Raw genomic sequence first — 54,894 nt, 5'->3', positions numbered from 1 at the left:
GCGGAAAACCCGCGCGTCTGCAGGTAGCGCCCGAGTGCGGCGATGGTGCTATCCGGCACCGGAACGCGGCGCAACTTGTTGCCCTTGCCGAGTACTGTCAGCCACCAGCCTTCCTCCCGCTCCCCGGTGCCCGGCTGGGCGAGGCTCACCCATTCCAGGTCGTCGGTGGTGACGCCGATCACCTCGGAGAGGCGCAGCCCGGTGGCATACAGGAGGGGCAGGGCGACCTGCAGGCGTTGATTGGCCGAAGTGGGAACCAGGCGGGCCAGACAATCGGTCACGAATACCCACTGGTCTTCGGTAAGGCTCCGCCCGACATCCAGCTGCGGCGTGGCGCTGCGCGGGACGTGAATTCCCTGCCACGGATTCCCGGCCAGGTAGTTCTTCGCGTTCAGGTACGAGTAGAGGTTGGTCAGCACGCCGACGGCGTAGCGTTGCGCGCTCGGATTGAGCGGACCCTCGAAGGGACGCCACAGCGGGCTCCAGCGCTCACGGGAGCGTGGCGCACACCAGTCAGCGGGCGGCGCGGCGAGGAAATCCCGATATGCCAGACAGTCGTCGGTGTCCATTGAGGACAGTGGTTTGCGGCGGGCAAGCAGCGCCCACAGCAGGAAGCGCTCGGCCTCCTTGCGATAGGCGCGCTGGGTATTGGAGAGCCAGTTCAGCCAGTCGAGCGGGCCGGGGACGGTGGCCACGTCCCGCCGGCGCTCGCGCAAGCGTGCCACCTGGTCTGGCGGCAATCCCGGTTTGGCGCGTAGCCACGACAGCACGGCTTCATAGTCGTTGTGTGCGCTGATGAGGCAGCGGGCCTGCGGAAGGCGGTAGGCACCGTTGCGACCGTCCAGTTCGGCCGGCATGACGAGTTTGTCTAGCGGCACCAAGGTCGCATCGTTGGTGCCTCGCGGCACCACGCGCGCGAGTTCGTGGGCGTAGCGCTGGCGGCGCGGTACCGCCACATGAGGGCCGATCGTCTTGCCGAGCGTTTCAGTGTGACTGGTCAGGAAGGCTTCGATCGCGCGAGCCTTGCCCGCGCCAATCCCAGCCACGCCCCGGGCCCAGCCATTGCCGAGCCCGTTGATGCGATCGATGAGGTCGGCGAGCGTGCTCACGCCGGCGGCCTCCAGCCGTATCGCCAGAGTATCGGCCAGCCAGGCGCGGCAAGCGTCTGCGGCCAACACGGGCTGCGCGTATTTTCCTTCCAGCCAGTCGATGGCTTCCAGTTGCCGGCGCATCAGCGCGGCACGTTTGGCCTCGCGCTCGAGCGCGCGACCGAAGCGGGCCCGGTACGCCTCCATTTGCTCCGATTGGGAAAACCCGTCCAGCCCGGCCTCAGCCGCAAAATCCTCCAACGACGGCAACCCCTCGCCCGGTCGGCCGATCTGGCGGAAGTCAACTCGCACCAGGCGAGCCATGCCGTACCGTTCGGCGCGGCCGGCGGCCGCGGCCAACTCCCCACGCAGCCATGCCGTGACCCGGCGCACCTTCGGGTGATCTGCGAACCGTGCAGCGGCCGCGTCGGTGGTAGTCGAGTCGCCCGCTGCAGCCGTTGCCGGCGCTTCGTCTTCAATCTCACCTTCCTCGGCCAGATAGCGTTCCCACATCGGGCGCGCGGGCATGCCCTGGATGAGCGCGCGCAGAAAGCCGAAGTGGCCGCGATGCAGCGGCCGGCGCGTCACCGAGCGGCGCCGGCGGGCAGGCTGAGCAGGCACCGCTGGCGCCAGCCTTGTCGCCATTACTGGATGTCCAGGTCGATAGCGCTCAGCGCGTGCCCGAATACGCGGTCGGTGTCTCGGGGTCCAAAAATACCGCTCATAGCCTGCTGTGCCTTCCGCCCAGCATCTTCAAGGACACTGTTACTGTGGCCCGTAAAACTTCCATGAAAGTAAAGCAGGCCATTGAAATACGGGCCGGGAAAATCCGTGTCGTGCAGGGCGACCGATTGTCTCGAGCGCCTGCTTTCCGCTCGGACCAACATCGACGTTTCTTCTTCCAACAGCGCGAAGCATGCCCGATGCGCTTCGTCGGTGCGAAGAGGATCGCGCAAGGCCTGATAGAGGTCGGGCCGTTTCAGTTTGAGCGCGATGAGATAGGCTCGAAGCATCTCCTGTCGACCGTCTGTCAACGCGAAGAGCGTGCAGCCGCGTTCGATCTCGCGCAGCGACAGGTTGAACAGCAGCGCGCACGCGGCGAAATGGTCCGCGAAAATTCCCGTCTGCAGGCCGAGGAGCGTCATCACGGTTGCGATGAAGCGACGCGCGGGGTGATCGGTGGTCACCGAGCGCGTGTGCGTTTTGGGCAACCGAAGTGACAGGTGCAAGAACTTCCCGAGATAGGTGGCGGCGTCGGTCTCCGCCCCATACACGCCGCGGATGGCTTTCTCTAACTGGTCCCGGTTCATGAGCAGCACGAACACCAGGTGCGGTACGTCGAAGAAATGCTTGATGCGCTCCAGCAGCGCCACGGCAAAGGCTGGTCGGCAGCGATCGAGTTCGTCGACCACGATGACGACCGGCTTTTTCGTTTGCTCGTAGGTCTCGCTGGCAAATTCAGCGAGAATTTGGCGGAACCCCGCCACGCTCTTCTGCTCGGCCTCCCACTGGCCGAGGCGGCGTTTCACCCACGCGCTGGTGACATCGCCCGCCTTGTCCCCGGCCTGCTTGGCGGCGGCGGCGAATTCGTCTGCGCCGAGGTCCAGGTCGGTGGCCTTGTTCACCGCCTCCACGACAGCGCCGGCGCCGACCGCCGTGGTCGCGACATGGATTAGCGCCTTGGTGGCCACCGGCAGCAGCGCGCGCATGACCTCGCCGGCGCCGTGCTTGACCTTGTCGGCGACCGTCGCGTCGCCGGTGCACAGCTTGAGGATCGCCGCGGACAGCACCATGAAGGCGTCCTCCGCATAGTCCTGGCCGAACGCGTCGAGGAAGCCGACCCGGTGGCCCTGCTGCTCGAGGTGCTTGGCCCAGTGTCGGCCGAACCAGGTCTTGCCCTCGCCCCACGGCGCGTCGATCGCGACCACGGCCCCGACCTGCAGGCGCTGCACGTAGGCCGTCAGCCGCTCGGCCACAGCTTGTCGTTGCAGCAGATCGCCTTCGAATGGGACCTTGATATCTGTGAGCGGAGGGCGTTGCACGAGCACGGAGGAGGTTGCGTCAGCCATGGAGATCCCTGTTCAGGACAGACGGGCGGCCCGCCAGCCCAGTGCCGGCGCGGGGACGCGCGCATAGGGTCACATTATAGGCAGGGTGCCGCCGGCCCTGCTAGGGAATGCGTACATTATTTTCAAAGTACATGATAATAAGAGTTATCATGTAGTGAAGAAAGATAATTTTTGGTTAAGAAAGTGCCGTTTAGTGCCGTAAGAGACGTTTTTAACAGCGTCGTCACGACAACGGAGCGCGCACTATGCACACGCAGATCATCCCCGCCCACGATTGGTTCTTTGTTCATTCGGACGTGCGAGAGGGGAACCCGCCGGCAGTCTGGCACCTGGCGGCGTGGGGACTGAGGGAAAATGGGCAAGTGGAGGGGCTGGTGGGGGCAGGCGGGCGCGACGCCGGAGCAGGCGTGACCGCGAAGCTGACGCCCATTCCGCCCGTGCCGGGCCAGTACCTGCATCGTGACCAACTCAATGAGGCCGAGCGCGCGCAACTGGGCAAGCGCTAGTCGAACCCGCTCGAGGCCGGGACCGGTATGGCGTGGTTCGCGCCCGGCCTGAGAATAGGGCCGCAATCGAGGAGCGTGCGGAGGCAAGAATTCTGGTGCCGCGGGGCGACCTGCCGGCGAACGTGCGAGGGCGGCGACGCCCGACGCGAACGCTGGCCGAACTGGTCACCGGCAGGCGGAGCCCCAAGGTTGCTCGCCGCCTGGTCGACCGGGATAATGAACGGAGATGCCGGCGCCCGAGGGGCGCTGCTCCCACCACGCATTGGTCACTGCATGCCCGACATCACTCCTCTTTCCGCCGACTATGCGGCCTGGTTGGCTGACCTCAAGACGCGGGTCGAGCGGGCGCGGCAGCGCGCCGCCGTATCCGTGAACCGCGAGTTGGTGACCCTCTATTGGCAGATCGGCCGCGACATCCTTGAGCGGCAGCAACAGCAAGGGTGGGGCGCGCGCGTGATTGACCGGCTCGCGCGCGACCTGCGTGCGGCCTTCCCGGACATGAAGGGCTTCTCGCCCCGCAACCTCAAATACATGCGTGCCCTCGCCGAGGCCTGGCCAGGAGGCGAGTTTGTGCAGCAGCCTGCTGCACAATTGCCTTGGTTCCACCTGTGTACCCTGTTGGACAAACTGAAGACCAACGAGCTACGCGAATGGTATGCCGCGCAGGCTAGCGAGTACGGCTGGTCGCGCAACATCTTGGTGATGCAGATCGAAACCCGGCTGCATGAGCGGAAGGGCGGGGCAGTCACCAACTTTGCGGACCGACTGCCGCCGGCCCAGTCGGACCTAGCTCGCGAGACGCTCAAAGATCCCTACATTTTCGATTTCCTGGGACTGACCGAAGCGGCGCAAGAACGCGAGATCGAGCGTGCGCTGACCCAGCACATTACGCGCTTCCTGCTGGAATTAGGAGCCGGCTTCGCCTTTGTCGCCCGTCAGTACCGGCTGGAGGTCGGTGGCGACGAATTCTTCATCGACCTGTTGTTCTATCATCTGAAACTGCGTTGCTACGTCGTCGTGGAACTGAAGACCACGCCGTTCAAGCCCGAGTATGCCGGGCAGTTGGCTTACCGGCATGATCGCGGCTGCGCTGGCCTACCAGGATATGCAGGCGCTCGGCTACCGCTGGGCGGGCCACTGCGAGGACTGCGCTGCGGCACCCAAGTTGGTCGCCGCGCATCCGGATTTCGTCTTCGCCAAGCCCACCGAGGTGCGCCCGGTCGATCACCGAGGTGCGCCCGGTCGATGCCAAGGGCACGTTCGGTGACGCGGACAAGGCGGCCAAGGATGGCTGGCGTGCGCAGATCCTGCCGATTACGGGCGCGCCGCCACGCGGCGGCGGCGGCGCAACCGCGGGACGCGTAGTTGCCGCCGGTCTCGCGTCCGGCGCGCCGGGCGCGACGGAACTGGTGGCAGCCTATGGTGCGTGGCGGCCGGGGACCCCGCCGACCGTGTTCTGCCACGGTGGCCCGGGTGTGCCCTGCGCCCCTGGTCCCGCAGCGTCAGCGGCCAGTACCACGAACTCCCCAGCGCCCGCGGCCGTCGCAACGGTGGGCCGGGACAATTACGCGGCGGCCTTCTCGATGCTGGGCCGGCAGGGATTCGCCCATCGTCTGGCGGGTTCGCAGGGGGATGCCATCGACACCGTCGACGAGGCCCTTGTCGGCAACGAACCGGCCTGGGTCAGCCGGCGCGAGATCCTGCTGCCCACCGGCCTCGACGATGCGCCTTGGACCATGCGGCGCTGCTGCCCAAAGCACATCGTCCGCGCTGTCGAGGCCCAGTTCGCTGGATGGCGTCCCGATGAGCCGATCGTTCTTCCCACTGTTGAGCCAGTTCGACTTAGCTTCGACAGCGTCCCCTATTTCGCCGTCCAGCACAGCGACGGGGTCGGCGCGATATTCCAGCCGGCCCGGCTCGTCAGCGACTGGGGGCCGTCAGGAGGAATCATTTGATCTATAATGGTTAGTCATTTGATGCCAGATGGAGCCGAGATGGCGATCACGCCCGAAGAGATCAGCGCGGTCATGGCGCTGGCGCCGGTGCCGCACTCGTTTGCCGAGCTCGATGCGGCGGTGCGCGAAGGCCTGCCGAAGGCGGCGCTGCGCGAGAGCGTGGCGCACGTTGCGCGTTCGGTTGAGCAGCGACGCGCCTTGATGGCGCGGATCGTGCCCGAGGCGACCTACAAGCGCCGCCGCGAGCGGTTGTCGCCGGACGAGTCCGAGAAGACCGAGCGCCTGGCGCGAATCTTCGCGAGCGCCAATTTTGTCTGGGACGACGAAGATGACGCCCGTGAATTTCTCAACACGCCGCACCCGCTGCTGGAGGGCCGCACCCCCTTGGACGTTGGCATGACGGAGTTGGGCGCGCGCCGGGTGGAAGAGCTGCTCTGGAAGCTGTTCTATGGGATTCCGGTCTGATGCGGATCTACCGCATCGCCGACAGTCGCCACCCGATCTGGACCGGCACCGGCGCCATGCTGGTCGGAGGGCGCTTCAACAGCCCAGGGCGGCCCGTCATTTACGGGGCGCTGACCTTCTCCGGCGCCATGCTCGAGGTGCTGGTCCATGCGCGCATCGGCAAGGTGCCGCGCCACCACGTTTGTGTGGCCGCCGACGTGCCCGAGGATGTGTCAATTGAGCGCGTCGAATGGACGGCCTTGCCGGCAGGCTGGGATGCACACGATGCGCCAGCCATCGCGCGCGCCTACGGAGATCGCTGGCTGGAGGACGGGAGAACTGCGATCTTGCTGGTGCCGTCTGTGGTCGCGCGCGCCGAGTGGAATGCGCTGGTCAATCCTGCCCACCCGGAGGCTGTACGGATTGTCGTCGGGCCGGCTGAGCCCGTGCGCTGGGATGAGCGGCTATTCCGCTAGGAGCGCGACCAAACCGCTGCCCGGCGCGGAAGTCGCTTTGCCCGCCGGCACGCGATTCCTCCGCGTTCCGGGCACCTATGGCGCGGTGCTAAGCAAGTCGGGCATCTACGATCAGATCCACGGCGACCATGCATGGTGCCAGTGGTTCGGTCTGCGTATGTTCGAGGTCCTCCCGGGTATGACGGAGGAGGGCGGCCCTGTCGGCTTCCGCTATCCCTCACGCAAGCACCGTAGCCACCTGGCACTGGCGGTGCAGTCCGGTTAGCTGGAGGTCTGGCGCCGGCGGGTCTCCGATCTCCTCGCCCCATACGCCCGCAGCCTTGATATCTGCGTGCAAGGCGTCGGTCGACTCGCGCGATACCCGCTTTGGGGGCAATGGGGTGAAAAAATTGAGCAGCACCCTGATCATTTGCTATTCCTACGCTGGCTTGCCGGAACGTCAGGCCATCATTGTGCAGCACGACCATTAGAACCAGCGTGTACTCGTCGTGCTCGGCGAGTATGACGTGCACGCCGTGGGCGGCCAGTACCTCGAGCGCGCTGGCGCAGGCGGGCACCGACAATGCATGGGTGTCGATGCCGAGGAACAGCGGGGCGTCGATCCCTTGCCCGGCGCGGTATTCGCAGATCGCCTGGCTGATGGCAAGCACGTGCGGCGCGTTGAAGCTTCGCTCCAGCGATGACCCGCGATGGCTGGAAGTGCCGAATATCACGCGTTGCCGCGCTTCGGCGGGATCGGGCGCATCGGTGTAGTAGGCCGTGACCAGCCGCGCGACGTCGACCAGGATCGAGCGTGGCGCCGGCTTGCCGGCCAGGGGGCTGACGATCATGACGGCGTATCCGGCGTATCCGGCGTTGCGGAGCCGGCGGCCCCGAGCGCCGTGGCGCGATGGGACGCACGCGCCCGCTCGAAGCGCACGACCCAGCGGGCATAGTTCCGGGCGATGCGCGAGACGGCTTCCCGCCTGTTGATTTCTCCGCTCTCGTAACCGGCGATGGCATCCCAGAACGTGGTGCGCCCGACCGCGAAGCCGATCATGCCGGGCACCGGCGCCGCGGCTTCCAGCCACGCCACGACCCGGGCTTCGCCGGCGCCGCGTCCCAGCACGATGCAGCAGACGTCATCGCGCGCGTCGCGCCGCACGGTCTCGACCAGTTGCTCGTAGTCCCCGCGCCCGTCGAGCCCTTCGATTTTCCAGACATGGGATCATGCCAAGATGCGGCCAATCGGCGATCATAAGCCCTGGGGTTATATAGATAAGCAAAAACATTTCGGTTAGTTATAACTCTGGTCTGGAACTTTGCCATCGTCCTCGGCTAGACTGGCTGGCCCTTCAGAGATTGCCGAGATCCTGTATGGCCACCGTCGAGCGTACCGCCTACCCGAGTTTCCCGAAGGTTTTCTCCACCAAGGAGTTACAGGCGTGTTACACGCCGGATGCCGAGGAACTGGAGTGGGCCACCCGCTCAACCCGTGGACAAGGTCCGCGACTTGGCTTGCTGGTGCTGCTGAAGGTCTTCCAGCAACTGCATTACTTCCCCAACCTGGACAGCATTCCCGTCGTCGTGATCGACCATGTGCGCGCCAGCGCTGGTCTGGCGCTAGATGCCGCATTTGGCTATGACCGCAAGCTGTCCCCCACGCTGTACCGGCATTACACGGCGGTACGCGAATTTCTCGGCGTCCAGCCCTATATTGGCACGGATGCCAACGAGGTCACGATCCGCGCCGCGCGCGAAGCCGCGGAAACGATGGACCAGCAAGTGGACATCATCAATGCCACCATCGATGCGCTGATCCTGCGCCAGGTCGAGCTGCCAGCGTTCTCCACCCTAGACAACATCGCCGAGCAGATTCACACCCGCACGCAGACCGCGCTGTTTCGACGCGTCGCAAGGCGCTTGTCGGATGAGGAACGGCAGCGGCTGGACCGGCTTCTCACCCGGGAATTCACCAACCGCCTGACCGCCTACAACAACATCAAGCGCCACGCGCGCCGTCCATCACGCAAGCATCTCAGCCTACTCATAGAACACCTGACCTTACTCGACGGTCTTGGCGATTTCTCTCGCGCAATCGCAGGCGTGCCCGCCTCGAAGCTGCGCTCGCTGGCCAGCCAGGCCATGAGCCTGGACGCGGCCAATCTACGGGAGATCCTGCCTGAGAAGCGCTACACGCTGATCGTCGCCTTGCTTAACCATATGCGCGTGCGCACCCGCGACGATCTCGCGGAGATGTTCATCCGTCGCATGGGCACCATCCACAAGCGGGCGCGCGATGAGATGGAGCGCATCCAGTCCCGTCAGCGCGCGCAGATGGAGAAGCTGGTCACCTTGCTCGACGGCGTGGTCGATATCGTCGCCGATGGCCAGGACGACGCGCTGATCGGCCGGCAGGTGCGCCGCTTCCTCGCGCCGTCCGGCGATCTGGAGCCGCTGCGCGAGAGCTGCGCCGAGGTGCGGGCCTTCAGCGGCAACAACTACCTGCCGCTGCTATGGCGGCATTTCCGCGCGCACCGCTCCGTGATGCTGCGCCTGGCGCAGGTGCTTGAATGGGAGTCGACCAGCCAGTCGCGCACGCTGCTGGCGGCACTTGCGGTGGTGCTGGACAACGAATCCCTGCATCGCGAATGGATTGCCGCCGACGTCGATGTGAGCTTCGCCTCGGAACGCTGGCGAAAGCTGGTGCGCCGCCCCCACGACCAGGGCGCCCCCACCAATCGGCGCTACCTGGAACTCTGCGTGCTCTCGCATATGGTCAACGAGCTACGCTCCGGCGACCTGTGCGTGGTGGGGTCGGATGCCTTTGCCGATTACCGTGCGCACCTACTGCCCTGGCGGGAATGCGAACGGCGCCTGCCCGAATACTGCGCCAAGCTGGACATGCCGGCCAACGCGCAGGACTTCGTGGCGCATCTACGCCAGTGGCTGACCGACACGGCGCGTACGCTGGATGCCAGTTTTCCCGACAAGCGCCAGCACGTCACCATCGGCCAGGACGGCGAACCCGTGCTCAAGCGGACGATCGCCAGGGAGATCCCGGCCAGCGCGGTGGCCCTGCAACAGGCGCTGATCCGGCGCATGCCCACGCGCAATCTGCTGGACGTGCTGGCCAACATCGAGCACTGGACCCACTTCACGCGGCACTTCGGCCCGCTCTCCGGCAGCGACCCCAAGATCCGCAATGCCGCCGAGCGCTACCTGCTGACTATCTTCGCCATGGGCTGCAACCTGGGGCCCACCCAGGCCGCCCGCCATATGGGGGATCGGGTCACGCCGCACATGATGTCGTTCGTCAACCGCCGGCATCTGAGCCTGGAGCGTCTCGAAACCGCGCAGCGGGAATTGATCGAACTGTATCTGCGGCTCGACCTGCCCAAGCACTGGGGGGATGGCAAGACCGTCGCGGCTGACGGCACTCAGTACGACTTCTACGACAACAACCTGCTGGCCGGCTACCACTTCCGCTACCGCAAGATGGGCGCGGTGGCCTACCGGCACGTGGCCGACAACTACATCGCGGTGTTCCGGCATTTCATTCCGCCCGGCGTGTGGGAAGCCATCTACGTGATCGAGGGTCTGCTCAAGGCCGGCTTGAGTGTCGAGGCCGATACCGTGCACGCCGACACCCAGGGCCAGTCGGCCGCGGTGTTCGCCTTCACGCATCTGCTGGGCATCAACCTGATGCCGCGCATCCGCAACTGGCAGGATCTGAAGCTTTACCGAGCCGATGCCAACACCAAATACAAGCACATCGACCGGCTGTTCTCGGACATCGTGGACTGGGAGCTGATCGCCTTCCACTGGCAGGACCTGATGCAGGTAGCGCTATCGATTCAGGCCGGAACAATCTCCTCGCCGCTCCTGCTGCGCCGGTTCGGCTCGGAAAGCCGCCGCAACCGCCTGTTTCTGGCGGCGCAGGAACTCGGCAAGGTCGTGCGCACAGCGTTCCTGCTCGAATGGATCGGCAGCCGCGAGTTGCGCCAGGAGATCACCGCGACCACCAACAAGATCGAGTCCTACAATGGCTTTGCCAAATGGTTCTCATTCGGCGGTGACGTGCTGGCCGAAAACGACCCCGACGAACAGCAGAAGCGCCTGCGCTACAACGACCTGATCGCCTCGGCCGTGATTCTTCAGAACACGGCGGACATGATGCAGGCCCTGCGCGCGATGGTGAAGGAAGGGATCAAGGTCGACGTGGCCGACATCGGCTTCCTGAGTCCCTACCTCACCAGCAACATCAAGCGCTTCGGCGACTATAAACTCAATTTGGAGCGGTTGCCGGAAGCCTGGATTCGCGACAGCCTCTTTGCCGGCCCCGCCCATTCCGTCCGCAAACCGCGTCATGCCTGACACCGATACCCCTTACGGCAGGGTCGACGCCGAGGCGTTGCAAGCGCTTCGGGACACGTTCGACACGACCACCATCCTGCGCGTGGTGGACCAACTCGATGCGATCCGCGCGCGTTGCTGTGAGCCAGCCGGGCTGCGCGACGATCTGCTGTGCTTGCACGGCATGGCACATACTCTGATCAACGGCGCCGCATTGTCGTATCCAACCACTGGTCCGACCCTCGTGGACCAAGCCGAGGCCATCATAGAAGAACTGGACGACTGGATCGTGCTGCTCAAGCGCGCCGTGCATGCGCTGCGCCCACTAGAGCCGCTGCGCCCCCGCGACGATGTCTGACTCGGCCAGGTCGCTTGCCCGTCGAGACGGCACATGTGAGGCCGGCTGCGACGAAGCGGCAGAAGCAGAAGCCGGAACGAGCTGGAGCAGCGTAGCCGCATCCACTACGCCCTTTGGCGAACTTTTCCCGCTAGCAGCGATGCGATCAGCGGGCAGGATACGTTGCCCTGGCGGGCATGGCAGGCGCACACCAGCTCAGACAGCACGGCCTCCATGCGTCTCAGGTCGGCAAGCTTTGCGCGCACGTCGTTGAGCTTGCGCTCGGCCAGGCTGCTGGCTTCCGCGCAATGAGTGCCGTCCTCCAGGCGAAGCAGTTCGCCGATTTCTTCCAGACTGAATCCCAGCCGCTGGGCCGATTTCATGAAGCGCACCCGGACCACAGCCGTTTCGCCATAGCGACGAATCCCGCCGGCGGGCTTGTCTGGCTCTGGCAGCAGCCCCTTGCGCTGGTAGAACCGGATGGTCTCCACGTTGACACCAGCCGCCTTGGCGAAGGCGCCGATGGTCAGGTTCTCCAATTCGCTCCACATATCGCTTTGCTCCGTACATTAGTACGGAAGTAAGGTTACGCTATCCCTTTCCTACTTCGAAAGGACAAACGCATGCCGCAACCGCAAGCCGGGCGCCGTGCGCTCTTCGCCGGCGGGCTCGCCGCCATCCTCGCCTCCACCTGCTGCCTGGGGCCGCTGGTCCTGATCGCGCTTGGTTTCAGCGGGGCCTGGATCGGTAACTTAACGGCGCTGGAGCCATACCGGCCGCTGTTCCTCGGCACCGCAGTGCTGGCGCTGTTCGTCGCCTGGCGGCGCATTTTCCGTCCGCCGCAAGTCTGCAACCCGGGGGAGGCCTGCGCCATCCCGCAGGTACACGCCACCTACAAGCTCATGTACTGGCTCGTCGCCCTGCTGGTTCTGGTCGCGCTCGGATTTCCCTACGTCACGCCATGGTTCTACTGATCAGGAGTTCGCCATGAGAAAGCTGTTTGCCGCCCTCGCTCTCGCCGCCGCCGTCGCTCCCGCATGGGCCGCGATGCAAACCGTCACATTGTCCGTGCCGGGCATGACCTGCGAGACCTGCCCGATCACGGTCAAGAAAGCGCTCTCCAAGGTCGACGGCGTAAGTAAGACCAGCGTGAGTTTCGAGAAGCGCGAGGCCGTCGTCACCTTCGATGATGCCAAGACCAGCGTGCAGAAACTGACCAAGGCGACCGAGAACGCGGGCTATCTGTCCAGCGTCAAGCAGTAAGCCACGGGAGCGAGGGAGCGACGCCATGGGACTGATCATGCGCATGGTCAACAAGGCCGGTGCCCTCGGCAGCGTCGTCTCGGCGATGGGTTGTGCGAGTTGTTTTCCCGCTATCGCCAGCTTGGGCGCGGCCATTAGCCTGGGCTTCTTGCGTCAGTACGAGGGACTGTTCATTCGTATCCTGCTGCCGGCGTTCGCTGGCATCGCGCTGCTCGCCAATGGGATCGGATGGCTTAACCATCGGCAGTGGCAACGGACCGCGCTCGGCGTGATCGGCCCGCTCCTTGTGCTGGCCGCGGTGTATTTGATGGTTGGCTGGTGCAGCGAAGCGCTGCTCTATGTCGGCCTGGCCTTCATGGTCGGGGTATCGATCTGGGACTTCGTCTCGCCGGCGAAGCGCTGCGGCGCACCGGACGCCTGTGAACTGCTGGCCAAACGCGGCTGACGCGCGTTGGCCATGATAGAAGGAACTGTGGCATGACCCACCTGAAGATCACTGGCATGACCTGCGACGCGTGCGCCGTCTACGTCAAGGATGCCTTGGAGAAGGTGCCGGGCGTGCGGTCGGCGGTCGTGTCCTACCCGAAGGGGACGGCGCGGATCGCTGCCGAGCCCGACACGTGGCCGGATGCGCTGACCGCGGCCGTGGCCGGACTCGGCTACCGGGCCATGCTCGCCGAGGCCCCGCCGGCGGAAAATCGCGGCAGCCCGCTCGACAAGGCCCTAGGCTGGCTGGGCGGCGGCGACAAGGGCGGGGACCAAGCCAGCGCCCTGCGCATTGCCGTCATTGGTAGCGGCAGCGCCGCGATGGCGGCGGCGCTCAAGGCCGTCGAGCGAGGCGCGCGGGTGACGCTGATCGAGCGCGGCACCATCGGCGGCACCTGCGTCAATGTCGGCTGCGTGCCGTCCAAGATCATGATCCGCGCGGCCCACATCGCTCATCTGCGTCGCGAAAGCCCGTTCGACGGGGGCATCCAGGCCACGCCACCGGCGATCCTGCGCGAGCGCCTGCTCGGCCAGCAGCGGGGGCGTGTCGATGAGCTGCGCCACGCCAAGTATGAGGGCATCCTGGCAGGCACGCCTGCCATCACGGTGCTGCGCGGCGAGGCCCGCTTCCAGAACGGGCACACCCTGAGCGTGCGCGTGGTCGAAGGCGGGGAGCGCGAGGTGGCGTTTGACCGCTGCCTGATCGCCACTGGCGCCAGTCCGGCGGTGCCGCCGATCCCCGGTCTGAAGGACACCCCGTACTGGACCTCGAACGAGGCGCTGGCCAGCGACACCCTGCCGAAGCGGCTGGCCGTGATCGGCTCGTCGGTGGTGGCTGTGGAGTTGGCGCAGGCCTTCGCTCGGCTCGGCAGCCAGGTCACGATCCTGGCGCGCAGCACGCTGTTCTTCCGCGAGGACCCGGCGATCGGTGAGGCCGTCACGGCCGCCTTCCGCGCCGAGGGCATCACAGTGCGGGAACACACGCAGGCCAGCCAGGTGGCCTACGCCGACAGCGAATTCGTGCTCACTACCGGACACGGCGAGATCCGCGCCGACCAGTTGCTGGTCGCCACGGGCCGCGCGCCCAACACGCGTGAGCTGGCACTGGAGGCGGCGGGTGTGAGGGTCACCGCGCAGGGCGCCATCGTCATCGACAATGGCATGCGCACCACGGCGCCGCATATCTACGCCGCCGGCGACTGCACCAACCAGCCGCAGTTCGTCTACGTGGCGGCGTCGGCCGGCACCCGCGCGGCGATCAATATGACCGGAGGCGATGCCGCGTTCGATTTGAGCGCATTGCCGGCGGTCGTGTTCACCGACCCGCAGGTCGCCACCGTGGGCTACAGCGAGGCGGAAGCCCACCACGACGGCATGGAGACCGATAGCCGGCTGCTGACGCTCGACAACGTGCCGCGCGCGCTCGCCAATTTCGACACGCGCGGCTTCATCAAGCTGGTCGCCGAGGCAGGATCGGACCGCTTGATCGGCGTGCAGGCGGTGGCGCCGGAAGCAGGCGAACTGATCCAGACGGCAGCATTGGCGATCCGGGCGCGGATGACCGTGCAGGAGCTGGCAGACCAGTTGTTTCCGTACCTGACAATGGTCGAGGGCCTGAAGCTCGCGGCGCAGACGTTCAGTAAAGACGTGAGCCAGCTATCCTGTTGTGCCGGATGACGAGAAAGGGAAACACTTTGCCGGCATCAGCTGGCATTATGAGAGACAAAGCGTGAACAAATCGTCAATTTGGAAAGTCATCTTGATTGTGTGCGCTGCCATCGGCGTGCTTGCCATCCTTGGTGTGGTAGGCATGCTTTTGATGCATCAGCGCATGATGGGTGGCCTGAGCTGTTGCTAGCCCGGATGCAAGCAAAGTAGCGGCGGCCTGGGCACCGACGTCGCCCATACCATGATGATTCAATGGAAGCCAAGCCCCCACCCGTGCGCGCCGTAGCGGCAAGCAGGTAACCCGTGGACGCCCCCTTTCCGACCGCTATTTACGCCGTCTCGTCGACCTCCTGGTGCGCTTGCGCGAGACCGTGCCATGCTGGTTGGGGGTTCGCCGGCGAGAGCCGTGCTGTCGTCGCAGATACCAAGCAAACAGTCCGAGCATACCAAGGATGATTGCCAGTGAGCTCAGGACGACGACGAGGACATCGTGGGGCAGATCAAAAGGGTTGTGGCGCACGGTCTGATTTCGATTCGGATTTGGCTAGCCAGGATCGTTGCGCAAAGGCGCCAATGCCTACCGGCTTGACGTTGCTAGGCCCTGCCGGCGGGTCAGAACGCGCACGGCCGTTGGCAGCAAGCCGTACGCGCATGGCGCGGATTATTTGCGCTGCATGTCAACGACCGTCGGCGCGCCATCCACCTTGTCGAAGGTCACCGACACGGCATCGCCTTCCTTGAACTTGCTAAGCGAGGCGCGATCCTTGACCGGAAACGCCATGGTCATGCCGGGCATACCCAAGTTCTCAATCGGGCCGTGCTTGAGCGTAACCTTGCCGGTCTGCGCATCGATCTTCTTGATTTCTGCGGACACCGGCCGAGCCGCTTGTTGTGAGGCAGCGGGTGCAGCGGGTGCCTTCATGTCCATGCCGTCCATCGAACCCACGGCGAACACAGCCGGTGCGGCAATGATGGCCAGGGCGGCGGCGAGGGTCTTGAGGTGTTTCATTGCGATTCCTCCTGAGGTGTGAGGTTGGGGGAAAGGGAAGTTTGCTTGATCTGACGGCGGCGTAGCAGCAGATACACCGCCGGGACCACAAACATGGACAGCAGCGGCGCCGTCACCATGCCGCCGACCATTGGCGCAGCGATGCGCTGCATCACTTCTGAGCCGGTGCCGTGCGACCACATGATCGGCAGCAGGCCGGCCAGAATCACAGCGACGGTCATCGCCTTTGGGCGCACACGCAGCACGGCGCCTTCCTCGATGGCATCGAGCAGGGCCGCGAGATTGCTTTGCCCATCCTCGAGCCGTGCTTGCCAAGCGTGTTTCAGGTAGAGCAGCATGATGACGCCGAATTCCGCAGCGACCCCGGCGAGTGCGATGAAGCCGACAATCCCCGCGACCGATAGGTTGTACCCCAGCAGATAGAGTAACCAGAAGCCGCCGATCAAGGCCAGCGGCAGGGTGCCCATGATGAGCAGTGCCTCATCCAGACGGCCGAATACCAGATAGAGCAGGACGAAGATGATCAGCAGCGTGAACGGGACCACCACCTTCAGCTTCGCGGTGGCGCGCTCGAGATACTCGAACTGCCCCGACCAACTCAGGGAGTATCCGGCTGGCATCGGGACGGCTTTGGCGACCGCCGCCTGCATGTCCTGCACGGCAGAGCGCAGGTCCCTGCCGCGAATGTCGACGTAGATCCACCCGGAGAGTCGCGCGTTTTCACTGCGCAGCATGGGCGGCCCTTGCACGACCTGGATGCGCGCAACGTCGGCCAGCGTGATTTGCAGCCCCTTGTCGGTCACGATGGGCAGGCTGCGCAGTTGCTCGATGGAGTCCCGATAGTCACGCGGATACCGGACATTGATGGGAAAGCGCGCGAGCCCGTCGACCACTTCGCCGACGTTTTCGCCACCGATGGCCGATGAGACGATCGCCTGAACGTCTTCAATGTTCAGGCCGTACCGACCCGCAGCGCCCCGATCGATATCGACGTCAATGTACCGGCCGCCCGTGAGCCGTTCGGCCAGCGCGGAAGTGACCCCCGGAACCGTCTTGACGGCCTCCTCGATGCGCGTGGCCAGGCGATCGATTTCCTTCAGGTCGGTACCGGCGACCTTGATCCCCACCGGGCTTTTGATGCCGGTGGCGAGCATGTCGATGCGGTTGCGGATCGGCGGCACCCAGATGTTGGACAGCCCTGGCACCCTGACGACCCGATCCAGTTCCTCGACCAGCTTGTCGGTGGTCATGCCGGCACGCCATTGGTCCTTGGGCTTGAACTGGATGGTGGTCTCGAACATCTCGATCGGCGCCGGATCGGTGGCGGTATCGGCGCGGCCCGCCTTGCCGTACACGGTCGCCACCTCCGGCACGGTCTTGATGAGCCGATCGGTCTGCTGCAGGAGCTGGGAGGCCTTGCCTGCGGAGAGGCCTGGCAACGCCGAGGGCATGTAGAGCAGATCGCCCTCATCCAGGGGCGGCATGAATTCGCCGCCAATGCGCATAATGGGCCACGCGGTGGCGATGAGCAGCACGGCGGCGATCGCCAGGGTGGTCTTCGGATATGCAAGGACCTTGCCGAGCAGCGGCTGGTAGCCGCGAATCAGCCAGCGATTGAGCGGATTGGCCTGCTCCGACGGGATCTTGCCGCGGATCATGTAACCCATCAGCACCGGTACCAGGGTGACGGACAATCCCGCTGCGGCCGCCATGGAATAGGTCTTGGTAAAGGCGAGCGGCGAGAAGAGCCGGCCCTCCTGCGCCTCCAGTGTGAACACCGGAATAAACGACAGCGTGATGATCAGCAGCGAGAAGAATAGGGCAGGCCCAACCTCGGCGGCAGATTTGCCGATGACGCGCCAGTGTTCATGGGCGCGGAGTTCGCGCTGCGGATTGTCGGCATGCCAGTGCTCGAGATGCTTGTGCGCGTTCTCGATCATGACCACCGCGGCATCGACCATCGCGCCGATGGCGATGGCAATGCCACCCAGCGACATGATGTTGGCATTCACCCCCTGGTAGCGCATCACCAGGAAGGCGGCCAGCACGCCCAGCGGCAGCGAGACGATGGCCACCAGCGCCGAGCGCAGGTGAAACAGAAACACCAGGCAGACCAGCGCCACGACCGCAAATTCCTCGATCAGCTTGGTGGTGAGATTGGCCACCGCCCGCTTGATCAGTGCCGAGCGGTCGTACGTCGTAACGATCTCGACGCCCTTGGGCAGGCTCTTCTGTAAGGTGGCGAGCTTGGCCTTGACCGCTTCAATGGTCTCCAGGGCATTCTTGCCTGAGCGCAGCACGATGACGCCGCCGGCCACTTCGCCCTGGCCATTCAGTTCGGCAATGCCACGCCGCATCTCGGGGCCGAGTTGCACGGTGGCAACGTCGCCCAGCCATACCGGGATGCCAGCGTCGCTCGTCACCAGCGGAATCTGGCGAAAGTCGTCCAGCGTTTTCAGATAGCCGGTCGCCCGGACCATGTACTCGGCTTCACCCAACTCCAGCACCGAGCCGCCGGTTTCCTGGTTGGCGCCCTTGAGCGCTGCCAGCACCTTGGCTTGCGACAGGTTATAGGCGCGCAGCCGATCCGGCATCAGCACGATCTGGTATTGCTTGACCATGCCGCCGAGCGAGGCCACTTCGGCGACGTTGGGCAGCGATTTGAGCTCGAAGCGCAGGAACCAGTCCTGTAGCGCCCGTAACTGGCTGAGGTCATGCTGGCCGGTCTTGTCGACCAAGGCATACTCATAGATCCAGCCGACGCCGGTCGCATCGGGTCCGAGCGCGGGCTTGGCTGCCGCGGGCAGCCGCGATTGCACCTGGTTCAGGTACTCGAGCACGCGTGAGCGCGCCCAGTACAGGTCGGTGCCGTCTTCGAACAGCACATAGACATAGGAGTCACCGAAGAACGAGTAGCCGCGCACGGTCTTGGCCCCGGGCACCGACAGCATGGTCGTGGTGAGCGGATAGGTGACCTGGTTTTCCACGATCTGCGGCGCCTGCCCAGGGAAGGGCGTGCGGATGATCACTTGCACGTCGGACAGGTCTGGCAAGGCGTCGAGCGGCGTACTCTGTACCGCCCAAAGTCCCCACGCGGTCACCATGACGGTGGCGAGCAGCACCAGGAAGCGATTGCGGATGGAGGCGAGGATGAGTCGGGCAATCATGGCTTCGCTCCCGCAACGGCGGCAGCCGACTCGACCGCGGACAGGGTCGCCACGCCGTCCTTGTCCAGTCGGAAGCGGAACCGGACCTGATCCCCCGGCTTGAATCCCTTGGGCATGCCGGCTGGCGGCGCGCCAAACTCCATCGTCATGGCGCCCCACTGCGCTGACGGAATGGGCCCGTGGGAGATCGTCATGCTCTGCTCGGTGACGGCCTCGATCCGGCCGACGCCTTGATGTTCTGGCCCGGGCGCTGCTGCGGCACCAGGGGCCGACGCGCCGGCTGCCGACGCGGCCGTGGGCGCGGTCATGCGCTGTGCAGTGCCGCGCAGACTCGCCTCCGAGTCGATCAGGAACTGTCCGGAAACGACCACCTTCTGGCCCGCTTTGAGACCCTCAATGATTTCGGTTTGGCCGCCCGCAGCCGCGCCGGTCTTGACCTCCACGGGGCTGAATCCGCCTTGGCCGGATGCCACCATGGCGACCGTGCGCGTGCCGGTACGGATCAGCGCCTCGGTTGGTACCAGCAGGCGATCCGGTCCGGGGGCGGCGTCAAAGCGCACCGAGACAAACATGCCGGGCAACAGCTGGCGTGCCTTGTTCGGCAATTCGATGCGCACCTTGACCGTGCGGGTACCGGCGCTGATATCCGGCAGGATGGCATCGACCTTGCCCGACAGCGTCTCGTCGGGCAAGGCTGCGGCGGTGGCCGACACCGTCTGTCCGGGCCGCAACGGGGCGGCCTGGCTCTCAGGCACCTCGGCGATGACCCATATGGTCGCAAGGCTCGCGATGCGAAAGAGGGTCGTTCCCGGTGAGACCGTCATGCCGTCGCGCGCACCGATTTCGGTGACGATGCCGTCCACCGAACTGGTGATCGTCAGCCGCGGCTGCAGTTTGCCGGTGGACTGTACCAGCCGGATATGGCTCTCGGTCATGCCAGCCTGACGCATGCGCGCAATGGCGGCCTCGCGCAGCTCGCGCTGTAGGCTGCCATCCATCCGGTTGACCGCCAGGTATTCTTCCTGCGCCGCGACCCATTCCGGCGCATAGATTTGCGCCAGCGCTTGACCTTTTCGGACCGGATCGAGGGTGGTCCGGGCATACGCGTGTTCTACGAATCCGCTGGTGCGGGCCTGCAGCACTTCGATGCCGCGTTCATTGATCGCGACATTGCCCGGTACTTGCAAGGCGGCCTCCAGCCGGCCGGTCTTCACCTCGGCCGTGCGGATGCCAAGGTTCTGTGTCATGCGGCTGTCGATGGTGACGGCCGCGCCGCCGCTGGCTTCTTCGTACACCGGCGACAACGGCATGTCCATGTACGGCGACTTGCCCGGCTTGTCAAAGCGCTGTCCTGGCACCATCGGGTCGTGCCAGTAGAGGAGGCGCTTGCCAGTTTTCGGGTCAATGTCGCCCGCCTTGAGGGCGGCACCGCTGGCGCCGCCGCCCGCGGTTGCCGACGCGGGCGACTGCTGGCGCCCTTGTTGTTGACCGAGGTAATAGGCAGCCCCAACGCTTGCCACCACCATCAGGCCTGCCACCGTCCGTGCAATCGTGGTCTTGTTCATGGTTGAGCTCCTTGCAGTGACGTGGGCTGGACTGCGGTGGGTAACGGCATCAGGAAGGTCAGGTCCGCCCAGAGTCGGGCGGTGGCAGCCTCAAGCTTCAGGCGCTCAAGCGAAATATTGAGCGCCTTGCGGCTGGCATCGGCCACAGCGGTCAGGGTGCCGGCGCCCGCTCGATAGGCGGTCAGGGCTGCCTCGGTCTGTGCCTTGGCCAGCGGCACGGTGGTGCTCCGATAGCGCTCGAGCCGCGCCTGGCTGAGCGCCAGCTCCGCCTGCTTGCCGCGCAACTGCCCGAGCAAGCCGCGGCGTACGACCTCGGCTTGCGCGCGCGCAGCGTCGGCCTGCGCAAGCCTTGCGGCCAGTTCCCGATCCTGGCGATGCTTCTGGTCCCAGGGCAGCGGCAGTGAGACGTTGAGCGAAACCATGTTGGAGTAGGCGGGGCCGCGCTGGCTGTACATCAGTTCCACGCTCACATCCGGGATCTTGTTCTCCCGAGCGACCCGGCTTTCCGCCTCGGCGACGCCCACCTGTGCCTCGGCCGCCGCCACGTCCGGCAGTTGCGCCACGCCGTCGGCGTCCAGGGTGTTGAGCCAGGCCGGCGCCTCGAGGCCAGGGCGTTCGGCCAGGGGACGCTCTGCGGCCTCGCCCACCCAGCGGCGCAGCATCGCTCGGGCTGACCCCAGTGCGGCGCGGGCCTCGTCTTCGCGATCCTGCAGTTGCCGGAGTTCCAGTTCGGCGGCCAGGATGTCCGCACGGGAGCCGCGGTTGCCGCGATAGGCAGCCTGCGCCGCCTCCACCATCAGCTTGATGGACTGCGCCTGCTCGGTGAGCACGCTGTAGGCACGTTCGGCGTACCAGCGGTCCAGCCAGGCCGTGGCGGCGCCACGCTGCACCGTCGCCAGCGCCGCCGTACGCTGGGCCTCTGCCGACGAGGCCTCAGCCTCGAAACGCTGAGCGCGGGCCTCGCGCTTGGCCGATCGGGTGAATTCCTGCATCAGGCTGATCGAGCGCATCGTCATCGAGTCTGTGCCGAGGGAAAACCCGTCGCGGCCATCAGCCGGCACGTTATTGACGCCGACCTTCAGGACCGGGTCTGGCAACTGTCGGCCAGCCACCGCCATCTCGATGGCGGACTGGACCGCTGAGCGCGATGTTTCGGCATCCGTCGAGCGGGAAGACGCGAGCGCCACGGCTTCCTGCACGGAGAGTGCGGCCGCGGGCTGCGCCCATCCGGGATGGGCAGCGGCGAACAGCGTAAGGGCGAGCGTCAGCCGGCACCCATACGCAAAGGGAAAACGCAAATGCATAAAGCCTCCGCAAAGCAACGACCACCCTGAAGACTATGGTTCAGGGCACGATAGTAGGCGTTGCTGCGGAGGCTAGTTTCGGAAACAGCAGTGGAGGATGGGCAGGGGGCGAGGGGGCCCGCGTGGCACCGCGTCGGCGTAGGCCGCTCGCTGGCTGACGACTACCGGTACCAACGCCGGCTCAACCAGATTGACGAGCACGGGCTGGAACGCAGGAATCTGCGCGCTGGGGTGGTCGGCCGACTTGGAGCCAAGCTGGCAGTGCTCCAGGCACAAGCCATTATGGGCAGCCGGCGCTTCGGCCTTCTGCGTCATGTCCGGACAGGACTCCGTCATGCCGGCCATGTCCGCCATCCCTTCCATCGAATACCGGCTGCCCGCGCAGGCGTAGGCGGCCGCTGCCAGCTGAACTGTCAGGAATGTACTCAACAGGAAGGCGGCAAGCCAAAGCCGGCGAAAACGGGTACGCACGTGGAAGACTCGGTTTGAGGCGAATGGTAGCAGCGTTTGGGCTCTTCCGGCACATCGTGCGGTTTGCCCCAGATCTAATGCAGACGGGGTAGCCCATCCGGGGGAGCGCTCCGGCGAGCCACGCGAACGCAGGCACCGGAGCGCGGGCTCGGTTACTTGGGTTGACCCATCATTTCGCGACACTTTTGCATCATGGCGGCATGGTCGCGCATCATCGCCGCGTGGTCCTCCGTCTGCTGTTTCTGTTGTTGCGCCTCAGCTCGCTTGGCGGCACGAGCCTTTTCGATCACATACCAATCAGGTCCGGCGACGGCCGATAGCGAGAGCGCCAGGGCGACGGCGCCCACAAGAGCGTGAAGCAGGGATTTCATGATTATTCCTCGTTCCGTATAGGCAGGGACCGCCTAAACCCCAAGAGCGGGCGGCAGGCAACACTGCAAATGGCTAAGTCAGACAGGAGCACGCGTGGCGCGGAGGCGCCAGCTGCGGCAACGCTGTGTGGCGGGATTGCGCTACAGACGGACGCGTTTCGGCGGGCGCTCGAGGCGAGCCGGAACGACGGAGAGATACGCGAATTCCGGATGGGCGACCAAAACGCTGGTCCATGCATCCGTGGTGGACCCGGTTGCTAACGGCGTGCCAGCGAAGACCGCACAAGCGGAGGACGTGCAGGGAATACGAGACGGGCCGCTGGCATGCCGGTCGCCGGCACAGCTGTGACTGACGCAGTCATGCGGGCTGGCGGTCTCGACACTGGCCTGCGCCCCTTGCACAGGCATATGAGCAGGCATGTCAGCCAGGCCGGCGACACAGCAACTGTCCAACGGCCCGGCTTGCGCCCGCAGGGGCAAAGCCAGCGCCAGGGTCAGCAGCATGACGACACGCCAAAACTGTTTCATATGCTTACGCATTGGGCGCTCCGAGCCGACGCGCGGTAGCGCCGTCGCGGATCTGTCTTCAGTATAGGTCTTCATCATGCTCGAGCCACCGGCGGTTCCGGCGTCGCCCGGCCCGCAGAACCGGGCGACGCGAACGACAGGTAGACCTCGTCGAGCAAGCGATTGTCCCCGCCGGCCAATCGCTCCAGGGCGGCTAGCAGGTGCTCGGCCACACCGTACTGCTGCTGGTCGCATGCCCGCCGGAATACCGCGAACACGTCACGTGCGGCGTTGCTCCTGGTTCGAGGACAAGATCATCGCCATGTACGACCGCACTCGTGACCGTGCGCGAGATCTAGCGTCGTTGCGGCAAGGCGCCCGCACCCCCAATCCAATCAGTCACTTGCTGACTGGTCCTTTTCCCATTGATTTGGGAGCATTGACCAGACCGGGCGCGGCGGCTAGGCGCGACCCGCGGGCGGAAGCCCTTGTATCGGCAAATAGGATTTATCCGTCTTGCCTTGCTTTCCATCAATAAATGGCTTTCCTAACGTTAGCATCGTGCGTAAGATAGGCTAAGAATCACGCTCGGAAGCCGCCATGCCCCGCCTCGCCACCACCCCCGATGAGATCCGCGCCACCGTGCTGGCCATGCTCACCGAGGCCGGCGACGCGGCCCCGCCGACCGTCGCGCGTTTCCGCCGCGCAGTGTCGGTGCGCAAGCTGCGCGCGCGCCTGGGCGGCGGCGACCCGGCCACGCTGTCGCGCACGCTCAACGCGATCGAGGCCGAGGTGGTGCGCGCGGGCCTGGCAGAGGTCGCCATTCCGGACCTCCCGCCCGAGATCGCCGACCAGATGCGCGCGCTGTGGCAGGCCGCGGTCGCGGTGCAGCTCGATGACGTGGTGCACCTCAGGCGCGAGGCGCAGGCGGCCGTCGAGGCCGCGCAGGCCGCGCGCGCCGAGGCCGAACTGCGGGTCGAGCTGCTGCGCCAGGAACTCATCGAGTGCCGCCAGGCGCTCGCCACGCGCGACACCGCGCTGGCCGAGGCGCGCGCCACACTGGATGCGACGACGGCCCGCGCCGACCAGCTGACCAGCCGGGCGGGCCGCTTGGAAACCGAGCTGGCGACCGCGCAGGAACGCGCCATGACGGGCGAGCGCACCCACGCCGAGGCGGTCGCCACCATCCAGGCGCGCTATGAGTCGCTGTCGAGGCAGCTGATGCAGGAGACCGCGCACCAGCGCGACGCGGTGCAGGCCGAGCGCGCCCAACTGGCCTCGCAGCTCAAGTTCGCCGAGCGGCGCCTCGCCGCGCTGGAGCAGGACCGCGCGCGCCTCGACGCGGAGCTGGCCAGCGAGCGGGCCGCGCGCCAGAGCGCCGCCGGCGAGGCGAGCGCGCTCAAGGCCGTCACCGCCAGCCAGCGCGCCCAGCTCGACGAACTGCTGCGCGCGACCCTGGCCGCCGTGCCACCACCGACCAAGGCGCGCGCGCCCAAGGCGAAGGGCAAGCCGACGGCCACGCGGGCCGCCCAGTCATGACCCCGGCCGACTGGATCGACACCGCGGCGGTGTCGCCGCGCGCGCTGCCCGCCAGCCTCGACGCGGCACTGGCCTACGTGGCCGAGGCGCTGGGGCATCCGGTCTATGTGCACTGGACGCTCGCACGCGTCAAGCGCCGCTACGGCTCGCTCGCCGAGGCCAAGGCCGCGCAGCCGGCCGTGCTCAAGCTGCTGCTAGCCCACGATGGAGCGGTCGAGTACTGGGAGCGCGGGCGCCTGCGCACGGTGCCGGCGACCCCGTTTCATCGGACACGGTAGCATTAGGCTCATCACAACAAAAAGAGGAGGAGTCTTGACTCCATTTCAGAATATCGACTTCGTGCTCGCCATGGGCAAGTTGATTTCGCGTTCAATTGGTCCAGCGAGCCTCTGACGACTTTACAGCGATGATCGCGCGCGCGAGCCCGAAGATCCTGGCAAGGAGGTCCTCGTCCCGTGATTGCCCCTGGGCGTGCAGATTGGGGGAGCGAGGCTTACCGCGCTGCAGGTGTTCGAACAGGTCTACACCGCTGCCAGACGGGACGGCCATGCGCCACCAGACCATCATTGTCGAAGTTCGGGCGGATCGATGCATTCTAAGGTACGGTTCGCTGAGGGCAACATGACATCGCCCATTGTTCGAGTTGTGCCGGCCGTCCGCACGCGAGGTGTAGCCGGCTTCATTCAGCGTTGGGATGTGGTCGCCGAAAGAGCGACGACGCACTATCCGACTCAACGAGAAGCCGTCGCCGCTGGTTTGAAAAGGGCTAAGCAGGACGGTGCCATCGTCTTCATCTACGATGCAAGTGGCAAGCTCTGTATCTACGAGAACTTCGGCGATCCCGCGGTGACCGAGACGCTGTTCCATCTCGAAATCCGCGGCGACTTATGAGGCAAACAGCGTCCAGCAAGGCCCTGCCGAGTGCCAGGCGAGAATCTGCTACACACGTCCACTTCGGGTGGCCAATGGAACCTATCCACAACGGAGTTCTACGTGAGGCTCAGCCCGATGTGCCGGACAAATCGCATGACCTCTTTCCAGCGCATGCCATTGCTTTCAGCGGCGCAGCGAAAAAAAGGGGATCGTCAGGAAAATGTGTGGGTGCCCGGAGGCTCCGGAAGGTTCCCAAGTGCATGATATAGCGCGATTTCCGTGGCTCTGAAGGTCCGGAAGCCGTACGCTTTTCTCATGGTGACTTTGGCCTTATTGTTCAGACCCTCGACGACGCCGCTGGAGAACTGCTTGCGCGCACGGAAGTAGTTGAGGATCAGTTCACGGTGGACACGCACGGTGCGGGCGAACTTCTTCATCGGCTCGATGCGCGAGCGCATCACTTGGGTACACCACTGGTCGAGGAATTTGCCGGCCCACTCGGGCGAGATGTAATCCCAGAGTTGCTGGAACTCTTCCTTGAGCAGCCAGGCCCGCACGGTCCGCAAGTTGTATTGCAGCAGATCGCGCAGACGCACCCGCTGTTTGTCGGTCAGATTTTCCTGCCGCTTGAGCAGGCACCAGCGGGACTTCTTGAGCACTGGCTCGTATCCGTCGCGGCTCATGCGGCGACTTTCCTCGGCGCGAACCTCATCGATCGCCTTGTTCATCTTGGCAACGATGTGGAAGCGATCCAGGATGTTCAGTGCGTTGGGGCAATGCAGCGCGATCATCTCGAGATAGGGCTTCCACATGTCAGAGCAGACGAACTCGACCTTCTCACATACCTGTTTTCCGATCATGGCGAAGAACTTCGAGAAGCTTTCTTTCGTGCGCTCCTGCCCGACCCAGAGCAGGCGCGTGCAGCCGGCCTCGATCTGGTAGACCAGTGTGAGGTACTTGTGTCCACGACCATACTGAATCTCATCGACGCCAAAGGCGCGGATCGTACCGACTTCGCGATGGGCCAGCCCCCAGTCGACCACCCACTCCACTGCGTTGAAGACTTTCTCCCAACTGGTGCGGAAGCTTTGTGCCGTCTCCCTCCACGACAGCTTGCGTGCCCACTGCGCCAGGAACAGCATGTACGCTCGGGTGAGCGTGTGCTTGCCACTGGCCCACGGCAGGGCTTCGACCTTCACGCCACAGTCACGACAATCGACGCGCCGCATGGTGTAAAGCAGGAACACTGCAAAACCCCAGACTGGAATAAACTCGAACCTGCGCTGCGCAAGCGTGTCGTAACCCCGCGCAGGCTGGCTACAGCATGAGCAGATCGCCTTGGAACCCTTGCGCGGTCGTACCTCGATCTCGATGGACTGGGTTGCTTCGCACAGCCGCGCACCTTCATAGACAAAACCGGGAAAATGGTGGCAGGCGTTGAGCAAGCGAGTCAGCAACATGGTTAGCGCGGCCCCAAGCGGCAAGGGCAAAAAAGTCGCTATTGTCGCCCCGGACCAGGATGCGTTGGCGCGTTACGTGCCGGACCTGCAGAACTGGCCCGCGTCCTGGCGTTTCGATGACCAGGACCTCCCGCCCGGGCAGGCACTCGTCGAAGTGTTCACGCCTTTCCTGCAACACCTGCTCACACTGGGATATGCGCGCAAAACGTTGAATTATCACCGCGATCACCTCTGGATGCTCGGCGGAGCATCTCATTGAGGTCCGCCACGAAGACCCGGACGCGGCCGCCATGGATGCCCGCACGCTCGTTCTCCACCAAATTCACAAGTACGGAGGTCCGTTGATCTCCCGGCACCTCGACGAGCAGGCCCAGAGCGCCTTCGATGCGACCTGCAAGAAGCTCTATCGCTTCCTCTGCTCCTCGTAAATCGCCTCCATCTACCCACAGATTCCCCCGACGAGCCAAAAAAGGAGGCCGCCTTAAGGCGGCCTCACATCAGAGCGCTGAGCGCTCTTGGCTTACTGGTTCGGCGCGCCGCACTGCTTGCGCCAGACCACCAGTCTGGCTGAAATCTAGCCAATTCCCGCAAGGATTTCAAGTTCGCGAACCCCACTCCGCTTCAGTACGTCAACCTCACCTTCATTCCCACCAGCTTGCGGACGCTCCATCTTGCGTGCTGCGGCCGCACTCGGAGCCCGCGTCGCGTGCGACCCGATTCGCCTAAGTTTCTGCGCTCAGATCCATAGGTAATGGTCACCGTGGTCGTATCGGCGTCGGTCCCGGAAACAGGTGTGGTCTGCAGCGGGTCCACGGCCAGAGCCCATAGATGTTCACCGTAGCACTGCCCGCGCCAAGCAACATCGGGATGTCGACCCGGACAATGCTGGTCGATGTCGCTTGCCCCCTGTGCTGCGGGGCAAGGACGGCGGGCGTTATGATCGATTCGGTGGTAGAACCCAGCGGCGATAAGCAAGTGGCGGGGACCATGTGGATGAAAATCGGCTACGTCATCGAGACGCACGCATCATACCTGGCTGCGGTTGCGTGAAGTCACCGCAACGGTGGTCGGTGACTCAGCCAGCGGCACGAAGCGTCGTGTCGCGCCGTCAAGCGCGTCGATGCTGCCCGTCTCGATGTCGTACACCCAGCCGTGCAGATTCAGCCGTCCCTGTTCGAGCGCGAGTGCCACCGACGGATGTGTGCGCAGGTTCGCCAGTTGCGCGATCACGTTCTCACGCACGAGCCCGTCGAGCTTGGCGCGCGGCGTATCGAACTGATGCGCCGCGTTGATCGCTTTCGCGGCGTCCGAATGGCGCAGCCAGTTCGCGACTGCCGGCAGATGATCAAGGCACGTGCAACGCGAAATCGCGCCCATCGCGCCGCAGTCCGAATGGCCGCAGATTACGATGTCCTGCACGCCCAGCACCGCGACCGCATATTCGACGGTGGCCGACACACCACCGGGTTCTGGACCGTATGATGGCACGATGTTGCCCGCGTTGCGGATCACGAACAGTTCGCCCGGCTCACGCTGCGTGAGGAGTTCGGGCACGACGCGGCTGTCCGAGCAGGTCACGAACAGCGCCTTTGGGTTTTGTGTCGTCGCGAGCTGCTTGAAAAGCTCGACGCGTTGCGGGTAGACTTCGCGCTGAAAGCGCAGGAAGCCGTCGATGATGTCACGCATGGCTTTCTCCAGGTTCAAATGGCAGATGCTGGCACGACCACGACCGTTCGATATGCCGTCGTGCCGGTGCGGCCGCCATTATTGCCGATATCGAGCATTGGCTGAACATTGGGTAGCACGCAGCTTACGGGGCTGTGCCGAGACGGAACAGTACGTACCGACGCTCGGAACTCTCAAAAGCCATCATCATCATCCGGGGAGCAGCGACCCTATCAATTGAAGCAACGTGTCGCGATCGACGGGCTTGCGTAATACCCCTTCGCAAAGGCCCGCCGGTGCGGACCAATCGGAAGCCGTGCAGACAATTAGCGGGACCTCTCTCAGCGATTCGTCAGCCTTGATGGCGCTACACAAGCCAGCACCGTCAAGCCCCGGCATATTCAGGTCCGTCACCACAATTGCCGGTCGCGTGCTGCGTGCCAAATTCAGGGCCTCAGAACCGTCGCTGGCCACAATCACGTGAAAACCTGAGCCTTCCAAAAGACGCGCGCATGCATGCAACTGCAATTGCTCGTCGTCAACCAGTAGGATGGTGGCCTTGGAGCGAGGCGCGAGATTTTGACTGGCCATGGTGGCCCCCCCTGCGTCCCTGTGCAAGACAAGTGTAACGCGATCGCTTCCAGCTGGGCGCGGGCCGCTATCGGCTCCGTTCGGACAACCTGGCATACAAGGCGATTCGGATGCCGCCGTGTGGCGCGAGGTCGCCACCGCGCCAGTCCGGCATGGTGACATCGACTTTGCATATGCCCGCCTCGAACAACCTGTCGGCCAACTCGCACGGATCCGCACACTCAAACTGGCGGCCATCCTCCAACGTTGCCATTAGCCCATCGTCCCGCATTTCCACATAGGCCTTCATGAGTATCTCCTGGTACCGGAATCTCATTCGCATTCGGTTAGCGTGACCTCCGGCTCGTCATGCAACCTTCAGAGCCTTAAACCCCACTTGGCGCAACATCGGCGCAAACCAGGTGGAAGCGCTGCGAGGGAGCCGCAATCGGTGAGACTGCCCTTTCCGAAAAACATAGAAGTTGGTTCTACCCCGCGCTCTCCTGTATTGGAAGCGGAAGCAGCGAGACTGTCCGGACTTGAGCGCGAATTCGTTGGACTGTTCTACTGCTGTTGCACACTATCCCTTGTCGATCCTGATGGGCCCGTCGGTTCCACCCATTGGCCTTAAGTCCTAGACCATAAGACGGATTGCCGCGGACCTTTGTCGCCGGCGAGGATCGGAAAGGTCGCCGTTGCCAAGTAGGTGCATGATGCAAAGCAAGAACGTTCACATAGTGCCCGTCGGGAACGCCTGGGCCGTCGAACTAGATGGGGGCACTGACCGAACAGTCTACCCGAGTCAGATGGCAGCCATAGCAGCTGGATGGGAGCGCGCCAAGCGCGGCCAGGTGGACCTGCTCTTCCATGATCGGGACGGCGAAATCTGGGCTCGTGACACCTTTGACAATGACTTGCCCGACGTCAAGCGACCGGCAATCGCGCGTCGAAAACCGCAACAGCTTACACCTGAGCGTGACGCCTCGGTTCCGCTATGCGGTGCGATGGCAAACAGGCAATAGGGAATTGTTCTCCAGTAGGGAAACAACCCCTAGCGTAATAGAACCTGCTGTCGCGGATGATTATCCTGAACTGAGCCGATTCTGCGACCGCTCGATGCATTGTCTGGCCCCGATCCAGCCCGGCCCGGGGGGCATCCGATCCGGTCCCCGGCCGTCGCTGCAGCCTGAATTGCCGTCACCAGCTCTGGTCGGAACGGGCGCCGAACGTGGTTCAGCGCCCGTATCGCTGGCTTGATGCTATTTGCGCAGATCGAACCGGTCGAGGTTCATCACCTTCGTCCATGCTGCGATGAAGTCGTTGACGAACTTCTCCTTGGCGTCCGCGCTTGCATAGACTTCGCACAGCGCCCGGAGCTGGGAGTTTGACCCGAACACCAGGTCGCACTCCCGCTTGCCGCTCTTGCGATCGACCCCTTCAAACACATCGCGCAAAGCCCGGGGGAGCCGAAGGAGTATCGCGTCGCGGAGAACCTTGCAGTCTGGCGACGCCAGCCTAAACTGGCACCAGTTCCACCCCTAGCCCGAGGTTTGAATCGGTGGCCAATCTAACCCATTGAAACGCCTGGAGATTTTCAAGCGACAGGGGCTGGCTACTGGGAACAGGCGGGGTCGATGCCGAGCAACGCAAAGGCTTTGCGCTGCAACGGCGTGGGACGGGTCGTGATGACGATCTTGGCCTGAGGATTGATCGAGGTGGAGGTGATGTTATAGGTCAGCGTGGCGAGGTCCTGCAGCAGCGTCTGCAGGCTGTGCACGGGCAGGTCGTCGTCGGTGCGGTGGCGCGCGGCTTTGGCGTTGGCCCCCTCCGAGCGCGGCGTCGGCATGACCACATTGGCACGCTGATCACGCAGCGTGGCCAGTTCCTCATCGTCATGGAGCAGTGGCTTGAGCGCTGCGCGCAGATGCCATTCGACGTAGTAGGCGAGCATGCATAGAAACACGTGCGCGCGCACGCGTGACTCGCTGAAGTGATAGATCGGACGTACCTGCAGATCGACCGTCTTCATCGAGCGGAAGGCCCGCTCGACTTGCGCCAGACTCTTGTAGGCCAGGACCGTCTGGGTGTCGGAGAGCCGTTCACTCGGCACGTTGGTCCGCAGGACGTAGAGCCCATCGAGCGCGGCCTCGGCATCGATCTGCTCTTGCTTGCGGGTGAAGGTAAAGCTCGTCTCGGTGATGTTCAGCTCGAAGTGCTTGGCCATCCGATAGCGCTCGATCACGCGCCCCACGCGCAAGCCAATTTTGTCCTGGCCGCGCAGGCGATTACGAGTGCGCTCGGTGGCCTGCGCGATCGCGGCCAGTTCCATTTCGGTGGCCGCCAGCAGCTCGGCGCGCTTTCTGGCGCGCTCCTCGGCCAACGCCGGGTTGCGGCAGACCAGCAGCCGCTCGTCCGGATAGCGCTCGCTGTTCACTGCGATGAGACCGCGCTCGTCGAACAGCGAGGGCTGCCAGGGACCGCGCTCCTCGATCAGCTCGGCAATCTGCGGCGAACGCAGCGCGGTGATCCAGCCCATGCCGGCCGGGCGCAGCACCTGCTCGATGCGCGCGGCGGTAATCATGCCGCGATCGCCCACCCACACCACCTGTGACAGGCCAAAGCGCTCCTTGAGCTTGCTGATCTGCGCCGCCAGCGTGGCCGGATCGGCGGTGTTGCCGGCAAACACCTCGACCGCCACCGGACAGCCATCGGCGGCGCACAGCAAGCCATACACGATCTGCGGCTCATCGCGTTTGCCGTCGCGCGAGTAACCGTAGCGGGCCAGCGCGCAGTGCCGGCCGGTGACCCAGGTTGAGGTGAGGTCATAGAGCACCAGCACGCCGTCGCTCAGATGCTGGCGGGCAAGGTGTACTCCGTCGGGCCGCTGTCCCGTCGGCGCCCTTTACGACGAATACCGGGGGCCGACGGTTGCCCTGCAGGGGCTGAAGGACCGGCGTGCGCTCGTTGGCGTAAGCTACGGGATCGGGCCCGCGAAGCTTTATGCGGGCTACCGCTGGTTCAACGGCAATATGCTCGGCATCCGCGACCGGCACACGCTCCAACTTGTACTGGGCGGGCCTACGCTATCAATTGACCTCGGCCTTGTCTCTCACCGGGGCGGCGTACTATACGGATGTGCGAGGTTCCGGAGCCGACCCGCTGATGTTCGTTGCGTCGACTGACTACGCCTTCTCCAAGCGAACCGACGTGTACTTCAATGTCGGCTATGTCCGCAACAAGGGCGGCTCGCAGCTTGGCTTGAACGGCTTCAATGCCAGCAGTGACGCCCCGGTCAATGTCGTCCCGGGCGACAATCAGGCGGGCGTTGTGCTGGGCGTTCGGCACAAGTTCTAAGCGGAAGCAGTTGAAAGGTCCTTTTACCGAAGGGCCAGTAGCCACGGCGTACCGCCGTGGCTATTTTTACATCTCGGTGGTCGCTCCATACTGGCCCCACGGCTGAAGAGACCGGCTAGAGGCGGCCCTCACCTCGATTGCGCGGAAACGTCAGGATGAAGCGCGTTTTGCCGCCCGACGACTCCGCCGAAATCTGACCGCCATGCGCGACCATGATGGCCTGGGTGATGGATAGTCCCAAGCCTACGCTATCGGAATCCGCCCGGGTCCGCGACTTGTCTGCGCGGAAGAAGCGATCGAAAATCGAGGGCAGCAGATCGGGACTGATCTCCTTGCCTTCATTCTCCACCACGATGGTGGCATGACCGGGCTGCTCCCGCGCCTCGACCACGATCTGCTTTCCTTCTGGTGTGTAGCGCAGCGCATTGGAGAGCAGGTTGCTGAGTGCCCGGCGCAGCATCAGGCGGTCGCCGGCGATCCGTGCCTGTCCCTGTAGCCGCAGATTCACGCCTTTGTCCTCAGCCAGCGCATCATAGAAGTCGAACAGCGCCTGCACTTCGTCGGCCACGTTGATGGCTTCCTCGTTGGGCAGCGTGATGCCATGCTCCATCTTTGCCAGGTACAGCATATCGGAGACCATCCGCCCAAGCCGCTGCAGCTCCTCCGCATTGGAGGCGAGAACGTCCCGATACTTTGCCGCGTCGCGCGGCTGCGACAGTACGACATGCGTCTGGGTCATCAGGTTGGTAATCGGGGTGCGCAACTCATGAGCCAGGTCGGAAGAGAATTCCGATAGCCGTCGAAAGTCATCCTGCAACCGCTCCAGCATCGCGTTCAGCGTTGCCGCCAGATCGGCCATCTCGACCGGCACGGCTTCCACCGGCATGCGCGCGTCCAGCTTGTTCGCGGTCACGCCCTTGGCGCGCGAGGCCATCATCCGTAACGGTGCGAGCCCGCGCCGCGCGGCCCACCAGCCGAACAGGCCGCTGGCTGCGACAGCCAGGGTCGTATAGAACGCCAGCGATTGGCGGAAAGCATGCATGAAGTGGGCATGAATTTCGGTATCCATGCCGACGACGATGTTCAAGGGCCCGGTTCTCGCGTCTGCCACTGTCGCCTGCGCACGCATGCCGCGGTATTCCTGCCCGTTTTGCTGCCAGACAAAGGTGTCATCCTGCGCGGACTGCCGCCAGATGGCCTCGAAGGCTGTCCCGAAATCGAAGCCCTTGGTAGCATAGACGCTGTGGCCTTGCGCGGTCTGCACCTGCACGACGAACCCAGAATGATGCTCGACCATTTCCTGGAGCCGGATCGGCAACCGGTCGATCGGGCTCTCCTCAGCGATCCTTTGGATCAGGCGAATGTTGTCACCCAACACGACATAATCTTCGTTGGCGAAGTGGCGATCCATCGCCAGCCAAATCAGCACGCCCAGACCGAGCATTACGACCGCAGACGAGAGCGAGAACAGGATGGTCAAGCGCATCGTCAATGACAGGCGATGCGTCATTCCTGTTCCTCCGGCGCTTCCAGGACGTAGCCCATGCCGCGAACGGTCTGGATCAGCTTTGTCTCGAAATCGTCATCGATCTTCGCCCGTAAGCGGCGAATGGCCACATCGATCACATTGCTGTCGCTGTCAAAGTTCATATCCCAGACCTGGGAGGCGATCAGCGAGCGCGGCAAGACCTCTCCGCGCCTACGGGCGAGCAGCTCGAGCAGCGCAAACTCCTTGCTTGTGAGCGCGATGCGGCGACCGGCGCGCGAAGCCCGACGCCGGCCCAGGTCCAACACCAGGTCACCCACCTGGATGCGGTCCATCGCCAGTTGTACGGTGCCGCGACGCAACAGCGTCCGGACCCTCGCCAAGAGCTCCGAGAAGGCAAACGGCTTCACCAGATAGTCGTCGGCGCCAAGCTCCAGTCCCCTGACCCGGTCGGCCACACTGTCACGGGCAGTTAGAAACAAGACCGGGACCGCGTTCTCCGCGGCCCGGATGGTCTGCAGAATGCGCCAGCCATCGAGATCCGGCAGCATGACGTCGAGGATAATCAGGTCGTATGCCTCGTTGAGCGCCAGGTGTTGTCCGTCAAGTCCGTTGGCGACCAGGTCGACAACGAATCCGGCCTCGGTCAGCCCCTGACGCAAATACTCACCTGTCTTGGATTCGTCCTCCACTACCAGCAGCTTCACGTTCGCGCCTCCCCTTTTTTTGAGATCGTGTGGCCAGCCCTTTTGGACTGGCCCTGTACGAGGTAGTCTACCCAGACGCTTCGCGAGTGACTTCTACCTTACCGGAATGTAATGTTCAGGTAAGTTGACCGTAGCCTCATTTTCGTTACTCTTTCCATGCCGCCTTCCGACGCGGCCATTCAAGCAAAAAAGGACTATTTCATGCGACGTGATCGACCGTCTGGCATTGTGCTGCCCAACCTTCCGCGCCGCCGGTTTGTGCAGGGTCTGGCTGCCGGGGGTGTGATGGCGGGGCTGTCCGGTCTTGGCGGCAGCGCGTGGGCTCAGGTGTCAGACCAACCCAATAATGCCTCATACGGCACAGCACCGGTGTTGCGCGGGACCGAATTCGACCTCGTGATCGGTGAGTCGGTCGTCAACTTCACCGGGGCGCCGAGGGTGGCGACCACTATCAATGGCATGTTGCCGGGGCCCACGCTGCGCTGGCGGCAGGGCGAGACGGTGACAATTCGGGTGACAAACCGGTTGCGTGAGCATACGTCGATTCACTGGCATGGGATCATTCTGCCGTTCCAGATGGACGGCGTGCCTGGCATCAGCTTCGCCGGCATCGCACCAGGCGAGACGTTCACCTACCGCTTCAAGGTCGACCAGACCGGCAGCTATTGGTATCACTCGCACTCGGGCTTCCAGGAAATGACCGGCGTGTATGGCGGCATTGTCATCGATCCGGCCTCCGGCGCAGATGGCGTCCAGGCCGATCGCGACTACACCGTGCTGCTCTCGGATTGGACCGATGAAGATCCGATGCGAGTGCTCTCGAAGTTGAAGGTCCAGAGCGACTACTACAACTATAACCAGCCCACGGTTATCGATTTCTTCCGCGACGTCTCGAACGAGGGGATGAAGAGCGCGCTCGCCAAGCGCAAGATGTGGAATGAGATGCGCATGAATCCGACAGATCTCGCGGACCTGTCCGGCGCCACCCTGACCTATCTGACCAATGGCGTCACCCCAGCCGGCAACTGGACCGGCGTGTTCAAGCCCGGTGAGAAGGTCCGTCTGCGGTTCATCAACGGTGCGGGCAACACGTTCTACGATGTGCGCATTCCCGGTCTGAAACTCAAGGTCATCCAGGTCGACGGGCAGAACATTGAACCGGTGTCGGTTGATGAGTTCCGATTCGGGCCGGGCGAGACCTGTGACGTAGTGATCGAGCCGCGCGACGACGCCTATACCATCTTCTCCCAGTCGATGGACCGCACGGGCTATGCCCGCGGCACGCTGGCGACGCGCGCGGGGCTGACTGCGCCGGTGCCGGCTGTCGACAAGCCGCAATGGCTCACCATGGCAGACATGATGGGCAGCATGGGCGGCATGGATCACGGTGAGATGGCCATGCAAGGCATGAACCACGCCGGAATGCAGGGGATGGACCATAGCTCCATGGGCATGCAAGGCATGGGTCACGGGGCAATGGCGATGGACCACAGCCAGCATGCCATGGGTGGCATGGGTGGCATGAGTGGCATGGAGGCTGACGCATCGCTGAAGGTGCCCAGCACCAAGGCGCGGCACGCGAAGACGGAATACAGCGCCAGCACCGATATGCGGGTGGACATGGCGCGAACCAACCTGGATGACCCCGGCATCGGCCTGCGCAACAACGGGCGTCGCGTGTTGACGCTGGCCGACCAGCATACCATTGGCGGTCCGTTGGACAAGCGCGGTCCGGGGCGCGAGGTGGAATTGCACCTGACCGGAAATATGGAGCGGTATTCGTGGTCATTTGACGGCGTGGAATTCGGGAAATCTACCCCGGTCTATTTCAAGTACGGCGAGCGACTGCGCGTCATCCTGCACAACGACACGATGATGACGCACCCAATGCATATGCACGGCATGTGGAGTGAACTCGAGTCGCCGGATGGCTCCTTCCAGGCTCGCCGACACACGATTGCCGTTCAGCCGGCGCAGCGCATCAGCTTCCTCGTCACTGCCGACGCATTGGGACGGTGGGCCTGGCATTGCCACCTGATGTTGCACATGGACGCGGGGATGTTCCGCGAAGTGGTGGTGGCCTGACCTCTTAACCGAATACGCACATGCATAAACAAACAAGAACAGTACTGGCCGCCTTGCTTGCGTCCGCGGGCATGAGCGCCGCCTGGGCGCAACACACCCACACACAAGATAGTCAGGCAGAATCCTCTTCGACCGGCGTCTCGGAAAAGGCCAAGCCTGCGCCGAAAGCAAAGTCGCAAGGCAAGACAGACGGCGCGCAAGGCATGGAGCGCAGCCAGATGCCGGGCATGGACCATAGCCAAATGCAAGGTATGGACACTATGCAAGGCATGGACCACAGCCAGATGCAGGGTATGGGCCAGGACTCGATGCAGGGCATGGACCACGGCCAGATGCAGGGTATGGGCCAAGGCTCGATGCAAGGCATGGACCATGGCGACATGCAGATGCAAGGCGGAAGCGCTCCTGCGGACGCGCGCGATCCGCACGGTTACTCGGGCGGATATCAACTCGGTGTAGGCAAGTATGCTGTCGGAACGGCCCGGTCGCTGCACATGGCAGACGAGCACCTGTTCGCCTCGGTGCTGGTTGACCGCCTGGAATGGGTCAAAGGTAACGAAAGCAATGCTGCCGCCTACGAGGCTCAAGCGTGGATCGGCAGCACCTATAACAAGCTTGTGATCAAGGCAGAGGGGGAAGCCGAGAAACGCAAGATCCACGAGGCCCGCACCGAGTTGCTGTGGGGCCATGCGATCGCTACTTATTGGGACACGCAACTGGGTATCCGCAATGATGCCGGTTATGGACGGCCGACACGCAACTGGCTGGCATTCGGTGTCCAGGGCCTGGCGCCGTACTGGTTCGAGGTCGACGCAACCGGCTATATCGGAACGGAAGGACGCACTGCGCTGCGCCTGTCTGCCGAGTATGAATTGCTGATTACCCAGCGCCTGATTCTGCAGCCAAGAATCGAGGCCAATCTTTACGGCAAGAACGACCCGGAGGTCGGCGTAGGCAACGGGCTTGCCAATGGTGCGGTCGGCCTGCGTCTGCGCTATGAGTTCAGCCGCCAGTTCGCCCCGTATATCGGCGTCGAACGGTATCAGACCTTTGGCAACACCGCCGACATGGTTCGCGCCTCAGGCGGCCGTAGTGGCGAAACTCGTTTCGTGGCGGGTGTTCGCATGTGGTTCTAACCACGCATTTCAACCCACGTTATATATTTGGAGTTCACCATGCAAGCGCCCCGCTTCACCATTCGTGCCACGTTGGCTGTGGCTGCCATGCTAGCTAGTTCCGTTGCCTTCGCCCATCCGAAGCTGGTGTCGTCCACGCCCGCCGATCAAGCCGAAGTCTCGGCGCCGCAAAAGATCGAACTGAAGTTCTCGGAGAACCTGGCGACCCAGTTCTCTGGCGCAAGCCTCGTCATGACCGGCATGCCCGGCATGGCCAACCATTCGCCGATGAAGGTCGCCGCCAAGGTCTCCGGTAGCGACGATCCCAAGACCATGGTCATTACCCCGGCCCAGACGCTGGCTCCGGGTAGCTACCGCGTGGATTGGCGTGCCGTGTCGTCTGACACGCATCCGATCAACGGCAATATCGCGTTCACCGTCAAGTAAGCGGCCAATGGACTTGGCAACTATTGCGGTGCGCTTTGCACTCTATTTCGACCTGACAACACTGTTCGGACTGCCGCTGTTTGGTCTGTACGCACTACGCCGTGATGAGATGTCGTCGCGGATCGGCGCGCGCTTTGTGGCGATTTGCGCGGCGGTCGCGGCCCTGGGGATCGCCCTGTCGCTGGCGAATATTGCCGTCATGGCCAAAGGCATGACCGGTGCGTCCACATACGCGGAGCTGCAAGGCCACGTCTTCGAAATGATTGTGACGGGCACCGACTTTGGCGCGGCGTGGGCCGTGCGGCTGGTTGCCCTGCTCCTCTGCGTGGCTATCGCATTGTTTGCCCGCCGGCAGCCGACGATGCAGTTCGGCGTGCTTGCGGTCGCGGGCGGCGTTGCGCTATCTACGCTCGCCTGGGGCGGCCACGGCGCAATGGATGACGGCGGCCGGCGCTATGTCCACCTTGCCTCCGATATTGCCCATTTGATGGCAGCGGGTGCCTGGGTGGGCGCCCTCCTGGCGTTCGTCTTGTTGTCCCGCCCATCCGCCACGCCCGGGAAAGTCGCCTTGTTAAGCCGTACGTCCAACGGCTTCGCCCAAGTCGGCACCATCGTCGTCGCGACTTTGACCATCACCGGTGCGGTGAACTACTGGTTGATCGTCGGGCCCGCCCTGCCGGATCTGTCGCTCACGTCTTACGGTGGCCTCCTGGTGTCCAAGCTGGCACTATTCGCCACGATGCTCGCCCTTGCAGCGGCCAATCGCTTTCACCTCAGTCCGCAGCTCGAGCGAGCCGTCCGAACCGGAGATCATGCCGTAGCCGTTCGTACGCTGCGACGCAGCCTGATGTTCGAGACCAGCGCCGCAACGCTCATCCTGGCGCTCGTCGCCTCACTCGGCATCCTGTCGCCGTCGGGCATGTAGCGTCGTCCTCACGAGCCGCGCGGCACTGCTGAGCACTCTTTCCTTCATCAACCGCCAAGGAGACGCCATGAAGACGATCAAGCAACTACTGCTGGCACTGGGCATGACACCGATGCTGGTCTTTGCAGCGGGCAGCATGGACAGTCACGCGAGCCACGGCACCTCCACAAAGTCGGCCGCGGGCCAGCCGGGCAATCCCGCCAAGGCATCGCGTACGGTCAATGTGGCGATGGCTGACACGATGCGCTACACGCCGGATTCGATTGCGGTCAAGCGCGGCGAAACGGTGCGCTTCGTCGTGCGCAATGTCGGCAAGGTCGAGCACGAAATGGTCATCGGCACTGCCGGTGAGTTGAAGGAGCACGCGCAGATGATGCGCAGCATGCCCGCCGAAAAGCATGCCGCCGGCCCGAATCAGGTCACGCTTGCGCCCGGCCAGCAAGGCGTGCTCGTCTGGAAGTTCGACGGGCCTGGGACGGTCGACTTCGCCTGCCTGGTACCGGGACATTTCGAAGCCGGCATGGTCGGAAAGGTCGTCGTCAAGTAAAGCCGAGCGTTTCGCCGCAGTGGGGCGTTCCGTCGTCCGCGATACCGCGCAAGGCGGCGGCTTCCACTGGGCGCGTGCTGTCGCGCGTTGCCGCCCCCTGCAAAAAGCAGAGGTGAATGCCTGCCCGAGACTACCGCCGGCTGGCATACTGATCGGTCGCTTCGCGCTGGGCCGCGGCCATTTTGGCCGGCCCGGTGCTCTTAATGTAGGCCAGCACAGCGATGATGTCGTCATCGGACATTGACTTGCCGAATGCCGGCATGTCGCTCACATAACCCTTGGGCGCGGTAATGCCGGGCACCAGCCCATGCTTGGTGATCGCAAACAGCACTGCGTCGGCATGGTGCCAGGTGTGCCCGGATGCATCGTGCGGTGGCGCTGGCATGCGGCCATTTGGAAGCCGCTCGCGCCAGCTCGGTTGCCCTTCGAGCTTTGTCCCATGGCATGACGCGCATGCCTGCGGGTACAGCTGCTTGCCGCGGGACACGTGCACCGGATCCGAAGCATCGATGCGCAGCTGCCGCGCTTCAGCGGGCCCTTTCTCGGCAACGGGCGCCTCCAGATAGCGCTTTGTCTGCAGTGCAATCGCCGTGGCCACCGCTGCGCCCAGCGCTAGCAAGCCGGCAACGCTCCAGCGCGTCTTATTCGACTCTTCCATTTCGCTTGCCAGGCAGCGCCCAGTGCGCTGCCAGCCCACGCACTAGTCTTTCGAGAACGGCTTGCCGCCAAAATCGACGGTAATCAGGTTTCCGTCCATCCGCCCCATGCCGGGCGAATTGGCGGGCATACCGGGCACAGCGGCACCTTTCAAGGACGGGTTCGCAGCGAGCTTTCGGATCGCAACAGCCGGCACGTGTCCCTCCACAACCTGTCCGCTGCCACCCATCACCGCGGTATGGCAGGAACTGAACTGCGCGGGCACACCAAGCCGCGTCTTCGCCGCCGCGACATCGGACGAATTGATCACCTTGGTCCGGATGCCGGCCTGGTTCACGTGCTTGACCCACTCTTCACAGCAACCACAGTTGGGGCCCTTGTAGACGGTGAGCGTGGGCGACGCCGCATACGCGCTCGCGCCAATCGCAAGGAACGCGACAGTGGTCAGGATATGCTTCATTGATACTCCTCAAAAAACATTGGCTTCGGATGGCACGGCGGGGCCCCCGCTGTACGGGGCCTTGTCTCACATGTCCGCCTGCCGGAGTCGCAGCGCGTTCGTAACCACAGACGCCGAACTGAGGCTCATCGCAAGCGCGGCAATCATAGGCGATAACAGCAACCCGGTGAATGGGTACAGTACCCCTGCCGCCAACGGTACGCCCAGAGCGTTATAGATAAACGCGAAGCCAAGATTCTGCTTCATGTTGCGGATGGTCGCCTCAGATAGCCCCCGCGCACGGGCAATGCCTCGCAGGTCTCCTTTGACCAGCGTCACCTGAGCACTATTCATCGCGACATCGGTGCCGGTACCCATGGCAATGCCCACGTCAGATTTGGCCAGCGCCGGGGCGTCATTGATGCCATCCCCTGCCATCGCGACCACGGCGCCGCCTTTCTGCAGCTGGCTGACGAGGTTGAGCTTGTCCGCCGGCTTCACCTCACCGTGAAACTCTGCAATGTCCAGCTTTGCTGCAACCGCTTTCGCCGTGGCAACACCATCGCCGGTTGCCATGACCACACGGATGCCTTCTGCCTTGAGGCTGGCCAGTGCCTCCGGCGTGGAGCCCTTGATCGGATCCGAGACGGCGAGCAGGCCCGCCAGGCGACCCTCGACCGCAAGATACATCACGCTCGCGCCTTGCGCGCGCAGTGCATCGGCCTGCGAGCGCAGTGCCTCGGTCGGAATGCTTTCCGTCTCCATCAGCGCCGTGTTGCCGATGGCGAGCTTCTTGCCACCCACGGCACCGCGCACGCCAATCCCGGTGCTGGATTCGAAGTCTTCTGGCTTCTCCAGCGTGAGGCCGCGCGCGCGAGCAGCTTCCACCAGCGCCGCCGCGAGCGGGTGCTCGCTGCCCTGGTCCAGGCTCGCCGCCAGCCGAAGGACCTCTTCGTCGGCATAGCCGTTTGTGCCGAGGGCTCGCTCGAAGGCCGGCCGGCCCTCGGTCAGCGTACCCGTCTTGTCGACAATGAGCGTGGTCACCTTTCGGAGGTTCTCGATGGCTGCCGCGTCGCGGAAAAGCACACCATTGGAGGCACCCTTGCCGCTTGCAACCATGATCGACATCGGCGTAGCCAGGCCCAGCGCGCAGGGACAGGCAATGATCAGCACCGCGACGGCATTGATCAGACCGAACACCCAGCTTGGCTGCGGCCCGAACAGACCCCAGGCAAAAAACGTCACGACGGCAATACCGATGACGCCCAGCACAAACACACCAGCGACCTTGTCGGCCATGCGTTGCATCGGGGCCTTCGATCGCTGCGCCTGCGCCACCATCTGCACAATCTGGGACAGCACCGTCTGCGAGCCGACCTTTTCCGAACGAATGACCAGACTGCCGGACGTATTCATCGTTGCGCCGATGACGTGGTCTCCCGCGCGCTTGGTGACCGGCATGGGTTCGCCGGTGATCATCGATTCGTCAACCGAGCTGCTCCCCTCAGTCACGATCCCGTCGACCGGCACCTTCTCGCCCGGCCTGACCCGCAACAGGTCGCCGACATGCACATGCGTGAGCGGCACATCCTCCTCCGCGCCGTCCGGTCCAATACGGCGAGCCGTCTTGGGTGCCAAGCCGAGCAACGATCTGATGGCGGCTGAGGTTTGCGAGCGCGCCTTGAGCTCAAGCAGTTGGCCGAGCAGCGTAAGCGAAATAATGACCGCTGCGGCCTCAAAGTACACGCCGATCCGGCCATTGGCCGAAAATGCCTGCGGGAAGGCGCCTGGCACCGCGGTAGCCACCACGCTGTACAAATACGCTGCGCCGGTCCCGAGTCCGATCAAGGTCCACATGTTGGGACTGCGATGGATAAATGACCGCACACAACGCTGGAAGATCGGCCAACCCGCCCACAGCACCACAGGCGTCGCCAGAGCAAGTTCAACCCAGCTCTGGGTGGATGCCTGCATCCAGCCCCATCGGTGCGCGAACATGGCGAGGATGAACACGACAACGGTCAACGGCAGGGTCCACCAGAAGCGGTGGCGAAAGTCCACCAACTCCGGATTTTCCGCTTCATCGAGGTCTGGCAGTAGCGGCTCCAGCGTCATCCCGCACTTGGGGCAGTTGCCCGGATGATCCTGGCGGATCTCCGGGTGCATCGGACAGGTGTAGATTGTCCCTGGCGCCGCCGGAGCCTCCTCAGGCATCCCCGGCGCGCCCGTGTACCTGGCCGGGTCGGCCTCGAACTTCTTCTGGCACGACGCGCTGCAAAAGTAGTACAGGATGCCAGCGTGTTCGGTATGGAAGCTCGAGTGGGCCGACACCGCCATCCCACAGACCGGATCTTTCAACGCACCGGCGCTTAGGGCGCTCTGGCCCTGCCCCTCATGGCCATGGTGAGGATGGTGGCCGTGGTGCTCGCCATGCGCCCGATGGCCAGTATTCGAGGGCACACCGTGGGCATGGCTGGCACCGTCACCCGGGCGCCCGGCGTCGTGTGGCTGGCGTTGGCTGCTGGTTTCATTCATCGAATGACTCCCTGTTAGTCGTTGTGCGCTATCCATCCACGGCCTCATTGGAACTTCCCGGTGAGGCACTGCGCCCGTGGCCACCATGGAACAGATGCATCAACGGGCACAGCAACACTAGCGCAAACGGCAGCCATGAAGCAACTTGGCCCTGCCGGATGGCTAGCGCAACGGCCCCCATCGCAATTGCCCCCCCCCAGCGCAGAAGCCAGGGAAACCGCAGGAATCGGCCGGCGTTCGTGCCGGCGGCCGGCGATTGCGGATGGCAGATCTTCATGACAGGCTCCTTACGCGTTCATGACGGCAGCTGACAGCGCGTGGCTCGTTCCGGTCAGCCCTGACGACTTCAAGATAGACCTTCCGACCATGGGAAGGTCAAGCCTGCCCGAGCCCAAAGATTGCCCAAGTTCAAAACGTGCCGGGGTGATACACTCCCCGCAAAAAAGAACACCATGATCGACACCACACGCATCCTCATCGAGCGCTGGAAGACCGACCAGAGCGGCACCTATCAAACTTGGTTTCTCTGGCCCGAGCGTCTCAAGAATTTCCGTTCCATCCGGCGCGGCATCGGGGCCGTCGTCGACGAGATCCAGGGAGGGACATTCGGCAATGCGTACCGTGGGTCGTCCCTGGAGACCGTAGTGTCCTCGATCGCTGAACAGCGTCAGATTTTCAAAGGCGCGGATCACGCCTTTCTGTGGAAGCCAAAGCTGCGCATCCCGGACATCTATGAGAACGCCGAGAACCAGCGCGCCTTTGCCCGGCTGTTGCACACCTGCAATTGCTGTGACACCGAGCTGGAAGTCCTTAACGCGATTCGCCAACTCAGCAGCCTCGGCATTAAAGGGCTGGGGCCGGCCGCTGCCAACCTGCTCTATTTTATTCATCCCACGCTGGTCGTGCCGTTCAATACGGCGATCGTCAACGGATATAACGCGCTGACGGGATCGTCGGTCAAGCTTGGCAAATGGGACCACTATCTGGCAATGCGCGAAGGGGTACTGGCACTGAATCAGCGCTATCGGGACCTGCTGTCCAACGATCTTGGCGCCATCGCGGGCCTGCTTTTTGACCTCGGCATGCAACGCTATCCGCTGCCACCGCGGCAAGCGCAGGCAGGCGATGTGGCCGCATGGCAGCAGGAACTGGCCAAGGTGCGCGAGCAGGCCGCCGCGCTTGCCAGGCAGATTCAACTGGGCCAAACCGAAGACGCCACCCATACCGAGGTGCAGGGATGGCTGCGCGATCTCGGCAAGTCGCTCGGCTTCGCAGTCTGGATTGCCACGAACGACAGAAGCCGCTTGTACAACGGGGAACCCCTGAGCAAGGGTTGTCTCGAAACTTTGCCGCCGGCGCTGCTTGTGGCGGGTGGCGATACCGTTCCTCTCATCGACACCGTCTGGCTGAACGCCACGACACTCGAGGTCGAGGCAGCTTTTGAAGTCGAACATACCACCTCGATCTATTCCGGGATCGTGCGCTTACTGGACCTGGCGCTGGGTTCCGACCAGTCCGCCCACAAGCACCTCTTTCTGGTCGCGCCGGATGATCGGGAAGGCGATGTGCGCGCGCAGTTAAGCCGGCCGGCCTTCAGCCGCGTGTCGGCGCTCAATATCCGATACGTCCCCTACTCCAGCCTGCGCGAGCATCGCGAAAGCATCGCGCGCTTTGGCAGCGGCCTGAAGCCGATCGAAGCCATCGCGAGACAGCTCTGAAATTGGCACTTTGAGGGAAGCGCCGGGAGATGCCACACGACGCCGTTACAGATGGCAACGGCGTGTGGGCCGGCGATGGACAAACATCATCGCGCCTAAGGCGCGATGATGAGCCGCTGGGCCTTGGTCAGAGCCAGACCCTGGGCATGCGCGTGAGCACCTAGGCGGGTATCGGGCTAATCCCCCGATACCCGCACCGCGGCAAGGTACCCGCCAGCCGGGCGACCCATCCGTCCCGGCGAGACGGTGCGGTGCCGAGGTCAGGCGCCGTCGCTGAAGGTGTCCCGCGGGCCTACGGCGTGGCTGCCATCCGTGAACGGATCACGGGTGCCCATGGCGTGGCTACCGTCGGTGAACGGATCACGCGTGCCCATGGCGTGGCTGCCATCGGTGAAAGGATCGCGCGTGCCCATCGCGTGCCCCCCAGCGGTAAAGGGATCACGCGGCGAATTCACGCCGGCTTGCGCGATGCCCGCGACGCTGCCAAGGGTTGCCAGGGTCAGTGCCACAAGGGCAGTCTTCTTCAACGTACGCATTATGTTTCTCCTTGCTTCGATAGTGGCTCGGTGAGCCTGCACTTACAGTGTAGAACCGTGTAGCCCACCAGGGCCTGACGACGAAATTACAAATCTGTCATGTCGGCACTCCTGACAGTCTGGGATCTTCAGCCGCCGGTATAGAGCTTGCTGCGCTCGATATAGACGCGTACGCCCCGGGCGTTGGGCAGCGCCGGGAACAGGACGCCAAGATCCACGGATGAGCCGTGAACGAATTCGGCGAATGTCCAGGTGGCTTCCTGCGCGCCACTGCGGAAGGTGACCGTGTCGCCCGAGGCCACATTGACAGACTTCAGGCCTGGGCCGAGCGTCACCGCACGCGAGGTCGTGTTCGCCGGCGCCAGGCTACCGAAGAGCGCCGCCTGCGGCCCCAACGGTGTGGCAGCCCCCGCTTCGGCCATCGCGCTGGGAGCCGCGCCGGGAACTGCGCGCGGCGCAGGCGTGCCGGCTTGTTCAGCGGCTTGCCGCTGCACGTGCTGCGCCCAGTTGTCCCCTGCATTGGTTCTGGTCTGGTCTGCGCTCCACGCTGGCGAACCCAACAGCACGGAAAGGGCCGACAACGCCAGTGCGGTAAAGGCGGTCTTCTTGGTATTCATGATGCTCTCCATTGACGTTTCGAGGCAGAACCTCTTAACTGCCATGGTAGGTAGCCACCGCTCACCGAGACGTTACCCGGCAATTACATCCATGTAAGCTCCCTCGCCTCGGTCCCACGCCTGGCGCAGAAATGGGTACGCCAACGTCAGCTTGGCGACCTAACCGGGCTTCAGAGACGCGAGACTCCCAGCCCGCCGCGCCGCGACGCGTTGCCGTTGCAGCGCTCGGCATACCGGAACAACGCCTCGCAATGCCGCGTCGGCTTCCGGCCGCAGACGTACTGATTTCAACGGCCGATGGCAGCCGGTGCGGTGCAGGTGCTTGTCCTCACGTGACGTACCGGTCAACGAGTGGCTGCCGTTCCTCATGATGTCCAACCCTTCTTCCTGGCCACCACCAGCAGCGAGCCGCCCGCTGCAAAGCGCAGGCCGGCTCGAATCAGGCTGTGCTCAATGGTGCAAACACCGCCTAGCACGCCGTTCAAGGCCGCCCCGATGCGAAAGCCGTCATCCATGGCGTCGCGAGGCGGCTTGGCGCGCTGCCGCAGCCGGGAGATGGCCATGGCAGGCAAAAGCAGCGTCATGAACGAGGTGACGTCGACAATCTCGAACCCGCCTGACTCGACCTTTGTCACCAGGTCCCGGCGCGTATAGCGCCGCTTGTGCTTGGCCACTTCGTCCATGTGGCTCCACAGCGAGGGATGTTGTGGCACCGTCAAGATAATGCCCCCATCTGCCCTGCACGCACGGTACATCTCTGCCAAGACCAGGGCGTCGTCCTCGACGTGTTCGATGACGTCAAACGCCCCCATGACGTCGAACGCGTCGGTGAAGGGAATCGCGCGGGCATCCATCTGCAAGAACTGGGCTTTGCATTTGCGCTGCCCCGTCATCAGTGCGTGCATCGATGCCTCGCCGCCCACCAGGCGTGCACGCGGAAAGCGCGCCTGGATCGCCCGCAGGTTCTCGGCGGTCCCGCACCCGACATCCATGAATGACCGCAGGTCAGGAAAGTAGCGCTGCAGCGCAGCCAGGATCAGTTGGCGACGATAGACAAACCAGAAGTGCTTCGCTTCGAGTCCCTCGTACTCAACAAAGAGCGGTTCGTGAAAACCATCATGGTCGACGATCATGGCTGGCGCCAGGCAAACCACGCCCGCGTGGACACGGGGTTGCCAACCGCAGGCGGTGCAGGCCCACACGTCTATCTTGAGCGGGGCCTTACATTGATTACAGATACGCATCGCTGTCTCCAATATTGTGCGAGCGCGACCGCAGGGCGAAATCAAACGCTGCACCATAATTGCCTGCCTTGCCATCGCGAGCGCGCGAGTGCAGGCAGGGTTCGCCCTCGGTCAACCGAAGGACGACATCTATGAACGGGGTGGAGATGGCCGGCGAACGGAACGGCGTCGGCGGCCTCAGAGATGCCGGGAAGGCGGGCGTAGCAACGTCTCAGGCGTCGTGCTGGAAAATGCCGTGTTCGGAGAGGTAAGCGGTATGCCGGTTGTTGGCAACGCTTGTGCCGACCAAAAGGCAGCGATGGCTAGCGGCGAAGCCGCCGTGCAGGAGGAACAGGCATGACAACCGCGCGCCTTGCCGCGTTCCTTGCTGGCCAGGCAGTGATGCGATGTGGTGTCGCCAAGTGCGTCGGTATTGTCGGCGCTCGCCTCCTCAGCGGCGTCGAGCACGGCGCCGGCGACCCGCCCCTGCTGCAGCTCGGCGCAGGAGAGCGTTGCCGCCGCGCCAACGTTCTGGATTGGCAATGCAAGCACAACTAACCAAAGCGATAGGTGGCGCAAAAGCCTTCTCATCCGGCGACAGCAGGCATCGATTGAATGCGGAGTTTATAGAAGCGGCCTGACGGCAAAATGACAGGGGCATGACAGACGCAGCGCCCATCGCACCACGGCGGCTCTGCCGCGGATCAGCCGGGGCATGGTGGGCCGCCGTTACCGAAGGGCATGACGGCGTCCCGGCGGGCATGCGAGCGAATTTCTGCAGCGGCGGAGTGCCTCGGATGAAAGGGGTCGCACCGTGCTGCCTGATTGGGCACCATCGCGCGCCGGCCTCCCATTGGGCTCGGCACGCCGATCCGCGGGAGAACGGCTGGCGCCGTCCTCAGTGACCGCGCGGACCGTAAGCGTATGGGTTGTGATGGCGCCGCTCATGCTCCCGTCGCCCATGATCCATGCCGTGGCGCGATTCACGATGGGGCTCGCGCACCGCGGCGCCATGGCCATACGAAGCGTGGGAGTCGTGCACCAGCGCCACGGCGGGCACGGCATGCACCTCGGTATGCGCAGCGCGTGGCGGGATGATCCCTCCTCGACCATGCCCATCATGCGGGTAGGCATGCGTCTGCGCATTGGCGTAACTGAATCCGATGAGTAGGACGGTGCCGACCAGGACCGGAAGCTTATTCATGTTTAACGCCTTGCGGGTAGAGGAAGACAGCATACGACTTCGGCATTGAAGGGAGTGTTCGTGCTATACAAATGTGAACGCTTGTAACGCTGCTATCCCGCCGGCAAGCAAAAGCCATCGAGAATTACCCCCGCGTAATGGTCGCGTAATAAGAGCCGGCGCCGTGCCGCAATTCCGCGCAAGGGAAATTCTTGGCGCGATCGCAACGAGAACCTAAATTCACGGTAACGACATCGCCGTTGGCGCACCCGCTTCGCTGGTTTGCCGGTCGTGCTGCCAGACGCCCGGTGCAGCGCGACGGCGTCCCGACGCCATGAGTGACGAAGGAGAATTTCATGCGTGTCTTATTGCTGATTACGATCATGCTGGGTGGGTGCGCGACGGTCGCCGAACGTACCGCGCAAGCCGAGCGTGACATGGAGGCATCGCTACAGATTCAGGGACCCGCTTGCGAAAAGCTCGGCTATCAAAAAGATTCGGATCCGTGGCGTGACTGCGTTTTACGCCTCAGCGCCAGAAGCGGGCCCTGTATGCATCGACGGCTCTGAATCCGATAGCACCGCGTACGGCGGCGCTCCACCGCTGGCTCGACTCCGCCGCCTGGCCCGATCCCCGCAGTAACGGGGTTGCGTACCGCAACTCGGGCTCATTCGCCGCATGCGCCCTCGAGCAAAAGCACTGCTTGACCTTACCCCCATGGGAAGGTCCATAGTGTAATTGAGGACGGCATGGCGGCGACAGCGCCATGGCCACACAGTGCATTAAGCGGGGCAAGCCATGAACACTGCGACGCAATTGCTATTTGATGACGTGTTCGCGGTATTCCGGCGGGCATGCGACCAGCAGCAGTACGGTGTGGCCGAGCACCTGCTAGCCGCCCTGGAGCGATTGGCCGGCGGGGACAATCGCTTGCTCGACGAGGTCTACCTGTCGTTCGCGTCGCCCGGTTCTGCGGGCCGGGCGACGCCGGAACCGCCGGTGGCTCGAGCATGATGAAGACCTATACTGAAGACAGATCCGCGACGGCGCTACCGCGCGTCGGCTCGGAGCGCCCAATGCGTAAGCATATGAAACAGTTTTGGCGTGTCGTCATGCTGCTGACCCTGGCGCTGGCTTTGCCCCTGCGGGCGCAAGCCGGGCCGTTGGACAGTTGCTGTGTCGCCGGCCTGGCTGACATGCCTGCTCATATGCCTGTGCAAGGGGCGCAGGCCAGTGTCGAGACCGCCAGCCCGCATGACTGCGTCAGTCACAGCTGTGCCGGCGACCGGCATGCCAGCGGCCCGTCTCGTATTCCCTGCACGTCCTCCGCTTGTGCGGTCTTCGCTGGCACGCCGTTAGCAACCGGGTCCACCACGGATGCATGGACCAGCGTTTTGGTCGCCCATCCGGAATTCGCGTATCTCTCCGTCGTTCCGGCTCGCCTCGAGCGCCCGCCGAAACGCGTCCGTCTGTAGCGCAATCCCGCCACACAGCGTTGCCGCAGCTGGCGCCTCCGCGCCACGCGTGCTCCTGTCTGACTTAGCCATTTGCAGTGTTGCCTGCCGCCCGCTCTTGGGGTTTAGGCGGTCCCTGCCTATACGGAACGAGGAATAATCATGAAATCCCTGCTTCACGCTCTTGTGGGCGCCGTCGCCCTGGCGCTCTCGCTATCGGCCGTCGCCGGACCTGATTGGTATGTGATCGAAAAGGCTCGTGCCGCCAAGCGAGCTGAGGCGCAACAACAGAAACAGCAGACGGAGGACCACGCGGCGATGATGCGCGACCATGCCGCCATGATGCAAAAGTGTCGCGAAATGATGGGTCAACCCAAGTAACCGAGCCCGCGCTCCGGTGCCTGCGTTCGCGTGGCTCGCCGGAGCGCTCCCCCGGATGGGCTACCCCGTCTGCATTAGATCTGGGGCAAACCGCACGATGTGCCGGAAGAGCCCAAACGCTGCTACCATTCGCCTCAAACCGAGTCTTCCACGTGCGTACCCGTTTTCGCCGGCTTTGGCTTGCCGCCTTCCTGTTGAGTACATTCCTGACAGTTCAGCTGGCAGCGGCCGCCTACGCCTGCGCGGGCAGCCGGTATTCGATGGAAGGGATGGCGGACATGGCCGGCATGACGGAGTCCTGTCCGGACATGACGCAGAAGGCCGAAGCGCCGGCTGCCCATAATGGCTTGTGCCTGGAGCACTGCCAGCTTGGCTCCAAGTCGGCCGACCACCCCAGCGCGCAGATTCCTGCGTTCCAGCCCGTGCTCGTCAATCTGGTTGAGCCGGCGTTGGTACCGGTAGTCGTCAGCCAGCGAGCGGCCTACGCCGACGCGGTGCCACGCGGGCCCCCTCGCCCCCTGCCCATCCTCCACTGCTGTTTCCGAAACTAGCCTCCGCAGCAACGCCTACTATCGTGCCCTGAACCATAGTCTTCAGGGTGGTCGTTGCTTTGCGGAGGCTTTATGCATTTGCGTTTTCCCTTTGCGTATGGGTGCCGGCTGACGCTCGCCCTTACGCTGTTCGCCGCTGCCCATCCCGGATGGGCGCAGCCCGCGGCCGCACTCTCCGTGCAGGAAGCCGTGGCGCTCGCGTCTTCCCGCTCGACGGATGCCGAAACATCGCGCTCAGCGGTCCAGTCCGCCATCGAGATGGCGGTGGCTGGCCGACAGTTGCCAGACCCGGTCCTGAAGGTCGGCGTCAATAACGTGCCGGCTGATGGCCGCGACGGGTTTTCCCTCGGCACAGACTCGATGACGATGCGCTCGATCAGCCTGATGCAGGAATTCACCCGATCGGCCAAGCGCGAGGCCCGCGCTCAGCGTTTCGAGGCTGAGGCCTCGTCGGCAGAGGCCCAGCGTACGGCGGCGCTGGCGACGGTGCAGCGTGGCGCCGCCACGGCCTGGCTGGACCGCTGGTACGCCGAACGTGCCTACAGCGTGCTCACCGAGCAGGCGCAGTCCATCAAGCTGATGGTGGAGGCGGCGCAGGCTGCCTATCGCGGCAACCGCGGCTCCCGTGCGGACATCCTGGCCGCCGAACTGGAACTCCGGCAACTGCAGGATCGCGAAGACGAGGCCCGCGCCGCACTGGGGTCAGCCCGAGCGATGCTGCGCCGCTGGGTGGGCGAGGCCGCAGAGCGTCCCCTGGCCGAACGCCCTGGCCTCGAGGCGCCGGCCTGGCTCAACACCCTGGACGCCGACGGCGTGGCGCAACTGCCGGACGTGGCGGCGGCCGAGGCACAGGTGGGCGTCGCCGAGGCGGAAAGCCGGGTCGCTCGGGAGAACAAGATCCCGGATGTGAGCGTGGAACTGATGTACAGCCAGCGCGGCCCCGCCTACTCCAACATGGTTTCGCTCAACGTCTCACTGCCGCTGCCCTGGGACCAGAAGCATCGCCAGGATCGGGAACTGGCCGCAAGGCTTGCGCAGGCCGACGCTGCGCGCGCGCAAGCCGAGGTCGTACGCCGCGGCTTGCTCGGGCAGTTGCGCGGCAAGCAGGCGGAGCTGGCGCTCAGCCAGGCGCGGCTCGAGCGCTATCGGAGCACCACCGTGCCGCTGGCCAAGGCACAGACCGAGGCAGCCCTGACCGCCTATCGAGCGGGCGCCGGCACCCTGACCGCTGTGGCCGATGCCAGCCGCAAGGCGCTCAATATTTCGCTTGAGCGCCTGAAGCTTGAGGCTGCCACCGCCCGACTCTGGGCGGACCTGACCTTCCTGATGCCGTTACCCACCGCAGTCCAGCCCACGTCACTGCAAGGAGCTCAACCATGAACAAGACCACGATTGCACGGACGGTGGCAGGCCTGATGGTGGTGGCAAGCGTTGGGGCTGCCTATTACCTCGGTCAACAACAAGGGCGCCAGCAGTCGCCCGCGTCGGCAACCGCGGGCGGCGGCGCCAGCGGTGCCGCCCTCAAGGCGGGCGACATTGACCCGAAAACTGGCAAGCGCCTCCTCTACTGGCACGACCCGATGGTGCCAGGACAGCGCTTTGACAAGCCGGGCAAGTCGCCGTACATGGACATGCCGTTGTCGCCGGTGTACGAAGAAGCCAGCGGCGGCGCGGCCGTCACCATCGACAGCCGCATGACACAGAACCTTGGCATCCGCACGGCCGAGGTGAAGACCGGCCGGCTGGAGGCCGCCTTGCAAGTACCGGGCAATGTCGCGATCAATGAACGCGGCATCGAAGTGCTGCAGGCCCGCACCAGCGGATTCGTAGAACACGCGTATGCCCGGACCACCCTCGATCCGGTCCGAAAAGGTCAAGCGCTGGCGCAAATCTATGCGCCGGAATGGGTCGCGGCGCAGGAAGAATACCTGGCGGTCAACCGGATGGATGGCAGCCTACAGCGCGAGCTGCGCGAGGCCGCCATTGCGCGCATGCGTCAGGCTGGCATGACCGAGAGCCATATCCGGCTGGTACAGTCCACCGGCAAACTGCAGCCGCGGCTGACGATCACCAGTTCGGTGGACGGCATCGTCACCGAAATCGGTGCGCGCGACGGCATGACGGTCTCACCGGGAACGACCCTCTTTCGCATCGCGAGCCTTGCGACCATATGGGTCATCGCCGAGGTGCCTGAGAGCCAGGCCGCCCCGTTGCGGCCCGGACAGACGGTGTCGGCCACCGCCGCAGCCTTGCCCGACGAGACGCTGTCGGGCAAGGTCGATGCCATCCTGCCGGATATCAGCGCCGGTACCCGCACGGTCAAGGTGCGCATCGAATTGCCGAACAAGGCACGCCAGCTGTTGCCCGGCATGTTTGTCTCGGTGCGCTTTGACGCCGCCCCCGGACCGGATCGCCTGCTGGTACCAACCGAGGCGCTGATCCGTACCGGCACGCGCACGGTCGCCATGGTGGCATCCGGCCAAGGCGGATTCAGCCCCGTGGAGGTCAAGACCGGCGCGGCTGCGGGCGGCCAAACCGAAATCATTGAGGGTCTCAAAGCGGGCCAGAAGGTGGTCGTTTCCGGACAGTTCCTGATCGACTCGGAGGCGAGTCTGCGCGGCACTGCACAGCGCATGACCGCGCCCACGGCCGCGTCGGCAGCCGGCGCGTCGGCCCCTGGTGCCGCAGCAGCGCCCGGGCCAGAACATCAAGGCGTCGGCCGGATCGAGGCCGTCACCGAGCAGAGCATGACGATCTCCCACGGGCCCATTCCGTCAGCGCAGTGGGGCGCCATGACGATGGAGTTTGGCGCGCCGCCAGCCGGCATGCCCAAGGGATTCAAGCCGGGGGATCAGGTCCGGTTCCGCTTCCGACTGGACAAGGACGGCGTGGCGACCCTGTCCGCGGTCGAGTCGGCTGCCGCCGTTGCGGGAGCGAAGCCATGATTGCCCGACTCATCCTCGCCTCCATCCGCAATCGCTTCCTGGTGCTGCTCGCCACCGTCATGGTGACCGCGTGGGGACTTTGGGCGGTACAGAGTACGCCGCTCGACGCCTTGCCAGACCTGTCCGACGTGCAAGTGATCATCCGCACGCCCTTCCCTGGGCAGGCGCCGCAGATCGTGGAAAACCAGGTCACCTATCCGCTCACCACGACCATGCTGTCGGTGCCCGGGGCCAAGACCGTGCGCGGCTACTCGTTCTTCGGTGACTCCTATGTCTATGTGCTGTTCGAAGACGGCACCGACCTGTACTGGGCGCGCTCACGCGTGCTCGAGTACCTGAACCAGGTGCAATCGCGGCTGCCCGCGGCAGCCAAGCCCGCGCTCGGACCCGATGCGACCGGCGTCGGCTGGATCTATGAGTATGCCTTGGTCGACAAGACCGGCCAGCATGACCTCAGCCAGTTACGGGCGCTACAGGACTGGTTCCTGCGCTTCGAGCTCAAATCGCTGCCCAACGTCGCCGAAGTGGCCTCGCTCGGCGGCATGGTCAAGCAATACCAGATCGTGCTGATGCCGGATCGGCTGCGCGCCTATAACCTGTCGCAAGCCAAGGTGCTGGCAGCGCTCAAGGGCGCCAACCAGGAAACCGGCGGCTCGGTGCTGGAGTTGGGTGAAGCCGAGTACATGGTCCGGGCGACCGGCTATCTGAAAACGCTGGACGACTTTCGCCAGATTCCGCTGGTGACGAGCGACGCTGGCATCCCGGTATGGCTGGGCGACGTTGCCACCGTGCAACTCGGCCCCGAGATGCGGCGTGGCATTGCCGAACTGAATGGCCAGGGCGAAGTGGCCGGCGGCGTCA

Annotated in this window: 57 protein-coding genes and 4 pseudogenes (2 of these 61 running past the window's edge); 31 read left to right on the top strand and 30 right to left on the bottom strand. The window is 64.1% G+C overall.

Annotated elements, in window-relative coordinates; genetic code table 11:
- Positions 1-1,733, bottom strand: partial view of a phage integrase family protein gene (locus ACWTPI_RS35320; protein WP_059414610.1) — the 5' portion only. Its footprint begins 388 nt before the window's first position; the window shows 1,733 of its 2,121 coding nt (coding positions 1-1,733); its start codon is at positions 1,731-1,733; its stop codon lies off the left edge, out of view.
- A complete protein-coding gene (locus tag ACWTPI_RS35315) occupies positions 1,733-3,157 on the bottom strand; it encodes a KAP family P-loop NTPase fold protein (protein WP_059414612.1) in 1,425 nt (474 codons plus the stop codon). Before ACWTPI_RS35315 ends, ACWTPI_RS35320 begins: the two co-directional genes overlap by 1 nt.
- 245 nt (positions 3,158-3,402) lie before the next feature.
- On the opposite strand from ACWTPI_RS35315, the gene ACWTPI_RS35310 reads away from it, so the two are divergent.
- From ACWTPI_RS35310 to ACWTPI_RS35285, 6 genes are all read left to right on the top strand, one after another.
- Complete coding sequence (locus ACWTPI_RS35310; protein ID WP_454734118.1) at positions 3,403-3,663, top strand: hypothetical protein; 261 nt, start codon at positions 3,403-3,405, stop codon at positions 3,661-3,663.
- A gap of 273 nt (positions 3,664-3,936) precedes the next feature.
- Positions 3,937-5,028, top strand: coding sequence for a PDDEXK nuclease domain-containing protein (locus ACWTPI_RS35305; RefSeq protein ID WP_454734117.1), 1,092 nt, complete (start codon positions 3,937-3,939; stop codon positions 5,026-5,028).
- Between the two features lie 218 nt (positions 5,029-5,246).
- A complete protein-coding gene (locus ACWTPI_RS35300; protein ID WP_454734116.1) occupies positions 5,247-5,618 on the top strand; it encodes a hypothetical protein in 372 nt (123 codons plus the stop codon).
- Between the two features lie 39 nt (positions 5,619-5,657).
- Positions 5,658-6,083, top strand: a complete 426-nt coding sequence (locus ACWTPI_RS35295) for an antitoxin Xre/MbcA/ParS toxin-binding domain-containing protein (RefSeq protein ID WP_454734115.1) — start codon at positions 5,658-5,660, stop codon at positions 6,081-6,083.
- Entirely contained in the window at positions 6,083-6,538 is a 456-nt protein-coding gene (locus ACWTPI_RS35290; protein WP_454734114.1) for an RES family NAD+ phosphorylase, read from the top strand. Before ACWTPI_RS35295 ends, ACWTPI_RS35290 begins: the two co-directional genes overlap by 1 nt.
- A complete protein-coding gene (locus ACWTPI_RS35285; RefSeq protein WP_454734126.1) occupies positions 6,519-6,803 on the top strand; it encodes a hypothetical protein in 285 nt (94 codons plus the stop codon). Before ACWTPI_RS35290 ends, ACWTPI_RS35285 begins: the two co-directional genes overlap by 20 nt.
- Positions 6,804-7,014: 211 nt before the next feature.
- Here ACWTPI_RS35285 and ACWTPI_RS35280 read toward each other — a convergent pair.
- Together ACWTPI_RS35280 and ACWTPI_RS35275 are read right to left on the bottom strand one after the other, a co-directional pair.
- Positions 7,015-7,368: pseudogene (locus ACWTPI_RS35280) on the bottom strand (alpha-D-glucose phosphate-specific phosphoglucomutase); the annotation flags it as partial.
- Entirely contained in the window at positions 7,365-7,730 is a 366-nt protein-coding gene (locus ACWTPI_RS35275; RefSeq protein ID WP_454734124.1) for a 2-deoxy-5-keto-D-gluconate 6-phosphate aldolase domain-containing protein, read from the bottom strand. The gene ACWTPI_RS35275 and the pseudogene ACWTPI_RS35280, both read right to left, overlap by 4 nt.
- A gap of 164 nt (positions 7,731-7,894) precedes the next feature.
- Between ACWTPI_RS35275 and ACWTPI_RS35270 the strand changes: the two genes are divergently transcribed.
- Entirely contained in the window at positions 7,895-10,894 is a 3,000-nt protein-coding gene (locus tag ACWTPI_RS35270) for a Tn3 family transposase (RefSeq protein WP_454731549.1), read from the top strand.
- Positions 10,887-11,231 carry a Tn3 family transposase post-transcriptional regulator TnpC gene (gene tnpC / locus ACWTPI_RS35265; protein ID WP_454731550.1) on the top strand — a complete coding sequence of 115 codons (345 nt, stop codon included), beginning with the start codon at positions 10,887-10,889 and terminating at the stop codon, positions 11,229-11,231. The genes ACWTPI_RS35270 and tnpC overlap by 8 nt, the downstream gene beginning before the upstream one ends.
- Positions 11,232-11,335: 104 nt before the next feature.
- On the opposite strand, the gene merR is transcribed toward tnpC, so the two are convergent.
- Positions 11,336-11,761 carry an Hg(II)-responsive transcriptional regulator gene (merR, locus tag ACWTPI_RS35260; RefSeq protein WP_454731551.1) on the bottom strand — a complete coding sequence of 142 codons (426 nt, stop codon included), beginning with the start codon at positions 11,759-11,761 and terminating at the stop codon, positions 11,336-11,338.
- Between the two features lie 72 nt (positions 11,762-11,833).
- Between merR and merT the strand changes: the two genes are divergently transcribed.
- Genes merT through merA form a run of 4 tightly spaced genes read left to right on the top strand, consistent with a single transcriptional unit; the run spans position 11,834 to position 14,636 of the window.
- Positions 11,834-12,184: a mercuric ion transporter MerT gene (merT, locus tag ACWTPI_RS35255; RefSeq protein ID WP_454731552.1), complete on the top strand. Its 351-nt coding sequence runs from the start codon at positions 11,834-11,836 to the stop codon at positions 12,182-12,184.
- A gap of 13 nt (positions 12,185-12,197) precedes the next feature.
- Positions 12,198-12,473 carry a mercury resistance system periplasmic binding protein MerP gene (gene merP, locus ACWTPI_RS35250; RefSeq protein WP_454731553.1) on the top strand — a complete coding sequence of 92 codons (276 nt, stop codon included), beginning with the start codon at positions 12,198-12,200 and terminating at the stop codon, positions 12,471-12,473.
- Positions 12,474-12,498: 25 nt separating this feature from the next.
- The gene (merC, locus tag ACWTPI_RS35245) at positions 12,499-12,918 is read left to right on the top strand and encodes an organomercurial transporter MerC (RefSeq protein ID WP_454731554.1); all 420 of its coding nucleotides are present in this window, start codon (positions 12,499-12,501) and stop codon (positions 12,916-12,918) included.
- Between the two features lie 32 nt (positions 12,919-12,950).
- Positions 12,951-14,636, top strand: a complete 1,686-nt coding sequence (gene merA, locus ACWTPI_RS35240) for a mercury(II) reductase (protein WP_454731555.1) — start codon at positions 12,951-12,953, stop codon at positions 14,634-14,636.
- Positions 14,637-14,700: 64 nt separating this feature from the next.
- Here merA and ACWTPI_RS35235 read toward each other — a convergent pair whose 3' ends face one another.
- The 8 genes from ACWTPI_RS35235 to ACWTPI_RS35200 form a co-directional block, all read right to left on the bottom strand.
- Positions 14,701-14,865, bottom strand: coding sequence for a hypothetical protein (locus tag ACWTPI_RS35235; protein ID WP_454731556.1), 165 nt, complete (start codon positions 14,863-14,865; stop codon positions 14,701-14,703).
- Between the two features lie 423 nt (positions 14,866-15,288).
- Entirely contained in the window at positions 15,289-15,636 is a 348-nt protein-coding gene (locus ACWTPI_RS35230; RefSeq protein WP_454731557.1) for a copper-binding protein, read from the bottom strand.
- Positions 15,633-18,803, bottom strand: a complete 3,171-nt coding sequence (locus ACWTPI_RS35225) for an efflux RND transporter permease subunit (protein ID WP_454733270.1) — start codon at positions 18,801-18,803, stop codon at positions 15,633-15,635. Before ACWTPI_RS35225 ends, ACWTPI_RS35230 begins: the two co-directional genes overlap by 4 nt.
- A complete protein-coding gene (locus ACWTPI_RS35220; RefSeq protein ID WP_454731559.1) occupies positions 18,800-20,368 on the bottom strand; it encodes an efflux RND transporter periplasmic adaptor subunit in 1,569 nt (522 codons plus the stop codon). Before ACWTPI_RS35220 ends, ACWTPI_RS35225 begins: the two co-directional genes overlap by 4 nt.
- Entirely contained in the window at positions 20,365-21,672 is a 1,308-nt protein-coding gene (locus tag ACWTPI_RS35215; RefSeq protein WP_454731560.1) for a TolC family protein, read from the bottom strand. The genes ACWTPI_RS35220 and ACWTPI_RS35215 overlap by 4 nt, the downstream gene beginning before the upstream one ends.
- 72 nt (positions 21,673-21,744) lie before the next feature.
- A complete protein-coding gene (locus ACWTPI_RS35210) occupies positions 21,745-22,143 on the bottom strand; it encodes a copper resistance protein (RefSeq protein WP_454731561.1) in 399 nt (132 codons plus the stop codon).
- Between the two features lie 152 nt (positions 22,144-22,295).
- On the bottom strand, positions 22,296-22,514 hold the full coding sequence (locus ACWTPI_RS35205) for a hypothetical protein (protein ID WP_454731562.1): 219 nt from the start codon (positions 22,512-22,514) through the stop codon (positions 22,296-22,298).
- A 141-nt stretch (positions 22,515-22,655) separates the two neighbouring features.
- Positions 22,656-23,120: a hypothetical protein gene (locus tag ACWTPI_RS35200; RefSeq protein WP_454731563.1), complete on the bottom strand. Its 465-nt coding sequence runs from the start codon at positions 23,118-23,120 to the stop codon at positions 22,656-22,658.
- A gap of 501 nt (positions 23,121-23,621) precedes the next feature.
- Between ACWTPI_RS35200 and ACWTPI_RS35195 the strand changes: the two genes are divergently transcribed.
- From ACWTPI_RS35195 to ACWTPI_RS35185, 3 genes and pseudogenes are all read left to right on the top strand, one after another.
- Entirely contained in the window at positions 23,622-24,560 is a 939-nt protein-coding gene (locus ACWTPI_RS35195) for a DNA-binding protein (protein WP_454731564.1), read from the top strand.
- Positions 24,557-24,814, top strand: a pseudogene (locus ACWTPI_RS35190) (site-specific integrase); the annotation flags it as partial. The gene ACWTPI_RS35195 and the pseudogene ACWTPI_RS35190, both read left to right, overlap by 4 nt.
- 367 nt (positions 24,815-25,181) lie before the next feature.
- Entirely contained in the window at positions 25,182-25,451 is a 270-nt protein-coding gene (locus ACWTPI_RS35185) for a DUF2188 domain-containing protein (RefSeq protein ID WP_454731565.1), read from the top strand.
- Between the two features lie 194 nt (positions 25,452-25,645).
- On the opposite strand, the gene ACWTPI_RS35180 is transcribed toward ACWTPI_RS35185, so the two are convergent.
- Complete coding sequence (locus ACWTPI_RS35180; protein ID WP_439672887.1) at positions 25,646-26,893, bottom strand: ISL3 family transposase; 1,248 nt, start codon at positions 26,891-26,893, stop codon at positions 25,646-25,648.
- Here ACWTPI_RS35180 and ACWTPI_RS35175 point away from each other — a divergent pair.
- Entirely contained in the window at positions 26,892-27,152 is a 261-nt protein-coding gene (locus tag ACWTPI_RS35175; protein WP_454730667.1) for a hypothetical protein, read from the top strand. The genes ACWTPI_RS35180 and ACWTPI_RS35175 overlap by 2 nt on opposite strands.
- A 767-nt stretch (positions 27,153-27,919) precedes the next feature.
- Here ACWTPI_RS35175 and ACWTPI_RS35170 read toward each other — a convergent pair.
- The 3 genes from ACWTPI_RS35170 to ACWTPI_RS35160 all read right to left on the bottom strand — a co-directional run bounded on the left by ACWTPI_RS35170 (position 27,920) and on the right by ACWTPI_RS35160 (position 29,438).
- On the bottom strand, positions 27,920-28,579 hold the full coding sequence (locus ACWTPI_RS35170) for a carbonic anhydrase (protein ID WP_454731566.1): 660 nt from the start codon (positions 28,577-28,579) through the stop codon (positions 27,920-27,922).
- A gap of 189 nt (positions 28,580-28,768) precedes the next feature.
- Entirely contained in the window at positions 28,769-29,149 is a 381-nt protein-coding gene (locus tag ACWTPI_RS35165; protein WP_454731567.1) for a response regulator, read from the bottom strand.
- Positions 29,150-29,216: 67 nt separating this feature from the next.
- Positions 29,217-29,438, bottom strand: coding sequence for a hypothetical protein (locus tag ACWTPI_RS35160; protein ID WP_454731568.1), 222 nt, complete (start codon positions 29,436-29,438; stop codon positions 29,217-29,219).
- A 400-nt stretch (positions 29,439-29,838) separates the two neighbouring features.
- Between ACWTPI_RS35160 and ACWTPI_RS35155 the strand changes: the two genes are divergently transcribed.
- On the top strand, positions 29,839-30,150 hold the full coding sequence (locus ACWTPI_RS35155) for a DUF2188 domain-containing protein (RefSeq protein ID WP_454731576.1): 312 nt from the start codon (positions 29,839-29,841) through the stop codon (positions 30,148-30,150).
- Between the two features lie 237 nt (positions 30,151-30,387).
- Here ACWTPI_RS35155 and ACWTPI_RS35150 read toward each other — a convergent pair.
- Positions 30,388-30,579, bottom strand: a pseudogene (locus tag ACWTPI_RS35150) (hypothetical protein); the annotation flags it as partial.
- Between the two features lie 161 nt (positions 30,580-30,740).
- A pseudogene (locus tag ACWTPI_RS35145) lies at positions 30,741-31,994 on the bottom strand (IS1634 family transposase); the annotation flags it as partial.
- 224 nt (positions 31,995-32,218) lie between these two features.
- Here ACWTPI_RS35145 and ACWTPI_RS35140 point away from each other — a divergent pair.
- Positions 32,219-32,482, top strand: coding sequence for a hypothetical protein (locus ACWTPI_RS35140; RefSeq protein WP_454740821.1), 264 nt, complete (start codon positions 32,219-32,221; stop codon positions 32,480-32,482).
- A 115-nt stretch (positions 32,483-32,597) separates the two neighbouring features.
- Here the strand turns inward: ACWTPI_RS35140 and ACWTPI_RS35135 are convergent, their stop codons facing one another.
- Positions 32,598-33,992: a heavy metal sensor histidine kinase gene (locus tag ACWTPI_RS35135; RefSeq protein ID WP_454734096.1), complete on the bottom strand. Its 1,395-nt coding sequence runs from the start codon at positions 33,990-33,992 to the stop codon at positions 32,598-32,600.
- Positions 33,989-34,675, bottom strand: a complete 687-nt coding sequence (locus ACWTPI_RS35130; RefSeq protein WP_454734095.1) for a heavy metal response regulator transcription factor — start codon at positions 34,673-34,675, stop codon at positions 33,989-33,991. Before ACWTPI_RS35130 ends, ACWTPI_RS35135 begins: the two co-directional genes overlap by 4 nt.
- 201 nt (positions 34,676-34,876) lie before the next feature.
- On the opposite strand from ACWTPI_RS35130, the gene ACWTPI_RS35125 reads away from it, so the two are divergent.
- From ACWTPI_RS35125 to ACWTPI_RS35105, 5 genes are all read left to right on the top strand, one after another.
- Positions 34,877-36,760, top strand: coding sequence for a copper resistance system multicopper oxidase (locus ACWTPI_RS35125; RefSeq protein ID WP_454734121.1), 1,884 nt, complete (start codon positions 34,877-34,879; stop codon positions 36,758-36,760).
- Positions 36,761-36,978: 218 nt separating this feature from the next.
- Complete coding sequence (locus ACWTPI_RS35120) at positions 36,979-37,896, top strand: copper resistance protein B (RefSeq protein WP_454734120.1); 918 nt, start codon at positions 36,979-36,981, stop codon at positions 37,894-37,896.
- A 39-nt stretch (positions 37,897-37,935) separates the two neighbouring features.
- The gene (copC, locus tag ACWTPI_RS35115; RefSeq protein ID WP_454734094.1) at positions 37,936-38,322 is read left to right on the top strand and encodes a copper homeostasis periplasmic binding protein CopC; all 387 of its coding nucleotides are present in this window, start codon (positions 37,936-37,938) and stop codon (positions 38,320-38,322) included.
- Positions 38,323-38,329: 7 nt separating this feature from the next.
- The gene (gene copD / locus ACWTPI_RS35110) at positions 38,330-39,247 is read left to right on the top strand and encodes a copper homeostasis membrane protein CopD (RefSeq protein WP_454734093.1); all 918 of its coding nucleotides are present in this window, start codon (positions 38,330-38,332) and stop codon (positions 39,245-39,247) included.
- A gap of 67 nt (positions 39,248-39,314) precedes the next feature.
- Positions 39,315-39,794 carry a cupredoxin domain-containing protein gene (locus ACWTPI_RS35105; RefSeq protein WP_454733273.1) on the top strand — a complete coding sequence of 160 codons (480 nt, stop codon included), beginning with the start codon at positions 39,315-39,317 and terminating at the stop codon, positions 39,792-39,794.
- Between the two features lie 130 nt (positions 39,795-39,924).
- Here ACWTPI_RS35105 and ACWTPI_RS35100 read toward each other — a convergent pair whose 3' ends face one another.
- From ACWTPI_RS35100 to ACWTPI_RS35085, 4 genes are all read right to left on the bottom strand, one after another.
- Positions 39,925-40,452 (bottom strand): c-type cytochrome, encoded by a 528-nt coding sequence (locus tag ACWTPI_RS35100; protein ID WP_454733274.1) that lies wholly within the window; start codon positions 40,450-40,452, stop codon positions 39,925-39,927.
- Between the two features lie 42 nt (positions 40,453-40,494).
- Positions 40,495-40,911: a DUF411 domain-containing protein gene (locus ACWTPI_RS35095; protein WP_454733275.1), complete on the bottom strand. Its 417-nt coding sequence runs from the start codon at positions 40,909-40,911 to the stop codon at positions 40,495-40,497.
- A gap of 66 nt (positions 40,912-40,977) precedes the next feature.
- Positions 40,978-43,425 (bottom strand): heavy metal translocating P-type ATPase, encoded by a 2,448-nt coding sequence (locus ACWTPI_RS35090; RefSeq protein ID WP_454734092.1) that lies wholly within the window; start codon positions 43,423-43,425, stop codon positions 40,978-40,980.
- Between the two features lie 28 nt (positions 43,426-43,453).
- Positions 43,454-43,606 carry a DUF2933 domain-containing protein gene (locus ACWTPI_RS35085; protein ID WP_454734119.1) on the bottom strand — a complete coding sequence of 51 codons (153 nt, stop codon included), beginning with the start codon at positions 43,604-43,606 and terminating at the stop codon, positions 43,454-43,456.
- A 271-nt stretch (positions 43,607-43,877) separates the two neighbouring features.
- Here ACWTPI_RS35085 and ACWTPI_RS35080 point away from each other — a divergent pair, with 271 nt between their 5' ends.
- On the top strand, positions 43,878-45,143 hold the full coding sequence (locus tag ACWTPI_RS35080) for a type II restriction endonuclease (RefSeq protein WP_454734091.1): 1,266 nt from the start codon (positions 43,878-43,880) through the stop codon (positions 45,141-45,143).
- Positions 45,144-45,403: 260 nt separating this feature from the next.
- Here ACWTPI_RS35080 and ACWTPI_RS35075 read toward each other — a convergent pair whose 3' ends face one another.
- The 5 genes from ACWTPI_RS35075 to ACWTPI_RS35055 form a co-directional block, all read right to left on the bottom strand.
- On the bottom strand, positions 45,404-45,679 hold the full coding sequence (locus ACWTPI_RS35075) for a hypothetical protein (protein WP_454733279.1): 276 nt from the start codon (positions 45,677-45,679) through the stop codon (positions 45,404-45,406).
- 128 nt (positions 45,680-45,807) lie between these two features.
- Positions 45,808-46,296: a CzcE family metal-binding protein gene (locus tag ACWTPI_RS35070; RefSeq protein WP_454733280.1), complete on the bottom strand. Its 489-nt coding sequence runs from the start codon at positions 46,294-46,296 to the stop codon at positions 45,808-45,810.
- A 365-nt stretch (positions 46,297-46,661) separates the two neighbouring features.
- Entirely contained in the window at positions 46,662-47,429 is a 768-nt protein-coding gene (locus ACWTPI_RS35065; RefSeq protein WP_454734090.1) for a class I SAM-dependent methyltransferase, read from the bottom strand.
- Between the two features lie 288 nt (positions 47,430-47,717).
- Positions 47,718-48,098 (bottom strand): hypothetical protein, encoded by a 381-nt coding sequence (locus ACWTPI_RS35060; protein ID WP_454733283.1) that lies wholly within the window; start codon positions 48,096-48,098, stop codon positions 47,718-47,720.
- 319 nt (positions 48,099-48,417) lie between these two features.
- Positions 48,418-48,723: a hypothetical protein gene (locus ACWTPI_RS35055; protein ID WP_454733284.1), complete on the bottom strand. Its 306-nt coding sequence runs from the start codon at positions 48,721-48,723 to the stop codon at positions 48,418-48,420.
- Positions 48,724-49,500: 777 nt separating this feature from the next.
- Here ACWTPI_RS35055 and ACWTPI_RS35050 point away from each other — a divergent pair.
- The 7 genes from ACWTPI_RS35050 to ACWTPI_RS35020 all read left to right on the top strand — a co-directional run.
- Entirely contained in the window at positions 49,501-49,716 is a 216-nt protein-coding gene (locus ACWTPI_RS35050; RefSeq protein ID WP_454733285.1) for a hypothetical protein, read from the top strand.
- A complete protein-coding gene (locus tag ACWTPI_RS35045; protein WP_454731563.1) occupies positions 49,713-50,177 on the top strand; it encodes a hypothetical protein in 465 nt (154 codons plus the stop codon). The genes ACWTPI_RS35050 and ACWTPI_RS35045 overlap by 4 nt, the downstream gene beginning before the upstream one ends.
- A 141-nt stretch (positions 50,178-50,318) precedes the next feature.
- Positions 50,319-50,537 carry a hypothetical protein gene (locus ACWTPI_RS35040; RefSeq protein ID WP_454731562.1) on the top strand — a complete coding sequence of 73 codons (219 nt, stop codon included), beginning with the start codon at positions 50,319-50,321 and terminating at the stop codon, positions 50,535-50,537.
- A gap of 152 nt (positions 50,538-50,689) precedes the next feature.
- The gene (locus ACWTPI_RS35035; RefSeq protein WP_454731561.1) at positions 50,690-51,088 is read left to right on the top strand and encodes a copper resistance protein; all 399 of its coding nucleotides are present in this window, start codon (positions 50,690-50,692) and stop codon (positions 51,086-51,088) included.
- A gap of 72 nt (positions 51,089-51,160) precedes the next feature.
- On the top strand, positions 51,161-52,468 hold the full coding sequence (locus tag ACWTPI_RS35030) for a TolC family protein (protein ID WP_454731560.1): 1,308 nt from the start codon (positions 51,161-51,163) through the stop codon (positions 52,466-52,468).
- Positions 52,465-54,033 carry an efflux RND transporter periplasmic adaptor subunit gene (locus tag ACWTPI_RS35025; RefSeq protein ID WP_454731559.1) on the top strand — a complete coding sequence of 523 codons (1,569 nt, stop codon included), beginning with the start codon at positions 52,465-52,467 and terminating at the stop codon, positions 54,031-54,033. The genes ACWTPI_RS35030 and ACWTPI_RS35025 overlap by 4 nt, the downstream gene beginning before the upstream one ends.
- Positions 54,030-54,894 carry the start of an efflux RND transporter permease subunit gene (locus tag ACWTPI_RS35020; protein WP_454733270.1) on the top strand. Its footprint extends 2,306 nt past the window's final position, so the window shows 865 of its 3,171 coding nt (coding positions 1-865); its start codon is at positions 54,030-54,032; its stop codon lies beyond the right edge, outside the window. Before ACWTPI_RS35025 ends, ACWTPI_RS35020 begins: the two co-directional genes overlap by 4 nt.

Source organism: Cupriavidus ulmosensis, from assembly GCF_977008105.1.
This window is presented reverse-complemented; position numbering and strand designations above follow the sequence as displayed.

Coding starts and splice junctions, on each gene's coding strand:
- ACWTPI_RS35315 (WP_059414612.1), bottom strand. CDS start 3,157: ATGGCTGACGCAACCTCCTCCGTGCTCGTGCAACGCCCTCCGCTCACA.
- ACWTPI_RS35310 (WP_454734118.1), top strand. CDS start 3,403: ATGCACACGCAGATCATCCCCGCCCACGATTGGTTCTTTGTTCATTCG.
- ACWTPI_RS35305 (WP_454734117.1), top strand. CDS start 3,937: ATGCCCGACATCACTCCTCTTTCCGCCGACTATGCGGCCTGGTTGGCT.
- ACWTPI_RS35300 (WP_454734116.1), top strand. CDS start 5,247: ATGCTGGGCCGGCAGGGATTCGCCCATCGTCTGGCGGGTTCGCAGGGG.
- ACWTPI_RS35295 (WP_454734115.1), top strand. CDS start 5,658: ATGGCGATCACGCCCGAAGAGATCAGCGCGGTCATGGCGCTGGCGCCG.
- ACWTPI_RS35290 (WP_454734114.1), top strand. CDS start 6,083: ATGCGGATCTACCGCATCGCCGACAGTCGCCACCCGATCTGGACCGGC.
- ACWTPI_RS35285 (WP_454734126.1), top strand. CDS start 6,519: ATGAGCGGCTATTCCGCTAGGAGCGCGACCAAACCGCTGCCCGGCGCG.
- ACWTPI_RS35270 (WP_454731549.1), top strand. CDS start 7,895: ATGGCCACCGTCGAGCGTACCGCCTACCCGAGTTTCCCGAAGGTTTTC.
- tnpC (WP_454731550.1), top strand. CDS start 10,887: ATGCCTGACACCGATACCCCTTACGGCAGGGTCGACGCCGAGGCGTTG.
- merR (WP_454731551.1), bottom strand. CDS start 11,761: ATGTGGAGCGAATTGGAGAACCTGACCATCGGCGCCTTCGCCAAGGCG.
- merT (WP_454731552.1), top strand. CDS start 11,834: ATGCCGCAACCGCAAGCCGGGCGCCGTGCGCTCTTCGCCGGCGGGCTC.
- merP (WP_454731553.1), top strand. CDS start 12,198: ATGAGAAAGCTGTTTGCCGCCCTCGCTCTCGCCGCCGCCGTCGCTCCC.
- merC (WP_454731554.1), top strand. CDS start 12,499: ATGGGACTGATCATGCGCATGGTCAACAAGGCCGGTGCCCTCGGCAGC.
- merA (WP_454731555.1), top strand. CDS start 12,951: ATGACCCACCTGAAGATCACTGGCATGACCTGCGACGCGTGCGCCGTC.
- ACWTPI_RS35235 (WP_454731556.1), bottom strand. CDS start 14,865: ATGGGCGACGTCGGTGCCCAGGCCGCCGCTACTTTGCTTGCATCCGGG.
- ACWTPI_RS35230 (WP_454731557.1), bottom strand. CDS start 15,636: ATGAAACACCTCAAGACCCTCGCCGCCGCCCTGGCCATCATTGCCGCA.
- ACWTPI_RS35225 (WP_454733270.1), bottom strand. CDS start 18,803: ATGATTGCCCGACTCATCCTCGCCTCCATCCGCAATCGCTTCCTGGTG.
- ACWTPI_RS35220 (WP_454731559.1), bottom strand. CDS start 20,368: ATGAACAAGACCACGATTGCACGGACGGTGGCAGGCCTGATGGTGGTG.
- ACWTPI_RS35215 (WP_454731560.1), bottom strand. CDS start 21,672: ATGCATTTGCGTTTTCCCTTTGCGTATGGGTGCCGGCTGACGCTCGCC.
- ACWTPI_RS35205 (WP_454731562.1), bottom strand. CDS start 22,514: ATGAAATCCCTGCTTCACGCTCTTGTGGGCGCCGTCGCCCTGGCGCTC.
- ACWTPI_RS35200 (WP_454731563.1), bottom strand. CDS start 23,120: ATGATGAAGACCTATACTGAAGACAGATCCGCGACGGCGCTACCGCGC.
- ACWTPI_RS35195 (WP_454731564.1), top strand. CDS start 23,622: ATGCCCCGCCTCGCCACCACCCCCGATGAGATCCGCGCCACCGTGCTG.
- ACWTPI_RS35185 (WP_454731565.1), top strand. CDS start 25,182: ATGACATCGCCCATTGTTCGAGTTGTGCCGGCCGTCCGCACGCGAGGT.
- ACWTPI_RS35175 (WP_454730667.1), top strand. CDS start 26,892: ATGGTTAGCGCGGCCCCAAGCGGCAAGGGCAAAAAAGTCGCTATTGTC.
- ACWTPI_RS35180 (WP_439672887.1), bottom strand. CDS start 26,893: ATGTTGCTGACTCGCTTGCTCAACGCCTGCCACCATTTTCCCGGTTTT.
- ACWTPI_RS35170 (WP_454731566.1), bottom strand. CDS start 28,579: ATGCGTGACATCATCGACGGCTTCCTGCGCTTTCAGCGCGAAGTCTAC.
- ACWTPI_RS35165 (WP_454731567.1), bottom strand. CDS start 29,149: ATGGCCAGTCAAAATCTCGCGCCTCGCTCCAAGGCCACCATCCTACTG.
- ACWTPI_RS35160 (WP_454731568.1), bottom strand. CDS start 29,438: ATGAAGGCCTATGTGGAAATGCGGGACGATGGGCTAATGGCAACGTTG.
- ACWTPI_RS35155 (WP_454731576.1), top strand. CDS start 29,839: ATGATGCAAAGCAAGAACGTTCACATAGTGCCCGTCGGGAACGCCTGG.
- ACWTPI_RS35135 (WP_454734096.1), bottom strand. CDS start 33,992: ATGACGCATCGCCTGTCATTGACGATGCGCTTGACCATCCTGTTCTCG.
- ACWTPI_RS35125 (WP_454734121.1), top strand. CDS start 34,877: ATGCGACGTGATCGACCGTCTGGCATTGTGCTGCCCAACCTTCCGCGC.
- ACWTPI_RS35120 (WP_454734120.1), top strand. CDS start 36,979: ATGCCGGGCATGGACCATAGCCAAATGCAAGGTATGGACACTATGCAA.
- copC (WP_454734094.1), top strand. CDS start 37,936: ATGCAAGCGCCCCGCTTCACCATTCGTGCCACGTTGGCTGTGGCTGCC.
- copD (WP_454734093.1), top strand. CDS start 38,330: ATGGACTTGGCAACTATTGCGGTGCGCTTTGCACTCTATTTCGACCTG.
- ACWTPI_RS35105 (WP_454733273.1), top strand. CDS start 39,315: ATGAAGACGATCAAGCAACTACTGCTGGCACTGGGCATGACACCGATG.
- ACWTPI_RS35100 (WP_454733274.1), bottom strand. CDS start 40,452: ATGGAAGAGTCGAATAAGACGCGCTGGAGCGTTGCCGGCTTGCTAGCG.
- ACWTPI_RS35095 (WP_454733275.1), bottom strand. CDS start 40,911: ATGAAGCATATCCTGACCACTGTCGCGTTCCTTGCGATTGGCGCGAGC.
- ACWTPI_RS35090 (WP_454734092.1), bottom strand. CDS start 43,425: ATGAATGAAACCAGCAGCCAACGCCAGCCACACGACGCCGGGCGCCCG.
- ACWTPI_RS35085 (WP_454734119.1), bottom strand. CDS start 43,606: ATGGGGGCCGTTGCGCTAGCCATCCGGCAGGGCCAAGTTGCTTCATGG.
- ACWTPI_RS35080 (WP_454734091.1), top strand. CDS start 43,878: ATGATCGACACCACACGCATCCTCATCGAGCGCTGGAAGACCGACCAG.
- ACWTPI_RS35075 (WP_454733279.1), bottom strand. CDS start 45,679: ATGCGTACGTTGAAGAAGACTGCCCTTGTGGCACTGACCCTGGCAACC.
- ACWTPI_RS35070 (WP_454733280.1), bottom strand. CDS start 46,296: ATGAATACCAAGAAGACCGCCTTTACCGCACTGGCGTTGTCGGCCCTT.
- ACWTPI_RS35065 (WP_454734090.1), bottom strand. CDS start 47,429: ATGATCGTCGACCATGATGGTTTTCACGAACCGCTCTTTGTTGAGTAC.
- ACWTPI_RS35055 (WP_454733284.1), bottom strand. CDS start 48,723: ATGAATAAGCTTCCGGTCCTGGTCGGCACCGTCCTACTCATCGGATTC.
- ACWTPI_RS35050 (WP_454733285.1), top strand. CDS start 49,501: ATGAACACTGCGACGCAATTGCTATTTGATGACGTGTTCGCGGTATTC.
- ACWTPI_RS35045 (WP_454731563.1), top strand. CDS start 49,713: ATGATGAAGACCTATACTGAAGACAGATCCGCGACGGCGCTACCGCGC.
- ACWTPI_RS35040 (WP_454731562.1), top strand. CDS start 50,319: ATGAAATCCCTGCTTCACGCTCTTGTGGGCGCCGTCGCCCTGGCGCTC.
- ACWTPI_RS35030 (WP_454731560.1), top strand. CDS start 51,161: ATGCATTTGCGTTTTCCCTTTGCGTATGGGTGCCGGCTGACGCTCGCC.
- ACWTPI_RS35025 (WP_454731559.1), top strand. CDS start 52,465: ATGAACAAGACCACGATTGCACGGACGGTGGCAGGCCTGATGGTGGTG.